This is a genomic window from Streptomyces sp. NPDC085481 (assembly GCF_044541845.1).
GTDB lineage: Bacteria > Actinomycetota > Actinomycetes > Streptomycetales > Streptomycetaceae > Streptomyces.
Map to the genome: position 1 here is coordinate 340,381 of NZ_JBITTJ010000006.1, position 48,614 is coordinate 388,994.

The following is a 48,614-nucleotide window of genomic DNA, read 5'->3' on the forward strand; positions in this document are numbered from 1 at the left end:
GGACCTTGTTGAGCGGCTTCAGGTCGTAGATGCCGTTCAGGTCGGGCTGCTTGAGGAGACCGGCCTTGACCGCGTGGTCGGCCTGCGCCTGGAGCGTGGCGGCCAGCGGGTCGTCGACGAACTGGATGGACGGCCAGGCGCCGTCGATCACCTTCGCCCCCAGCGGCTTGCCGCTCAGCTCCTTCAGCCTGGCGTTGGCGGAGGCCTTCGCCCTCTCCGGGTTGGCGTTGATCCACTCGTTCGTCTTCACCGAACCGCGCAGGACCGCCTCGACGACGTCGGGGTGCTCCTTGAGGAACTTCTGCGACACGATGATGTTGGTGATGACGAACTTCTTGTCCGGCCACAGCTCCGACTCGTCGAGCAGCACCTTGGCGCCCTCGCTGACCAGCTTCGACGCGGTCGGCTCCGGCACCCAGGCGCCGTCGATGGAACCGGACTTGTAGGCGTCCGGGGTCACCTTGTTGTCCGTGCGGAGCACCGAGACGTCGCCCTTGCCGCTCTGGGCGTCGACGTTCCAGCCCTGCTCCGAGACCCAGTTGAGGAAGGCCACGTCCTGGGTGTTGCCGAGCTGCGGGGTGGCGATCCGCTTGCCCTTGACGTCGGCGACGCTCTTGATCTTGTCCGGGTTGACCACGAGCTTCACGCCGCCGGAGGCCGCGCCGCCGACGATGCGCAGGTTGGTGCCCTTGGACTTGGTGTAGCCGTTGATGGACGGCGAGGGGCCGATGAAGCCGATGTCGATCGAGTCGGCGTTGAGCGCCTCGATCTCGGACGGGCCGGCGTTGAAGGCCGACACCTTCAGCTGGGTGCCGCCCAGCTCCTTCTGGAGGATGCCCTCCTGGTCGCCGACGAGGGCCGTGGCGTGCGTCAGATTGGGGAAGTACCCGAGCCGTACGGTGTCGGAGGAGAGTTTTTCGCCCTCCGCTGCCACCTTCTTCTCGTCGTTCTTGGCCTGGGAGCCGTAGCCGCAGGAGGCGAGCGCCCCGATCAGCAGGGGCAGAGCGGCGGCGGCCAGGCCGCGGCGCAGGGTGGTACGGGTGGTGGCAGGCACGGGAGGTGTTCCCCTCGATTCAGCGACTTCGAAGTCTGCGTTTATGTCGTTCGGGGTGGAGCGGGTGGAGCGGCATCGCGCCGCCGCAGCGGCGCACGGAGGTCAGCACGCACATCGCGCGACACCTCCCCGGCCCGCACCGAGGGCACCGGAGCCCACGCGGCCGCCCTCCTTGGCGAAGGTGGCGTAGAAGCCCTGGTTCATCTAGAAGTCCCACCCTTCTTCGTCGTCCACGGTCACGACGGCCTTGGACGTGGCGAACGACTCGCCCGCCATGCCCGCCGCGAGCGTCGTGCCGTCCGCCGGGTCGATCAGCAGGAACGAGCCGGTACGCCGGGAGTCGGCGTACGCGTCGAGCGCGAGCGGCTCGGCGGTACGGACCTTGACCCGGCCGATGTCGTTGGCGACGAGCTGCCCGGGGTTCGGGTGCTGGGAGAGGTCGTCCAGGGTGAGCCGGGACGGGATCTCCTTCACAATCGCCTTGACCGTACGGGTGGTGTGCTTCAGCAGCACCCGCTGGCCGACGCTGAGCGGCTGGTCCGCCACGTGGCAGACGGTGGCCTCGATGTCCTGGCTGGTCGCCGGGGCGTCCCCGCTCGGGGCGAGCAGGTCGCCGCGGGAGATGTCGATGTCGTCCGCGAGCCGGATGGTCACCGACTGCGGGGCCCAGGCGATGTCCACGGACTCGCCGAGCGCGTCGATCCCGGTGATCGTCGAGGTACGGCCCGAGGGCAGCACGGTGATCTGCTCGCCGACCCGGAACGCGCCGGCCGCGATCTGGCCCGCGTAGCCCCGGTAGTCGGGGTGCTCGGCGGTCTGCGGGCGGATCACGTACTGGACCGGGAAGCGCGCGTGGCAGGCCGTCAGGTCGTGGCTGACGGGGACCGTCTCCAGGTGCTCCAGGACCGTCGGACCGCCGTACCAGTCCATGTTGGCGGACGGCTCCACCACGTTGTCGCCGGCGAGCGCGGAGATCGGGATCGCGGTGATCTCCGGGACGCCCAGCTCGGAGGCGTACGTCGTGAACTCCTCGGCGATCGCGGCGAAGACGGGCTCCGCGTAGTCGACGAGGTCCATCTTGTTGACGGCCAGGACCACGTGCGGCACCCGCAGCAGGGCGGCGACGGCCGCGTGCCGGCGGGTCTGCTCGACCACGCCGTTGCGGGCGTCGACCAGGACCACGGCCAGCTCGGCGGTCGAGGCGCCGGTCACCATGTTCCGGGTGTACTGCACGTGTCCGGGGGTGTCGGCGAGGATGAACCGGCGGCGCGGCGTCGCGAAGTAGCGGTACGCCACGTCGATGGTGATGCCCTGCTCACGCTCGGCCCGCAGACCGTCGGTGAGCAGCGCCAGGTCCGGGGCCTCCTGGCCGCGTGAACGCGAGGCGTGCTCGACGGCCTCCAGCTGGTCGGCGAGGACCGACTTGGAGTCGTGCAGGAGCCGGCCCACCAGGGTGGACTTGCCGTCGTCGACCGACCCGGCGGTCGCGAAGCGCAGCAGGGTGGTGGCCGCCAGCTCGGCGGGCGGCTGCTCGGTGGACGTGCTCATTAGAAGTACCCTTCGCGCTTGCGGTCTTCCATCGCGGCCTCGGACAGCTTGTCGTCCGCCCGGGTGGCGCCCCGCTCGGTGAGCCGGGAGGCGGCGATCTCGGCGATCACGGCGTCCAGCGTGGTGGCGTCGGAGTCGACCGCGCCGGTGCAGGACATGTCGCCGACGGTGCGGTAGCGGATGAGCCGCGTCTCGACGTTCTCGGTGTCCTTCGGGCCGCCCCACTCGCCGGCCGTCAGCCACATGCCGTTGCGCTGGAACACGTCGCGCTCGTGGGCGAAGTAGATCTCCGGGAGCTCGATCTTCTCCCGCTGGATGTACTGCCACACGTCCAGCTCGGTCCAGTTGGAGAGCGGGAAGACCCGGACGTGCTCGCCGGGGGCGTGCCGGCCGTTGTACAGCTGCCACAGTTCGGGCCGCTGGCGGCGCGGGTCCCACTGGGAGAACTCGTCGCGGAGGCTGAACACCCGCTCCTTGGCGCGGGCCTTCTCCTCGTCGCGGCGGCCGCCGCCGAAGACGGCGTCGAAGCGGTGCTGCTGGATCGCCTCGGTCAGCGGCACGGTCTGCAGCGGGTTGCGGGTGCCGTCCGGGCGTTCGCGCAGCTTGCCCGCGTCGATGTAGTCCTGCACGGAGGCGACGTGCAGCCGCAGCCCGTGCTCGGCGACCACGCGGTCGCGGTACTCGATGACCTCGGGGAAGTTGTGCCCGGTGTCGACGTGCAGCAGCGTGAAGGGCACCGGCGCGGGGGCGAAGGCCTTCAGCGCCAGGTGCAGCATGACGATGGAGTCCTTGCCGCCGGAGAAGAGGATCACCGGCCGCTCGAACTCGCCCGCCACCTCACGGAAGATGTGGACGGCCTCGGACTCCAGGGAGTCGAGGTGCGACAGCGCGAACGGGCTGTCCGTACTGTCGTGAAGATGAGCGACGGTGGTCACAGCAGACCCCTCTCGGTGAGCAGCGCGTGGAGCTGCGCCGCGGACTCCTGCACGGTCTGGTTCTGGGACTCGATCCGGAGATCGGGCGTCTCGGGCGCCTCGTACGGGTCGTCGACGCCGGTCAGGCCGCTGATCTCGCCGGCGGCCTGCTTGGCGTAGAGCCCCTTCACGTCGCGGACCGAGCACACCTCCACCGGAGTGGCCACGTGGACCTCGACGTACGCCGTGCCCTCCGCCTGGTGGCGCTTGCGGACGGCCTCGCGGCTGTCGGCGTACGGCGCGATGACGGGGACCAGGACCTGCACCCCGTGCGAGGCGAGCAGCTCGGCGACGAAGCCGATCCGCTGCACGTTGGTGTGCCGGTCCTCGCGGGTGAAGCCGAGGCCCGCGGAGAGGAACTCGCGGATCTCGTCGCCGTCGAGGACCTCGGTGCGGTGGCCCTCCGCGCGCAGCCGTCCGGCCAGCTCGTACGCGATCGTGGTCTTGCCGGCGCTCGGCAGGCCCGTGAGCCAGATGGTGGCACCGGTCACGTGGTTCTCCTGGGAAGTGTCGAGGGTGGTCATCAGCCGTGCAGCCCGCATTCCGTCTTGGCCCGGCCGGCCCAGCGGCCGGCCCGCGCGTCCTCGCCCTCGAGGACCCGGCGGGTGCAGGGCTCGCAGCCGACGGAGGCGTAACCGTCCATGAGCAGCGGGTTGGTGAGCACACCGTGCTCCAGGACGTAGGCGTCGACGTCGTCCTGGGTCCAGCGGGCGATGGGGGAGATCTTCACCTTCCGGCGCTTCTCGTCCCAGCCGACGACCGGGGTGTTCGCCCGGGTCGGGGACTCGTCGCGGCGCAGCCCGGTGGCCCAGGCGCGGTACGCGGTCAGGCCCTCCTCCAGCGGCTTGACCTTGCGCAGCGCGCAGCACCGGTCGGGGTCGCGGTCGTGCAGCTTCGGCCCGTACTCGGCGTCCTGTTCCTCGACGGTCTGACGCGGGGTCAGGGTGATGACGTTGACGTCCATGACCGCGTCGACGGCGTCACGGGTGCCGATCGTCTCGGGGAAGTGGTAGCCGGTGTCGAGGAAGACGACGTCCACGCCGGGCATGGCGCGCGAGGCGAGGTGGGCGACGACCGCGTCCTCCATGGAGGAGGTGACGCAGAACGTCTTGCCGAAGGTGTCGGCGGCCCACTGGAGGATTTCCAGCGCGGAGGCGTCCTCCAGCTCGCGGCCGGCCTGCTCGGCGAGTGCCTTCAGGTCGGCCGCGGTCGCGTCCTGAGTGATCGTCATATCTGTTCCCTCCCAGAGTGGTTGCTCGGAGTCCCGGGGGCGAGCAGCCCCAGGAACTTCAACTGGAAGGCTCGGCTGCACGCGGCGCATTCCCATGCGCCATGGCCCTGCTCGCTCGGACGCAGGTCCTCGTCCCCGCAGTAGGGGCAGTAGAAGGGGGCGGCCCGCTCGCTCACGACAGGGCCTCCTCGGAGGCGCGCGACGCCCAGGTGGCGAAGCGCTCGCCGGCCTCGCGCTCCTCCTGGAAGCGCTTGAGGACCCGCTCGACGTAGTCGGGCAGCTCGGCCGAGGTGACCTTCAGGCCGCGGACCTTGCGACCGAAGCCGGCCTCCAGGCCGAGCGCGCCGCCGAGGTGGACCTGGTAGCCCTCGACCCGGTTGCCGTCGTCGTCCAGGACCAGCTGGCCCTTGAGGCCGATGTCGGCGACCTGGATGCGGGCGCAGGCGTTCGGGCAGCCGTTGATGTTGATGGTGATCGGCTCGTCGAACTCCGGGATGCGGCGCTCCAGTTCGTCGATGAGCGAGGCGCCGCGGCCCTTGGTCTCGACGATGGCCAGCTTGCAGAACTCGATGCCGGTGCAGGCCATCGTGCCGCGCCGGAACGGCGAGGGGTTGACCCGCAGGTCCAGGGCTTCGAGGGCGGAGACGATCGACTCGACCTGTCCCTCCTCGATGTCCAGGACGATCATCTTCTGCTCGGCGGTGGTACGGAGCCGGCCCGAACCGTGCGCCTCGGCGATCTCGGCGATCTTGGTCAGGGTGGTGCCGTCGACCCGGCCGACGCGCGGGGCGAAGCCCACGTAGTAGCGGCCGTCCTGCTGCTTGTGGACGCCCACGTGGTCGCGCCAGCGGCCGGCCGGCTGCTCGGGGGCGGGGCCGTCGAGCAGCTTGCGCTGCAGGTACTCGTCCTCCAGGACCTGGCGGAACTTCTCCGGGCCCCAGTCGGCGACGAGGAACTTCAGGCGGGCGCGGGTGCGCAGCCGGCGGTAGCCGTAGTCGCGGAAGATCGAGATGACGCCCTCGTAGACGTCGGGCACCTCGTCCAGGGAGACCCAGGTGCCGAGCCGGACGCCCAGCTTGGGGTTGGTGGACAGGCCGCCGCCGACCCAGACGTCGAAGCCGGGACCGTGCTCCGGGTGGTTCACGCCGACGAAGGCGATGTCGTTGATCTCGTGCGCCACGTCGAGCAGCGGCGAGCCGGAGATCGCGGACTTGAACTTGCGCGGCAGGTTGGAGAAGTCCTTGTTGCCGACGATCCGCCGGTAGATCTCGTCGATCGCGGGCGTGCCGTCGATGATCTCGTCCTCGGCGATGCCGGCGACGGGCGAGCCGAGGATGACACGCGGGGTGTCACCGCAGGCCTCGGTGGTCGACAGGCCGACCGCCTCCAGGCGGTTCCAGATCTCCGGGACGTCCTCGATGCGGATCCAGTGGTACTGGACGTTCTGCCGGTCGGTGATGTCGGCGGTGCCGCGCGCGAACTCCTGGGAGATCTCGCCGATGACCCGCAGCTGCTCGGTGGTCAGCCGGCCGCCGTCGATGCGGACGCGGAGCATGAAGTACTCGGCGTCCAGCTCCTCCGGCTCCAGGACACCGGTCTTGGTGCCGTCCAGGCCCTCGCGCCGCTGGGTGTACAGGCCCCACCAGCGCATGCGTCCGCGCAGGTCGTTGGGGTCGATGGAGTCGAATCCACGCTTGGAGTAGATCGTCTCAATACGTGTCCGTACATTGAGACCGTCATCGTCCTTCTTGAACTGCTCATTGCCGTTCAGCGGGGTGAAGTGCCCCGCGGCCCACTGACCCTCGCCACGGTGGCGCCCGGTCTTGCGGCGTGCGGCGGCGGGAGTGGGGTTTTCCGGGGTGGCGGCCATGGCGATATGTCCTTCGGGACTGCGAGAGGGCGGCTCTGACCTGCACACTCGCGCTGGGATCGGAGGTGGCGCGGCAGTGCGCAGAGACAGGACTTCAAAGAGAGATGTGCGGCGGTGCTGGTTTTCTCAGCGCGCCGAACACATGGCGCTGGACATGCGGCCTAGGTCGACGTGCCGCCGACTCACCAAGGCAATTCCAGTTCCAGACATGACGGAAGCGTGTCACGGGAGTTTGGACCCAGTCCAGCATCGTCCAGGATGTGGACAAGAGTGTCTCGCTCAGCGAGATGGTGTGGCATGGGTCACGCGAAAGGGGCCCAGTTCAGGGCCCCTTTGGCGGGTGGCGGCCGGAGGCGGTTCGCGGCCGGCCGGCGGCTCGGGCGTGGGCGGCGGCCGCGGCAGGCGCGGGAGGCCGGCGGCTCAGCCGTGGGCACCCGGCCACGGGCCGGGGTTCTCGCCCTCCGCGACCTGCTCCACCTTGGTGTCGAAGAGCCGGAAGCCACGGCGCTCGTAGTTGGCCATCGCGTGCGGGCCGTCCAGCGAGCAGGTGTGCAGCCACACCCGCTTGGTCGGCTCCCGGTCGGGCCACCGCTCGGCCAGATCCCAGGCGCGCTCCACTCCGTACGACAGGAGGTGCCCGCCGATCCGCCGGCCGCGGAAGGCGGGGATCAGGCCGAAGTAGACGATCTCCACCACACCGTCCGGCTGCGGGTCCAGCTCCACGTAGCCGGCTGGCGTCCCCTTCTCGTACGCCACCCAGATCTCGGCGCCCGGCTTCTCCACGATCTCCCGCCACTGCGGGTAGGTCAGCGACAGCCGGTCGGTCCACTGGATGTCGCCGCCGACCGCCGTATAGAGGAAGCGGCTGAATTCCGCCGAGGGCACCTCGGCGCGCACGACCTTCACGTCCTGGCCCTCCGGTGCGGGGGAGGGGCGCAGATCGGACGGCGAGGTCTGTTCCAGGGACCAGGTGGTGAGAGTGATGCTCATGGGCTTATCGCATCATGCGGAGCCCGGGATTCCTACCGATGGCGGACACGAACCGGGTGCACTCGGACACAGTGTCCGCCATACGGACAGTCGGGACCCCGTGCCCCTGGGGCGCGGCCTGCGCCGCGCCCCAGGGGCGGGTCCCGTCAGGCCCCGGCCGGGTGGCGCGGCTCGCGCCACATCGCCCACAGGACCGGCCCGCCGCCCGGCAGCTCCAGCTCCTCGCGCACGGTGAAGCCGAAGTGCTCGTAGAAGGAGAGGTTGGCCTCCTTCGAGGACTCCAGGTACGCGGGCAGGCCCGCCGCGTCCGCCTTCGCCAGCCCCGAGCGCAGCAGGGCCGCGCCCTGCCCCGTGCCCTGGGCGGCCGGGTCGGCGCCGAGGAGTGCCAGATACCAGTGCGGTTCCCGGGGCGTGTGCGAGGCGGCCGCCTCGACGGCGTCCCGGAACGCCCCGGCCCGGTCGCCGAGGATGATCATCAGTTCCTGGATGGTCTCCGCGTCCGGCACCGCCTTCGCCTGCGCCTCCGGCGGCACCCAGAAGGCCGCCGCGGACTCGGTCCGCTCGCACACCGCGTTGCGGGCGTACTGCCGGGTGAAGATCGTGCTGAAGTAGCCGCCGAGCGACGCCACACGCGTGGCGTCCTCAGGGAAGAACCAGCGCATCATCGGGTCGTCGTCGAAGGCGCGGGCCAGGGAGCGGCTGATCGCCGGGGCATCGTCGGTCACTGCCGTTCTGGGCATGTTCGATATCGCCATACGGGACATTCTGCACCCGATGATCTTGAACGGCGGGGCCGGGGTCCCCCTGGGCTACGCGCTGGTGCCGGAGCGCGCCGCGAGGACCGCCGGAGCCGTCGACTGCGGCAGCAGATCCGCCGGGTGCGCCGGGCGGACCAGCTCCACCTCGACCTCCTCGCTGAAGCGGTACGGCCGGTGGGCGAGCACCCCCGCCAGGTTCCGCCGCACCCGCGACATCTCCGCCCGCACCGTCACCGTCCGCGTCCGGTCCCCGAACACGTCCTGCGCCAGCTCCGCCGCCGTCCGCCCCCCGGGGTGCAGCGCCAGCACGTACAGCAGCTCGGCATGGCGCGGGCTCAGCTCCTGCGACCAGCTGCCCGCCGCCCCCGACACCGCCACCGTGCAGCGGCGCGGCCGGCTCAGGTCGAGCACCACCCGGCTCGCCGCACCCGAGGCGGCGCCCTCCGGCCCGGTCTCCTCCTCCACCCGCAGCAGCCAGCCGCCCGGCAGCGGCTCCACCGTGCACATCCCGAGCGACGGCAGCCACACCCGACCGGCCCGGAACGACTTGGGCAGCGCGAGCCGGTCCACCGGCGCCATCCCGGTCACCGCCGCCGTCCAGCCGTGCGTGTCCACCGCGATGGCCCGCCCGCCCACCCGGCACAGGATCGGCGCGGCCACCGAACGCAACCGCTCGATCGACCGCAGATGGCGCTGGCGCATCTCCGCCTCCGCGAGCTGCGCCACCGAACCGACGAGCGCCAGCGTCGCCGGATGGAAACTGGACGCCGGTCCGCTCACGTCCACGATCCCCAGCAGGCGCTGGTCGCGCGGGTCGTGGACGGGCGCCGCGGCACAGGTCCACTTGTGCAGCGTCTGTACGTAGTGCTCGGCCGAGTGCACCTGCACGGCCCTGCCCATCGCCAGCGCCGTGCCCACCGCGTTCGTCCCGGTGGTCTGCTCGCTCCAGGCCGCGCCCTCCTCCAGACAGATCCCGTTGGCCTGGCGCAGCACCGCCAGATTGCCCTCCCGCCACAGCACCCGGCCCTGCTCGTCCGTCACCACCATGATCTGCATGGACGCGTCGGCGATCCCCGCGAGACCCGCGCTCAGCGTCCGCATCACCTCGCCGAGCACCGTCGTCCGGCGCCGCTGCTCCAGCTCGTCGCGCTGCAGCAGCACACTGCTCGTACCCTGGTCCGGGTCGAGACCGATCCGGAACATCCGCTGCCAGGAGGCGTCGATGACCGGGCGCGGCGCCACCGGCGGCGTCCGGCCGGCCAGGGTCTCCTCCCGCACCTTGTGCAGCAGCCGGCTCGCCTTGACGGCGTCCATCGCGGCCAGCCGGTTCAGGTCGAGCTGACTGTTGTTCATCGGTCCCTCCCAGCCACCCGTGGTGCTGAATCGCCGTATCGGTTCTGCGCTGCCATGGTCCTGCCGCCCATCGTGCCGCTCCATCGAGCCGTGCGCGGGGCGCTTCGGGTAATCCTGCAACCCCTTGCAACTCTGGCAACCCCCGCCCCCGTCCACGACGCTTGAGCCGAAGCGGAGGGTGGTGCCGTGTCGGCGCAGCACCACCCTCGGCTTTTCCGCGCGTGCCGACCCCCTCGGGTCCACCCCTGGCACGCGCGGCCACTCACCCGTCCGACGGGCTCCCCGAACCCGCGTTCACCCCCTTTCCGTCACCGGCCGCGCCCGCTCCACCACCGCCGCCAGATCCAGCGTGTGCGGCAGCGTCCCGAACGCCGCCCCCCAGTCCCCGCCGAGCCGCGAGGCGCAGAACGCGTCCGCCACCTCCGGCGGCGCCCAGCGCACGAGCAGCGCCCCCTGCAGCACCCGCGCCATCCGCTCCGCGAGCCGCCGCGCCCGCGCCTCGATCCCCTCCAGGTCCGCCAGTTCGGCCAGCATGTCCCGGATCGCCCGGTCCAGGCGGTGATCCGCGCCCCGGGCCAGCCCCACCTCCCGCAGATAGGCGTTCAGCGCCCCCGGCTCCCGTTGCAGCGCCCGCAGCACGTCCAGCGCCTGTACGTTCCCCGCGCCCTCCCACACGGAGTTCAGCGGCGACTCCCGCAGCAGTCGCGGCAGCCCCGACTCCTCCACGTACCCGTTGCCGCCCAGGCACTCGAGCGCCTCCGCCACCACCGGCGTACACCGCTTCGTCACCCAGAACTTCGCCACCGGCACCGCGATCCGCAACAGCGCCCGCTCCTCGTCCGTGTCCGCGTCGTACGCCGCCGCGAGCCGCAGCCCCAGCACCGTCGCCGCCTCCGACTCCAGCGCCAGATCGGCCAGCACGTTGCGCATCAGCGGCTTGTCGACGAGCAGCCCCCCGAACGCCCTGCGGTACGAGGCGTGGTGCACGGCCTGCGCCACCGCCTGCCGCATCAGCGCCGCCGAACCGAGCACACAGTCCAGCCGGGTCGCCGCCACCATCCCGATGATCGTGCGGACCCCGCGCCCCTCCTCGCCGACCCGGCGCGCCCACGTCGTCCCGTCGAACTCCACCTCCGCCGAGGCGTTCGACCGGTTGCCCAGCTTGTCCTTGAGCCGCTGGATCGCGAAGGCGTTGCGCGCACCGTCGGGCAGCACCCGCGGCACCAGGAAGCACGTGAGCCCTCCCCCGCGGCCTCCGGCACCCGAGCCGCCCCCAGGAACCTGCGCGAGCACCAGGAAACCGTCCGACATCGGGGCCGAGCAGAACCACTTGTGCCCCGTCAGGACGTACTCCCCGTCGGCCGCCAGCGGCTCCGCCCGCGTCGTGTTCGCCCCGACGTCGCTGCCGCCCTGCTTCTCCGTCATTCCCATCCCGAGCAGCACCCCCGTCTTCTCCAGCGGCGGCCGCAGCCCCTCCTCGTACACGCGCGAGGCGAGCAACGGCTCCCACACCGCGGCGAGCTCCGGATCCGCTCGCAGCGCCGGCACCGCCGCGTGCGTCATCGACAGCGGACAGCCGTGCCCCGCCTCCACCTGCGAGGCCAGCAGGAATCCCGCGGCCCGCCGCACATGACCACCCGGACGGCCCCACGCGTCCGTGAGACCCGCCCCCACCCCACGCCCGAGCAGCCGGTGCCAGGCGGGATGGAACTCCACCTCGTCGATCCGGTTGCCGTACCGGTCGTGCGTCCGCAGCCGGGGTGGGCACTCGTTCGCGAGCCGCCCCCACTCCTGCGCCTGCGCCGAGCCCGCCGAGACCCCGAAGGCCGTCAGCTCCTCCCGCGCCTCCGCGGACACCTCCGGCGGCAGGTGCCGCTGCACGGCCTCCGCGAGGGCCGGGTCGGACGAGAACATGTCGTACCCCACCAGGGGCGGAGCCTGGTTGGTCACGGTGTGGGTGGTGGCTGCCATGCCGATACGGTAAGGAGGTGCAGGCAGCAAACGAAACACCCGAACGGCCCGAGCGGCGGCCCTGGAGCAGGCTCCACCGGGCCCGCGTCCTCTACCGCAACGTCTCGAAGCGGAAGATGGTCTGGCTGCTCCTCAAAGACACCGTCAACTCGTGCATCGAGTACCGCATCCTCGGCCTCGCCGCCGAGGCCGCCTTCTTCACCCTGCTGTCCCTGCCGCCGCTGCTGCTCGGTCTGATCGCCCTCCTCGGCTACGCCGACGAGTGGACCAACACCAACACCGTCGCCAGCATCGAGGAGAACATCCTGCACGCCGCCGGAACGGTCCTCTCCGACCGCGGCGTCAACGAGATCGCCCGCCCCCTCCTGGAGGACGTCACCGAGGGCAAACGGCCCGAGCTCATCTCCCTCGGCTTCGCCATCGCCCTGTGGTCCGGCTCCCGCGCCGTCAACGTGTTCATCGACACCATCACCGTCATGTACGGCCTCGACGGGCACCGCGGCATCGTCAAGACCCGGCTGCTCGCCTTCCTGCTGTACATCGTGGCCCTGCTCATCGGCGCCGTCGTCCTGCCCCTCGCGGTGGTCGGCCCCGACCGGGTCGTCGAGCTCGTGCCCTGGGGCACGGAGGTCGTCTCCGTCCTGTACTGGCCGGCCGTCATCCTGCTCTCCGTCGCCTTCCTGACGACGCTCTACCACGTGTCGGTGCCGGTCCGCTCCCCGTGGATCGAGGACATCCCCGGCGCCCTCGTCGCCCTCGGCATGTGGGTCCTCGGCAGCTTCCTCCTCCGCATCTACCTGACCAGCCAGGTCGAGGGCCCCACCATCTACGGCTCCCTCGCCGCCCCCATCGCCGTCCTGCTGTGGATCGGCATCTCCGCCTTCGCCGTCCTGGTCGGCGCGGCCGTCAACGCGGCCATCGACCGCGTCTGGCCCTCGGTCGCCACCGCCGCCGCCCGCGAGGCCACCGAACGCGCCCGCGCCGCCCAGGCCGCCGACCTCGTCGCCCGCCTGCGGGCTGAGGCCGACGACGTGGACGAGGACGACCCGGACATGCCGTCGGAGTTCCCGGAGCGGTGGTCGCGGTTCCTGCCGCCGGACGACGTGAAGTCGCGCTTGCACTCGGGGTGGGAGAAGGAGTGAGGGGGCCCGTCCCGGACGCCCGCCCAGGTCTTCGCCCCGATCGCGTCGCGGTACCCGGTGGTGGCCGACTTCAGGTCCACCGTGGCGGCCTTGACGGGTACGACTTGCCGGCCAGGTAACCGGTCGACGACCTGGCCGCCCAGGTCCCGGACTTCGCCGCCGAGGTCTCCTGGAGGATCACCGGCGTGGCGGTGACGGCGGCCGTGGCCTTGTTGCCCGCCCGGTCGTACGCCGAGAGGGTCCGGATCCGTCGGCGCTGCCGGTCACCCCCTGCACGATCAGGACTCCGGATGGGCGCCCGCCACCCAACGGCCACCGGGAAGTGGCCGTTCGGAAAATGCTTGGCGATCCCGCGGGGGCACCCGCTACGGTGTGCGCATCGCGAAGATCGCGGTGCAGGGACCTTTCGACCAGGAGGTGTGACCGATGGCTGTCGTCACGACGGGCGTTGCCCGCATCCAGATGCTCGTCCACACCACCTCCGTGGCCACCGGCTGACGTCTCTCATCGGCTGCGTACGCGCGCAGCGCCGGGGCCACCCCTGTGAAGGGTCCCCCTTGTCTTTCTCCAGCTCCTCCTTCTCCACCACCACTTCCGCGTCCACCTCCTCCCTGCACGCCTACGGCTGGGACGAGGAGTGGGCGACCGCGTTCGCCCCGTACGCCGCACAGGGCCTGCTGCCCGGCCGCGTCGTCCGTGTCGACCGCGGCCAGTGCGACCTCGTGACCGAGGCCGGGATCGTCCGCGCCGACACCTCGTTCGTCACGCCGCACGACCCGCTGCGGGTGATCTGCACCGGCGACTGGGCCGCCGTCGACCCCGAAGGCGTCAGCGACCCCCGCTACGTACGGGCCTGCCTGCCCCGCCGTACCGCGTTCGCCCGCTCCACCTCGTCCAAGCGGTCCGAGGGGCAGATCCTCGCCGCCAACGTCGACCACGCCATCATCACGGTCTCGCTCGCCGCCGAGCTCGACCTCGGCCGCATCGAGCGCTTCCTCGCCCTCGCCTGGGAGTCCGGCGCCCAGCCGCTGGTCGTCCTCAGCAAGGCCGACCTGGTACCCGACCCCGTCGGGCTCTCGTACCTGGTCGAGGACGTCGAGACGGTCGCCCCCGGCGTCCAGGTGCTGCCCGTCAGCTCCCTCACCGGTGAGGGTCTCGACGTGCTCCAGGCCGTCGCCGGCTCCGGCACGAGCGTGCTGCTCGGTGTCTCCGGCGCCGGCAAGTCCACCCTCGCCAACACCCTGCTCGGCGAGGACGTGATGGACGTCCAGGCCGCCCGCGAGGTCGACGGCAAGGGCCGGCACACCACCACCACCCGCAACCTCCTCGTCCTGCCCGGCGGAGGCGTGCTCATCGACACCCCCGGACTGCGGGGCGTCGGCCTCTGGGACGCCGAGACCGGCGTCGGCCAGGTCTTCGCCGAGATCGAGGAGCTCGCGGCGGAGTGCCGCTTCCACGACTGCGCGCACGAGTCGGAGCCCGGCTGCGCCGTCGCCGCCGCCATCGCGGACGGCACGCTGCCCGAGCGGCGCCTCGACAGCTACCGCAAGCTGATCCGCGAGAACCAGCGGCTCGTCGCCAAGACCGATGCCCGCCTGCGGACGGAGATGCTCAAGGACTGGAAGCGCAAGGGCGCGGAGGGTCGCGCGGCGATGGACCTGAAGCGCGGGCGCGTCCGGTAGTACGGGTGGGGGACCGAGGGACCACAGCACACCGGGCTCGGCGTCCGAAAACCGCCAGCCGGGCCCGGTGCGGTCCCGCACACTGGAACCCATGACGGACACGCTCGCGGGCCCGGTCGGCGCCCCGCCCACCGACGAGGACACCCGGTACGAGGCGGTCACCAGCCGGGACGCCCGCTTCGACGGCGCGTTCTTCTTCGCCGTCTCCACCACGGGGATCTACTGCCGTCCCAGCTGCCCGGCCGTCACCCCCAAGCGGCGGAACGTCACCTTCTTCCCCACCGCCGCGGCCGCCCAGGGCCACGGCTTCCGGGCCTGCCGCCGCTGCCGCCCCGACGCCGTGCCCGGCTCCGCCGAATGGAACGTACGGGCCGACGTCGTCGGCCGCGCCATGCGCATGATCGGCGACGGCGTCGTCGACCGCGAGGGCGTACCCGGACTCGCCGTACGCCTCGGCTACAGCGCCCGGCAGGTGCAGCGCCAGCTCACCGCCGAACTCGGCGCCGGGCCCGTCGCCCTCGCCCGCGCCCAGCGGGCCCACACCGCCCGGCTGCTGCTGCAGACCACCGGCCTGCCGGTCACCGAGATCGCCTTCGCGTCCGGCTTCGCCAGCGTCCGCCAGTTCAACGACACGATCCGCGCCATCTACGCCCGCACCCCCACCGAACTGCGCACCGAGTCCGGCACGGGGACGGGCAAGGGCATGGGCATGGGCATGGGCATGGGCAAGGGCGCCGCCAGCGCCACCGCCACCTCCCCGTCCTCCCGCACCGCGCTCCTCGCCGGGGTGCCGCTGCGGCTCGCCCACCGTGGCCCGTACGCGGCCGACGAGGTCTTCGACCTGCTCGCCGCCGAGGCCGTCCCCGGCATCGAGGAGGTCGTCGGCGAGCCCGGCGCCCGCACCTACCGGCGCACCCTCCGGCTCCCGTACGGCACCGGGATCGTCTCCGTCGACGAACGCTCCCCGGGCCGCTGGCTCGAGGCCCGCATCCACCTCACCGAGCTGCGCGACCTCACCACCGCCGTCCAGCGACTGCGCCGCCTCCTCGACCTCGACGCCGACCCGTACGCCGTCGCCGAACGCCTCGGCGCCGACCCCGTACTCGCCGCGGAGGTCGCCGCGCGGCCGGGCGTCCGCTCGCCGGGCGCGGCCGAGCCGGAGGAGTTCGCCGTACGGACGGTCGTCGGCCCCGAGGAGGCCGCGCGGCTCGTCGAGCGCCACGGCACGCCCCTGGAGACCCCCTGCGGCGGCCTCACCCATGTGTTCCCAGAGCCCACCGCGCTCACCGGCCACCCGCTGGCCGGCCCGCTCGCCCGCGCGCTCGTCGACGGCACCGTACGACTGGACCCCGGCGCCGACCGGGCCACGACGGCCGCCGCCCTGGCCGCAGTCCCCGGCCTGACCCCGCGGACCACCGCCGTCATCCGCATGCGCGCCCTCGGCGACCCGGACGTGGCCCCGGAGGACCGCGCCGACCACCCGGAATGGCGCCCCTGGCGCTCGTACGCGACGCGCTACCTGCGGGCCTGACCACGACCTAGCCTTCAAGGCCCCAGCTGTGGATGCGGCGCGGCCGGATCCGTACGACCTCCTCGCTGAAGTGGGGCCCGAGCGCGTGCGAGCCGACCAGGAGCTCGGCCTCGCCCCGGATCTCCACGCCCCGCACCCGCCACGGCCGCACGCTCGCCAGGTCGTCGACGACCAGGGCCACCTTCGGGTTGCCTTGCAGGTTGCGCCACTTCTTCGTGCGGCCCATCGCCGCGCCGCCGACCAGGACCGTGCCGTCCTCCTGCGGGAAGAACCCCACCGGGTTGGCCTGCGGCTGGCCCGACGGGTCGACCGTGGCCATCCGGGCGAGGCGCTGGGTCCGCAGATAGGCGGCCTCGGCCGCGCTGAAACCGTCGAAATCCCTCATGCCCCCAGCATCACGCGCAGCACGCGCCCGGGTATCGGCACCGAGCCCGATCCGTGGCCGATTCGAGTCCTAGGTCCTCAGCCCCAGATCACCGCCCCCGCCCACGCCCCCACGATCAGCAGGCAGGCGAACAGCTCGACGAGCACGCTCGTGCCCGCAGCACGCATCACCGTGCGGGTGGCCGCCCTGGCCTGGCCGTGGCCGCCGAGGCGCAGGCGCTCGGAGAGGTAGATCCCGCCGACGAAGCCGGGGATCGCGCCGAGCACCGGGACCAGGAAGAAGCCCAGGAACGCGCCCACCCCCGCGTACACCACCATCCGCCGGGTGATCCCCACGCCCCGGAAGCGCCGGGGCGGCAGCTGCCATACGACCGCCTGGGTGAGGAGGAGCAGGCCCGTCGAGGACACCAGCAGGATCCACGCGAGCCCGGTCTGCTCGTGCAGCGACCACCACAGCATCGCCGCCCACACCAGCCACGTCCCCGGCACGCCGGGCGTCAGGACCCCGAACAGGCCGAGCAGCATCACACACGCGATCAGCAGGAGCTGCCACACACCCATCTGCCAAGGGTGCAGGACCGCCGGTGTTCCCGCAGGTCAAGGCGGACGGACGGAGGAATGCCGGGACGGGGGCGGGGCGCGGAGGGACTGGGGGGCGGAGTTACGGGTCCGGTCAGCCGGCCAGGGGCAGGGCGGCGGCGATCAGGTCGCGCTCCTTGCGCCCGATCAGCGGGAAGATGATCTTCAGTGAGCGCTCGCTGTACGGCGACGACAGCACGAAGGACGAGTTGAGGATCCGTTCCTTGATCTCCGAGCGGAACAGGCCGGCCCGCTGGATCGTCATCGTGTGCTCCACCGGCTTCGCGAACGTCGGGTCCGCCCGGAAGACGAGCATCCGGCGGTCGGTCATCGCCAGGTACATCGGCGTCGGCACCGGGATCACCGACATCGCCCCGCCGCTCACGATCGCCGACGCCACGCCGAACGCGGCGGTGCGGCCCACCGAGACCGAGCTCAGGTTCACCAGGGTCGTCACCTCCACCCGCTCCCCGGGCTCCAGCATCGGGGTGACGGTGGCCAGCAGGGCGCGGCGGCGCCTTCCGTTCATGGGTCGTGCTCCTGGGCAGGGTGGACGGGAAACCGGGCGCTCACCCTGCCATACGCGGCCCGGCGCCTCAGAGGCGGGCCACCCATCCCTTCTCGTACGCGTGCCAGCCCAGCTGCAGCCGGGTCGTCACTCCCGTCAGCTCCATCAGCCCCTTCACCCGCCGCTGCACCGTCCGGAGCCCCAGGTCCAGCTGCTTGGCCACGCTGGCGTCCGTCATGCCGGCGAGCAGCAGCGAGAGGATCTCCAGGTCGGTCGGGTCGGGGCCCGGGGTCTCGTCCTCCGTCACCTGCGCGCCCGCGCCGAGCCGCAGCGGCAGCGCCTCGCGCCACACCGACTCGAACAGGCCCATCAGCGATTCGAGCAGGCCGCTCGCGTGCACCACGAGTGCCGCCGGCTCCGCGCCGCGGCCGGTGAGCGGGACCATCGCCAGGGAGCGGTCCGCGACCACCAGCTTGGTCGGCACCCGGTCCGCCACCCGGATCTGCTCCTCGCGGCCCAGCGCCGCCGACAGCTCCATCAGGCCCGACGGCAGGGTGAGCACCTCGCGCTCGATCACCACCCGGTAGCGCACCCCCCGCTCGGCGGCCTGCGCCTCCGCGTCGTTCTCCATGCCGGACACCGCGATCGGCTTGCCGGTCACCAGCGCGCACACCTCGTCCGTCGCCCCGAGCTGGAGCTGGAGGAAGCGGTGGGTGACGGCGCTGGCCCCGGTGACCACCTCCACCAGGTCGTGCACGACCGGCTCGGTGGCCTCGGCGCGGTACTCCTGGGCGAGCAGCGCCGCCGCCAGCTCCGCCTGCTCCAGCTCGTGCCGCTGCTGGGTCAGCAGTGCGCCGAGTGCCACCCCGGGCGGGGCCGCCACCCAGCGGCCGGTGCGGGCCGAGGACTGCGCGGCCAGGCCCTGCGACTCCAGGCGGCGCAGCGCCCGCTCGGTGTCGGGCTCCGGCAGCGCGAGCCGATGCGCCAGGTCGGAGACCTCCGCCGCGCCCAGTGAGACCAGGGCCCGGTACGCGGACTCCTGCCGTTCGTCGAGACCTATCGCACCCAGCATCACTGACCCCACCCCTCGCCGGACGTCCCCGGACGAGCCGGGGCAAACCCCGGACGGCCGGCGGACGCGTTCGTTCCGTTGGTGCACTGGCGGGAATCGGCCACGGCGCATTCCCGCCTTGCCCATCCTGCCTGCACCACCCTCACCTCTGCCAATGTGGCGCCACCGCAGCACCAACAGCCTCCGGACATGGGCGTCTTGTGCCCGCATGCCCGGAATCAGATGGGGAGAGCGATGCGCCCGATTTCGCGTACGGCCCTGGGGGCGGCGACCGCCGCCGTCCTGGCCGTCACCGCGGTCGCGGCGTCCGCGGCCGCAGCGCCGCAGGACGACCCGGCGACCGGCAAGCGACCGCTGACCGGCAGCGAGGCCGCCGCCCGCGCCGGACAGCGGCCCGCCACGGTCACCCTCGTGACCGGCGACCGGGTCCTGGTGACCCGCGACGCCGCCGGCAACCCGGCCGCAGCCGCGCTGCCCCGCGAGGACGGCACCGTGCCGTTCGTCCAGACCCGCCGTTCCGGCCAGGACCTCTACGTCTACCCCGAGGGCGCCACCGCCGCGCTGGCCGCGGGCCGGGTCGACGAGGAGCTGTTCAACGTCACCGGACTGATCCGCCAGGGTTACGACGACACCGGCTCCACCACCCTGCCGCTGATCGCCGTCTACGGTACGGATCTGGCCACCGCCCGCTCCCTCCCCGCCGCCCCGCGCGGCGCCACCCGCGGCCAGGTCCTCAAGACCGTCGACGCCGTGGCCCTCAAGGCCGACAAGAAGCAGGCCGCCACCTTCTGGGCCGACGTCACAGGACCCGCCGCCCGCTCCGCCACGGGCGGCCTGAAGAAGCTGTGGCTCGACCGCAAGGTGCAGGCCACCCTGGAGCGTTCGACCGCCCAGGTGCACGCCCCCGAGGCCTGGGCCGCCGGCTACGACGGCACCGGCACCAGGGTCGCCGTCCTCGACACCGGCGCCGACGCCGACCACCCCGACCTCAAGGGCCGGATCGTCGCCGCGCAGAACTTCACCGACTCCGACAGCGCCGACGACCACCAGGGCCACGGCACCCACACCATCTCCACCGTCGGCGGCACCGGCGCCGCCAGCGGCGGCAAGAAGAAGGGCGTCGCCCCCGGCGCGGCCCTCCTCAACGGCAAGGTCCTCAACGACGGCGGATCCGGCGCCACTTCGTGGATCATCGCCGGCATGGAATGGGCCGTCGCCCAGGGCGCCGACGTCGTGTCCATGAGCCTCGGCAACCCCGCGGAGACCGACTGCACCGACCCGATGAGCGCCGCCGCCGAACAACTCGCCCAGAACAAGGGCACGTTGTTCGTCATAGCCGCCGGCAACTCCGGACCGGGCAACAACACCGTCTCCGCGCCCGGCTGCGCGCCCAGCGTCCTCACCGTCGGCGCCACCGACCGCGACGACTCCACCGCGTCCTTCTCCAGCCGCGGCCCGGCGGCCGACGCCGCCCACACCCTCAAGCCGGAGATCGCCGCCCCCGGCGTCGGCATCTCCGCCGCGGCGGCCGGCGGCCGGGGCGTCTACGCCTACCAGTCGATGTCCGGCACCTCGATGGCCACCCCGCACGTCGCGGGCGCCGCCGCCATCGTCAAGCAGCGCCACCCCGACTGGACCGCCCAGCAGATCAAGGCCGCCCTCGTCGGCTCCGCCGACAGCGGCGTCCCCGGTGACGCCCGCGAGGTCGGCGGCGGCCGCCTCGACGTCAAGGCCGCCGTCGACCAGACGGTCCTCGGCGCCCCCGCCGTCCAGGGCGGCACCTTCGACTGGCCGCAGGACACCAGCGACCGCACCACCGTCTCCGTGCCCTACACCAACACCGGCGACGAGCCCGTCACCCTCTCCCTCGCCGTCGAGAAGGTCACCGGCAACGACGGCTCCGCCGTCCGCACCCCGGTCGCCCGCCTCGGCGCCCGCACCGTCACCGTCCCCGCCGGCGCCACCGTCCGGGTCCCGCTCCGGCTCGACCCGACCGCCCGCCTGGAGCGCGCCCAGTACGGCGACGTCACCGGTCGCGTGGTCGCCACCGGCCCCGGCGGCGTGCACGTCTCGACCCCCTTCGCGCTCTACGTCGAGGCCGAGACCCTCACCCTCCGGGTGAAGATGACCGACCGTCAGGGAAAGCCCGCGGCCGGCTCCTCCTCGCTCGACGTCATCGGCACCGACGACGCAAGCGGTGAGCGCCGCTTCAACGAGGGCGCCGCCGACCAGGTCTTCCGCCTGCGCGCCGGCAGCTACTTCCTCTCCTCCTTCGTCACCACCCCCGACGCCGGCGAGGGCGCCACGCTGAACGACTCGGTCAGCTACCTGGCCCGCCCGCAGCTGGAGCTGAAGAAGGACACCACCGTCGTCCTCGACGCCCGCAAGGCCCACCGGCTGTCGGTCAGGACCGACAAGGCCTCCGAGGTCCGCGGCGCGACCCTCGCGTTCGCCCGCAGCTGGGACGACACCTGGCTGCACAGCGGCACCGCCGCCGGTCCCCGCACCATCCGCGGCTACTACGCCTCCGTCGAAGGCCGCGCCGACGACGGCGACTTCGAGTTCGGCAGCTACTGGCGCACCGCCGCCCCGCAGATCCGCGAACTGAAGACCCGCGACGGCCTGCTCCTGCACCCCCTCACCGCCTCCACCGGCTCCGACAACCTCGACGGCACCGGCTCCGCCCGGCTCGTCGACGCGGGTACCGGCACCCCCGACGAACTCGCCGCCGCCCAGGTCAAGGACCGGATCGCGCTCGTCCGCCTGCCCGACGACAGCACCAGCGCGGGCGCCCTCGCCCGCAACGCCAAGGCGGCCGGCGCCGTCGCGGTCGTCACGTACCACCAGGCCCCCGGCCGCTGGTACCCCGGCGGCAGCTTCACCGGCCTCGGCCTGCCGGTGCTCTCCGTCCCCGCCGCCGAGGCGACCGCCCTGCTCGGCAAGCTGGCGGCCGGCGAGGTCACCCTCGCCTGGCAGGCCAGGGCGAAGAGCCCGTACCTCTACAACCTCGCCTTCCCCGAGACGGGCCCCCTCCGTGACGAGCGGGACTACCGGGTACGCGACGACCGGCTCGGCCGCACGGACTCCCGCTACGGCTCGGCCGGCATCGCCACCGACTTCATGGACTTCCCGGCCGCCTACCGCCCCAACGGCACCGCCGTCTCCTACGGCTCCCTGGAGACCGTCCCGGCGCCCGGCACCCGCACCGAGTACCACACGCCCGGCGACACGACCTGGCAGCAGCTGGTCGGCAGCAGCTTCCCCTTCGGCGAGCTCATGGTCGGCCCCCGGCACGCCTACACCCAGGGCGAGCGCCGCACCGAACGCTGGTACGACGGAGTCGTCGCCCCGACCGCCCCGCGCGACGCGACGGGCAAGGAGGTCCTCGTCGCCGAGCGCCAGGGCAACCTCATCGGCTTCGCCGACGCCATGTGGGGCGACAACACCCACCACGCCGAGCCCGGCTCCTTCGGAGACATCGGCGGCCTGCGGCTCAGCCGCGACGGCGAGGTGCTCGGCGAGTCCGGCTGGCCGTTCGGCGTGTTCGAGGTACCGGCCGAACCCGGCACGTACACCCTCGAACAGCACACCATGAAGATCGGCAGCAAGGTGTGGGCCCGCTCCACCTCCGTCAACTCCCTCTGGAAATTCACCTCCAAGCTCGACGAGAACGTCTATTCTCAGGGCATCCCGATTCTCTTCCCCCGGTACGACCTTCCGGAGGACGGACTCAAGACCCTCGCCGCGACCGACGGCCAGCAGATCGGCCTCAGCGCCACGGGTCACGCCGGCTACCACGCCGGCGCTCTCACCTCGGCCAAGCTCTCGTACTCCTATGACGGTGGCGAGACCTGGACCGCAGCGCACATCTCCCGGAAGGGCGACGCCTGGACCGCGACCGTGAACCACGCGGGCGCGACCGGGAAGCAGGTCACCCTGAAGGCCGAACTGACGGACGCCAACGGCAACTCCGTCACCCAGACCGTGGTCCGCGCTTACGACGTGCGCTGATCACGCCGGTCCGCCGGGCGTCCTTCCCGTGGGGGGTGGGGTCGCCCGGCGGACCACACCCGTTTCCCCACGCCTTTTTCCGCGACACATTTCCGGATGTCCCGGTTTCTGACGGCCTGTGCGGTGGACAATAAGGGCATGACTCAGCAGGGGGACAACTGGTGGGACAAGCTCTACGACGCCTCGGCCCCGGACACCGCGCCGGTCCCGACGCCTGACAGCCTCGACGAGCGCTACGACTCCGCGTCCCGCACCGCCACCGTGGAGCTGCCCGCCGACGCGGTCGCCGCCGCGCAGGAGGCACCGCCGCCGACCGAATCGCCCACGGTCCAGGTCCCCGCCCCCCGCCCGCGCGCCGGTCACATCGGCACCCGGCCCCCCACCTACGAGGCCGAGCCCACCGCCCTGCCCGCCGCCCAGCCCGGCGAGCTCGGCGAACTCGTCGCCGACACCGTGCTCGACGGCGCCCGCTACGGCGCGTACACCCTGCGCGCCGCCTCCGTCCGCGGCGACTCCGCGCGCTTCCGCGGCGAACCCCGGCGCGACGCCCTGCTCACCGCCCGCTTCGGCCAGGACGAGGCCGCCCTCGTGCTCGTCGCCGTCGCCGCCGGACGGCGCGCCGCCGGACAGGCCCACCTCGCCGCAGCCGACGCCTGCCAGTGGATCGCCGAGTCCGTCGGCCGCAGCCACGTCCGGCTCTCCGAGGACATCCGCTCCGGCCGCCGCGGCGATCTCAAGTCCGGCCTCCACCGGCTCACCGACCGCACCTACGGCAAGCTGCGCGCCCGCGCCGCCGAACGCGGCCTCGACCCCGACGAGTACACCGCCGGCCTGCGCTGCCTGCTGCTCTCCGCCGACCCCGACTGCCGCACCCGGATCTTCTTCGGCATCGGCCCCGGCGGTCTCTTCCGGCTCCGCGACGGCGCCTGGCAGGACATCGAGCCGCTGCTCCCCGAACCCTCGGCGACGGTCGGCGCGCCCGTCGTCGGCTTCGGCTCCCCGCCCGTGCGGAAAGCCGGGACGACGGCCGAGGCGGCCGAGGCGACCGAGGCGGCCGAGGTGGCCGGGACGCCGGAGGCCACCGAGGACGGTGACCGGTTCACCATGGACCTCGGCATCACCACCGCCCCCGGACCCTTCGTCGAGGACCCCCTGCCCCCGCCCGCCGAACCGTTCCGCTTCCGCGCCTCCGTCGCCCGCCCCGGCGACACCCTGCTGCTCGCCTCCCACGGGCTGGCCGAGCCGATGCGCGGCGAACCCGCCCTCGCCCGCGAGCTCGCCACCCGCTGGGACGGCGCCGAACCGCCCGGGCTCGCCGCCTTCCTGGCCGACACCCAACTGCGCGTCACCGGTTACGCCGATGACCGTACGGCGGTGGCCGTCTGGGAGGCGTGACCTCTCCGCCCATGGGTTGATGGATCCATGGCCAAACAGAACGTCGCAGAACAGCTCGTCGACATCCTCGTCCGGGCGGGCGTCCAGCGCCTCTACGGCGTGGTCGGCGACAGCCTGAACCCCGTCGTCGACGCGATCCGCCGCAACGCCGCCATCGACTGGATCCAGGTGCGGCACGAAGAGGTCGCCGCCTTCGCCGCCGGGGCCGAGGCCCAGATCACCGGCAGGCTCGCCGCCTGCGCCGGCTCCTGCGGCCCCGGCAACCTCCACCTCATCAACGGCCTGTACGACGCCCACCGCTCCATGGCCCCGGTCCTGGCCCTCGCCTCCCACATCCCCTCCAGCGAGATCGGCCTCGGCTACTTCCAGGAGACCCACCCCGACCAGCTGTTCCGCGAGTGCAGCCACTACAGCGAGCTGATCTCCAACCCCGAGCAGATGCCCCGGCTGCTCCAGACCGCGATCCAGCACGCCGTCGGCCAGGGCGGCGTCAGCGTCGTCTCGCTCCCCGGCGACATCGCCTCCGAGCCCGCGCCCGAGCAGGCCGCCGAGACCGCGCTCGTCACCTCCCGGCCGACCGTCCGCCCCGGCGACGGCGAGATCGACGCTCTGGTCCGGATGATCGACTCCGCCGACCGGGTGACGCTCTTCTGCGGCAGCGGCACCGCCGGAGCGCACGCCGAGGTCATGCAGTTCGCCGAACGGGTGAAGTCACCCGTCGGGCACGCACTGCGCGGCAAGGAGTGGATCCAGTACGACAACCCGTACGACGTCGGCATGAGCGGACTGCTCGGTTACGGCGCCGCCTACGAGGCCACCCACGAGTGCGACCTGCTGATCCTGCTCGGCACCGACTTCCCGTACAACGCCTTCCTGCCCGACGACGTCCCGATCGTCCAGGTCGACGTACGGCCCGAGCGGCTCGGCCGGCGCTCCCGGCTCGACCTCGCCGTCTGGGGCGACGTGCGCGAGACCCTGCGCTGCGTCATCCCGCGCGTGCGGGCCAAGACGGACCGCCGCTTCCTCGACAAGATGCTGAGGAAGCACGCCGACGCCCTGGAGGGCGTGGTGAAGGCGTACACCCGCAAGGTCGAGAAGCACGTGCCGATCCACCCCGAGTACGTCGCCTCCGTGCTCGACGAACTCGCCGACGACGACGCCGTGTTCACCGTCGACACCGGGATGTGCAACGTCTGGGCCGCCCGCTACATCACCCCCAACGGGCGCCGCCGGATCATCGGCTCCTTCAGCCACGGCTCCATGGCCAACGCCCTGCCCCAGGCCATCGGCGCCCAGTTCACCGACCGGGGCCGCCAGGTCGTCTCCATGTCCGGCGACGGCGGCTTCTCCATGCTCATGGGCGACTTCCTCACCCTGGTGCAGTACGACCTGCCGGTGAAGGTGATCGTGTTCGACAACTCCTCGCTCGGCATGGTCGAGCTGGAGATGCTCGTGGCCGGACTTCCCTCGTACGGAACCACGAACAAGAACCCCGACTTCGCCGCCATCGCCCGCGCGGCCGGCGCCTACGGCGTCCGCGTCGAGAAGCCCAAACAGCTCGCCGGCGCACTGAAGGACGCCTTCAGGCACAAGGGCCCGGCCCTGGTGGACGTCGTCACCGACCCCAACGCGCTCTCCATCCCGCCGAAGATCAGCGCCGAGATGGTGACCGGTTTCGCGCTCTCCGCCAGCAAGATCGTCCTGGACGGGGGAGTGGGCCGGATGCTCCAGATGGCCCGATCCAACCTGCGCAACGTGCCACGGCCCTGACGCGCCGGCGCGCTCATGAATGCGGGCCTCCCGGTGGGGCATGCATCCCCGTGAGCCTGTTCGATCCGACGCAGGGGTGGGGGACACGGGATATGGCCCGGGAGGCGCGACAGCCGACTCGACTGCTCAGAAAGGTGGGATGCGCGGAGCTGACCGCGGTGCCGGAGGTGAGACACGCCTTGCGCACGATGCTGGGGACCTGGGGGGCGCCGGGCGCAACCGACGTCGCGGAACTGCTCACCACCGAGCTGGTGACCAACGCCCTGATCCATACGGACCACGGGGCGGTCGTGACCGCGACCGTCGCCCCCGCGCAACTCCGGGTCGAGGTACGCGACTTCGTCTCAGGACTCGCCGCCACACACGTACCGCACGCCGACGACGGCACGCACGGCAGGGGACTCGTCCTGGTCCAGGCGCTCGCCGACTCCTGGGGGGTCGAGAACCACGGCGTGGGCAAGGTGGTGTGGTTCGAACTGAACGGCGGGGCCGCCGAGGGCGGCCCCGCCGCAGCGTGAAGCGGGTGTCCGGTCGTCGTGGCCGACCGGCCTGACGCGGTCGATCAGCCGAACTGCTGCTCCAGGTCGGCGAGCTTGCGCTCGAGCGAGTCGAGCCGGGGCAGTGTCTGGGTGTCGTCCTCGGCGGTGAGGTCCACCATCCGGGACTCGCCCGGACGCGGCTCAGCGCCCTTCACGGCTTGCAGGGAGGGCCGGGGTCGAAGCGGCAGTTGTCCGGGGTCCGCTATGGCGGGCTCCGCGACAGCGGCCTGCACCGCCGTCGCGGAGCCCGCACCCGCACCGGAACCCAGTGCCGAGACGTCCACCTGCCGGCCGCCACCGCGGCCGAACGCGCGGTGCTGCCGGTTCAGCGCCCGCAGCCGCGCCCGGTCCAGCTTCGCCTGCTCGCGCCTGCGCAGCCGGTTCTGCTCCTTCTCCCGCCGGTCCTCGCGCACCTCGTCGACCGCCTCGTCCAGGGTCCGTACGCCCTCCAGGAGCATCAGCGACCACGCGCCGAAGGTCTCCCTCGGCGCCCGCAGCCAGCGGACCATCCGGATCTGCGGCAACGGCCTCGGGATCAGGCCCTGCTCGCGCAGCGCCGCCCGCCTGGTCTGCTTCAGCGCCCGGTCGAACAGGACCGCCGCCGACAGGGACATGCCCGCGAAGAACTGCGGGGCGCCCGCGTGACCCATGCCCCGCGGCGCGTGCACCCAGTTGAACCAGGCCGCCGCGCCCGCGAACGTCCACACCAGCAGGCGCGAGCCGAGGGCCGCGTCGCCGTGGCTGGCCTCCCGGACTGCGAGCACCGAGCAGAACATCGCGGCGCCGTCGAGACCGAAGGGGACCAGGTACTCCCAGCCCCCGGAGAGGTTGAGGTTCTGCCGGCCGAAGCCGACGAGCCCGTGGAAGGAGAGCGCCGCCGCGACCGCGGCGCAGCAGAAGAGCAGGACGTACGACGCGGTGCCGTAGACGGCCTCCTTGCGTCTGCGGCGTTCCTCGCTGCGCTCCCAGGAGTCGTCGGCCGCGGCCTGGTCACCGGCGCGCTTCCCGCGCGCGAGCACCGCCACCGCCGTCAGGACTCCCGCCACCATCACGCCGCCAGGTAGCAGCCAGTCCAGCGATATGTCGGTCAGTCTCATAGCGGTGTCCCTTGCCTCGCGTCGTGCCTCGGTAGTGCTTCGCAGTAGGGCGATACGGCCGCCCATACTGGCCGACCTTGCGGGGCGGGTACGGGGTTTCGGGGCAAGAGCACGCCATCGGGGGGCGTCGGGCATACGAATAGGTGTGATCTGGTCGAACTGGTGGGTGCGGATCGCGGGTTGCGTTCGATTACTGCCACCCGTGGGGGTGGCGTAGCCGGCTCGTCAGGCTGTCGCCGTGAGTCTGCGGACCCGCTCCGCGTCGGCGGTGCGCGGGCACGTCAGGCACGTGTCCTCGGGGCGGAGCGTGTAGAAGAAGCAGCACGTAGCCCGGTCACGGGTCGCGCGTACCGCCCCGCACGCCTCCGCCGAGCCCTCCAGGTCGCGGAAGCCCGCGCCGCCCACGTAGGGCTTGGGTGGGTGGGGGGCTGCGGCGGTCGTCGTCGGGGCCGTGGTCGTGGTCGGGGTCTGGGTCGTGGATCTGGCCGGGGTCCTGGCCGGGGTCCTGGCCGGGGTCCTGGCCGGGCCCGGGGGTGTGGTCCTGCCCGGCAGTAGTCGGGTCAGCTCCGCCAGTGCCCGGTCCTCTTCGCCGAGGCGGGTCGCGATGTACCAGAGGCCCTCGACGATCTCGTCCGTGACCATGCCCCACCGGGCCCGGCGGCCGCGGCGCATCCGCGGTCCCACGCCGGACAGGACCTCCTCGAAGTGCTCGGCGAGCGAAGCCCGCACCTCGGCGCGCAACGCCTCCTCGTCGGGTACGACCCTCGCGCCCGGCAGCGTGGCCGCCGGGTCCCCGGGCAGGCAGGCGAACTCCTCGACCCGGACCGCGAGCCGTCCCAGGGCGCGGTGGAAGGCCACGTTCCGTGCCGGCAGGCGGGGCACCCTGCGGTTCAGGAACCAGGGCACGGTCACCAGGAGACACGTGGGCCACGCGTACCGGTGGAGGCCGAAGCTCGCGATCACGTCGGGGCGGGCCGTGGTCCCGTAGTCGCGCCCCACCTGCGCCTCGTCCCAGGCGAGGAAGGCGTCCAGGCCGTCCCCGCCGGCGCCCAGCTCGTCCGCGCCGATCCAGCCCGCACCGCGCGGCGTCCGCTCGTCCCGGCCGCGCTCGTCGATGCGCAGGGCGGTGAAGACCTCGCCGAGTCTCGCGTAGGCGGCGGCGACGGGCGAGGCGGGGGAAGCGGGGGGAGACGGCAGCAGAGCGGGCACGGCCATGGAGGACCACCGAATCGCGATCGTTAAGAGGTTAGCCTTACCTTACCCGATGCGTACGGTGTTTGAACTGTGACGCCGTCCGCCTATCGTGCACAAGGGACCCAGGCACCGCGAGCCGGGCCCGGTACGAAGGCGCAGGAGGACCCGGGTGGAGCAGGGCAGGAGTCGCGAGCGGAGTTCGGACCGCTCCGCCGCTGCGGCGTACGCAGGGGCGGCCCGTGTTCCCGAGCAAGTCCGTGGTGAGCACGTTCACAGCGAGCCCAGCGGGCTCGCCCCCCGGCCCGTACAGCGGCATTCCGTGCGCGGGCAGATCCTGCAGGCCCTGCGGACCGCCCTCGTCGGTGGCGAGCTCGTGCCCGGCGAGGTCTACTCCGCGCCCGCCCTCGCCGAACGCTTCGGCGTCTCCGCCACCCCCGTCCGCGAGGCCATGCAGCAGCTCGCCACCGAGGGCGCCGTCGAGGTCGTCCCCAACCGCGGGTTCCGCGTCACCGAACGCACCCCCCGCGAGCTCGCCGAGCTCGCCGAGGTCCGCGCGCTCATCGAGGTCCCCGTCATGCTGCGGCTCGCCCGCACCGTACCCGCCGCCCGCTGGGCCGAACTCCGGCCGCTCGCCGAGGCCACCTCGGCCGCCGCCGCCCGGGGGGACCGGGCCCACTACGCCGAGGCCGACCGGGCCTTCCACCGTGCCGTGCTCTCCCTCGCCGGGAACGAGCAGCTCCTTCTGGTCGCCGACGACCTCCACCGACGGTCCCAGTGGCCCCTCATGAGTGCTCCCGCCACCCGGCACGGCGAACTCGTCGCCGACGCGGCCGAGCACAGCGCACTGCTCGACGCGCTGATCACCCAGGACCTCGCGGTCGTGTCGTCACTCGTACGGGAGCACTTCACCGGAGCGCAGGACTGACGACTAAGGTCGACCACGTCAGCCCGTTCGTCCGAAACCGCGCCGACCGAGAGGTGCCCATGCCGTCCGTCCGCGCGGAGCGCCCCGGGGCCTCGGCCCTGCTCGGCTGGCTCACCGACCCCGAGGCCCCCCGCCTCTGCCTCGTCACCGGCGCCCCGGGGCTGCTCTCCTGGCTCGCGGGGCAGGCCCCTCGTGCTGCCGGGCGGCGCCGCACCCATCGGGTGCTCGTGCCGCTGCGCGGGCAGTCCGCGCTCGGTGTCGCCTGGGCCGTCGCCGGTCATCTCGGGGTCGTCGCCTCGTCCCCCGCCGATCTCGTGCGGGTGCTCGCCACCACCGAGAGCGGGCGGGCCTCCCGTACCTTGCTGCTCCTGCCTGCCCTGCATGCTGCCGCGGAGCCCGAGGCCATCGCCTCGCTGCTGGGCGACCTCGCCCGGCTGGGGCGGGTGCGGCTGGTCGTCGAAGGCCGGGAGGGTACGCCCGAGTACGCCCTGCTCGCCTCGGGGAGGGTTGCCGTCGTCGACGGGGACGAGGAGGGTGAGGAGCCCGGGTTCGTTGCCGGCTCCGTCGGCCTGGACCTTGCCGATCCCCTCGCCGTGTGTGGCGCTGATCCCATCGCCGTCACCACCGGGTACGTCCGCGATGCCGGCGACCCGCACGGTGGGCTCCGGGCCGCCTGGCTGCGGGGTGGGCAGGCGCTCTGTCTGGCCCGGGATGCCGCCGAGCGTGCGCTGGTGCTGCTTGCCGTTCTCGGGGACGGTGCCGATCCGCGGTTGCGGCCCGCGCTCGAAGGGCTTGCCGCCGGGGGGCCCTGGCGGGTGCGGTGGGCGCGGGTCACCGGGGACGTCGCGCCGCCGTGGCCCGGGCCGGTCGCCGCGCTCGCCGTGCAGGGCGGCACCTTGCTCGCGGCGGATCTGGGCGGGGTCGTACGGCTGCTGGGCGTGGGTGACGCCCGTCCGCTCGGGCGACTTGATCACCCGGTGACCGGGCGCGTCAGGGCGCTGGCGCCCGCGCCGGACGGGACCGTGCTGCTCCTTGACGAGCGGGGGCGCCTGCACACCGTGCCGGGGAAGCAGCCGCGGGCGCCGTACCTGCGGCGGCTGACCGAGGCGGTCTCCGCAACCTTGACGCGGCATCCCGGTACCGCGCTCGCCGCCATCGCGGGGTCCGTGGTCGTCGGCGACCGGCTCGGGTCCGTGCACGCGTTCGGGCTCACCGGGCTGCACCAGGCCGCGCTGCACAGCGGGCGGGTCACGGCCGTGGCCGCGGTCGAGTCGGCTACGCCGTTCGTCTGCAGCGGGGGGATGGACGGAGCGGTGCGGCGCTGGACGCCGGGGCAGGAGGCGGATCCCTCGCCCGTGGCGGAACGGTCTTCTCCGGTGGTGTCGCTGGATGCCGCTGAGACGCCGTACGGGGCGGTTCTCGGGGTTGCCTGGGCTGATGGCGTTGTCGAGCTGCATCGGTTCGAGCAGGGGGATCGGCTGGCGTTTCGGCCTGGGCCGGCGGTTCGGGCCGTGGCCGTCGGGGAGGACGGGGCGCTGTTGGTCGGTCTTGACGAGGCCCTGGTCCGGCTGGAGCGGTAGGCCCCTCCCCGGCCCCCGCTCCCGTTCGTGGCGGGTGCTGCTAGATCGCCGGGCGTGGGGTCAGCTGGGCGGCCAGCCAGGTCGGTACGCCGCCCAGGAGGCGGAACAGGCGGGCCGCTTCGGCTCGTAGGCGGCCTGCTTCCGGTTCCGTCTCCGCTTCCGCCAGGGAGGCCAGGGCCGGGGCGGTGCCGACCAGGTAGCCCAACTCCTCGCGGATGCGCAGGGATTCGGCGAAGCCGTGCCGGGCCTCCGTCAACTCGCCCTCGCGCAGGGCCAGTCCGGCCAGGTGGCGCCACGTGGAGGAGAGGAGCAGGGTGTCGCCCTGCTCTGATGCTCCCGCGTGGGCCCTGCGGTACGCGGCGCGGGCCGCCTGGGGGGAGTCGCCCAGGTTCTGGGCGATCAGGCCCCGGCGGAAGTCGAGGAGGGGGCGGCCGGGGGTCTCCGGGGCGATCAGGGCTGCTGCCCGGCCCAGTGCCGCCCTTGCCTCGTCGGCCCGGTCGCGTACGCCCAGGAGGGTGGAGGCGTAGGCCAGGTACCCGCGTTCGCAGGCTGCCGCCCCACGCTCCTCGTCGGTCTGCGCCACCGCTTCGGCGGCGCGCAGGGCCTCTTCCGCCTCGGCCCAGCCCTGCTCGGTGTACAGGCAGCGTTCGATCAGGAGGGCCGCTCGCTCCAGGGCCGCGGCCGGCTCGGCCGCGCGTGGGGTGAGGAGTTCGGCCGCGTCCGTCCAGCATCCGCGGGAGCGAAGCCTCCAGATCGCGGTTTCCAACGGGGTCCCCCGGCCGTACTCCACATTGCCCTCCCCAGAGCGCGCCATCGAGCTGTTGAGTAGGACGGCATCTCAGCACGAACGCGACGGCCCGGCCAAGGGGTCGGGTGAAACTTTTCACAAGGGGAGACGGCGGAACGGCCGGAAAGGGCGGCAGTCGGCTGCCGCCCTTTCAGTTGGCGTGATCACCCGAAGAGATGAATGCCGTTCAGCTCATGCGCAGGGCCAGGAAGAAGTCCAGCTTGTCTTCGAGGCGGGACAGGTCGCGGCCCGTGAGCTGCTCGATCCGGCCCACCCGGTAGCGCAGCGTGTTCACGTGGAGGTGCAGGCGGGTCGCGCAGCGGGTCCACGAGCCGTCGCAGTCCAGGAACGCCTCCAGGGTCGGGATGAGCTCGGCGCGGTGGCGGCGGTCGTAGTCGCGCAGCGGGTCCAGGAGGCGGGCCGTGAAGGCGCGGCGGACGTCGTCCGGGACGAAGGGCAGCAGCAGGACGTGCGAGGCGAGCTCGTGGTGGCCCGCCGCGCAGACGCGGCCCGGGCGGGCGGCCGCCACCCGGCGGGCATGCCGCGCCTCCTCCAGGGCGCCGCGCAGGCCCTCCGCGGAGTGCACGGCGGCGCTGACGCCCAGGGTCAGGCGGCCGTCGTCGGCCAGGCCGGCCGAGAGGGGGGTGCGTACCGCGGTGAGCAGTGCGTCCGCGTGCAGGCCGAGGGAAACGGCGGGGAGGTCGTCCTCGCTGTCCGGGAGGGGGGCCGCCGCCAGGGGGACGAGGGCGATGGCCTCGTCGCCGCTGTGCGCCACGGCGATCCGGTCCGCCGAGTCGGCGCCCGAGGTCGCGGGGTCGACCAGGATCTCCTCCAGGAGCGCCTGGGCGATCGGGCCGCTGTCGACGGCGTTCTGGCCCGGCTCCTGCTCCCACTCGACCCGGGCCACCACGACCTGCCAGTGCGGGGCGCTGCCGAGGCCCGGCAGCAGGACCGGGGCGGCCACCCGGAGGCGGGCGGCGATCTCGGCGGGGGCGGCGCCCGTCTGGACCAGTTCCAGGACCTCCTGGGCGAGCCTGCGCCGCACCGTACGGGCCGCGTCGCGGCGGTCCCGCTCCACGGCGATCAGCTGGGTCACGCCCTGCAGGAGGTCGAGGCGGGCGGCCGGCCAGTCGCTCGCGTCGGCCTCCACGGCGAGCAGCCAGTCGGCCAGGACGGTCTCCCGGACGTCGCGGGAGGCGGGCGTTGCGCCACGGCCGGTGTTGCGGATCGGGAAGAGTGAGTACGCCGTTCCCTCGATGCTCAGGCGGTGCGGGCCGCGCCGTCCGGTGCGGGTGGCAGCCAGGTGCTCGCCGGCCAGACTGGCGGCGAGAGCGGGCTCAAGGGGCTCTCCGGCACCCGCGATCTGGCGGCCGGTGGGGGAGAGCACCCAGGCCCGGAGGTCCAGGTCGGAGCCGAGGAGGTCCAGGACGACCTCGGGTCCGCCGCCTGCCGGTCCCGAGGTCATCAGACGTCTGTGGCGGTCGACGACCGCGGCCAGGTCGCCGGCCCGTTCGCCGGAGACCTGTCGAACAACATGCTCGGTGATCGTCGCGAACGCAACGGACTCGTTTACTGCGAACAGGGGAAGTCGGTGGCGTGAACACGCCTGTACGAGATCATCCGGGATGTCCCCGAGTTCGGCCTCGCCGGCCGCCAGCGCGGCCACCCCTGCCGAGGCCAGAATCCGGACGAACGGCTCGGCGTCCTCCGGGTCCCGGAGCCAGGCGAGGCCGGTGAGCACCAGCTCGCCCCCGGACAGGTAACGGCTGGGGTCCTTGAGGTCCGTCGTCATCACGCCGCGGACGGTGCGGTCGAGCTCGTCGTCGCCGCCGAGCAGGCGCAGCCCGAGCGCGTCGTTCTCCAGCAGTGCGCGCAGCCGCATGATGTCGCCGCCGTTCCTTTGATGGGTGTCGCGTTGTCGTCGGTGGCGTGGTGCCGCCGTTTCCAGGGGGAAACGGTGAGGTAACTGTTCCACGCCTTTCGTTCGAATCTACAAGACAAGGATGGCCGCCAGCCAACTCCTTCATGTTTTCGGTGACTGCACCCGGGCCATCGTGGCTTGTGTACTAGGCCACACACACCGCGTTAACAGCACATGAAGAGATCGTCGAGGGCCGGCCGTCCCCCCGGGCCCGTACGGACGACCCCCCCGTTCACTCGAAGCACTAGAAGAGAGCCACCATGGACTTCCTTCGCCCCGCCAGCTGGGAGGAGGCGCTCGCCGCCAAGGCAGAGCACCCCACGGCCGTGCCCATTGCGGGTGGTACCGACATCATGGTCGAGATCAACTTCGACCACCGGCGTCCCGAGTACCTCCTGGACCTCAACCGGATCGAGCTGCTGCGCGAGTGGGAGGTCGGAGAGGAGAACGTCCGCCTCGGCGCCTCCGTTCCGTACACCCAGATCATGGAGAACCTGCGCGCCGAGCTCCCCGGCCTGGCCCTCGCCTCGCACACCGTGGCCTCCCCGCAGATCCGCAACCGCGGCGGCGTCGGCGGCAACCTGGGCACTGCCTCCCCCGCCGGTGACGCGCACCCCGCGCTCCTCGCGGCCGGCGCCGAGGTCGAGGTCGAATCGGTCCGTGGCAGCCGCTTCATCCCCATCGACGCGTTCTACACGGGCGTGAAGCGCAACGCGCTGGAGCCCGACGAGCTCATCAAGACCGTCCACGTCAAGAAGGCGGACGGGCCCCAGCAGTACTCCAAGGTGGGCACCCGCAACGCCATGGTGATCGCCGTGTGCGCCTTCGGGTTCGCGCTGCACCCCGAGACGCGGACCGTGCGGACCGGCATCGGTTCGGCGGCTCCCACCCCGATCCGCGCCAAGGAGGCCGAGGCCTTCCTGAACGCGGCTCTGGAGGAGGGCGGCTTCTGGGACAGCGGCAAGATCATCACCCCCTCGATCGCGAAGCAGTTCGCCGAGCTGTGCTCGGGTGCCGCGAACCCGATCGACGACGTCCGAGGCACCGCGAAGTACCGCCGCCACGCCGTCGGAATCATGGCTCGCCGCCAGCTCGGCTGGACCTGGGAGCAGTACCGCGGCAACGGCCGCACGCTTGAGGGAGCTGCATAACCATGCGCGTGAATTTCACGGTCAACGGTCGTCCGCAGGAAGCCGACGACGTCTGGGAGGGCGAGTCCCTTCTCTACGTTCTGCGTGAGCGCCTGGGTCTGCCCGGCTCCAAGAACGCCTGCGAGCAGGGCGAGTGCGGTTCCTGCACGGTCCGTCTCGACGGCGTGCCGGTCTGTTCCTGCCTGGTCGCCGCCGGTCAGGTCGAGGGCCGCGAGGTCGTCACCGTCGAGGGCCTGGCGGACTTCGCCAAGGAGCGTGCGGAGCACACCGGCTGCGCCGGCGGCGCCTGCGGCACCTCGCTCGACGCGGCCAAGAAGTGGGAGGCCAAGCCCGGCCAGGACTCGCAGACCGGTGAGGGCGTCGAGCTCTCCCCGATCCAGCAGGCGTTCATCGACGCCGGCGCCGTCCAGTGCGGCTTCTGCACCCCGGGTCTGCTGATCGCCGCCGACGAGCTCCTCGAGCGTCAGAGCGACCCGTCCGACCAGGACATCCGGGAGGCCCTCTCCGGCAACCTCTGCCGCTGCACGGGCTACGAGAAGATCCTCGACGCGGTCCGCCTGGCGGCCGCCCGTCAGGGAGAGGCGGTCTGACCATGGCGCAGAACACGCGCACCGTTCCGGCGGGCACGCCGACGAACGTCACCCAGAACCACACCAAGGGCGGCATCGGCGAGTCCACGCTGCGCCCCGACGGCACCCTCAAGGTGACCGGTGAGTTCGCCTACTCCTCGGACATGTGGCACGAGGACATGCTGTGGGGCCAGACCCTGCGCTCGACCGTCGCGCACGCCGAGATCGTCTCCATCGACATCTCCGAGGCCCTCGCGATGTCCGGCGTGTACGCCGTGCTCACGTACGACGACCTGCCGGCCGAGATGAAGAACTACGGCCTGGAGATCCAGGACACCCCCGTCCTGGCCCACGGCAAGGTGCGGCACCATGGTGAGCCGGTGGCCCTGGTCGCCGCCGACCACCCGGAGACCGCCCGCCGCGCGGCCGCCAAGATCAAGATCGAGTACAAGGAGCTGCCCGTCGTCACCGACGAGGCCTCCGCGCTCGCCGAGGACGCGCCGCTCATCCACGAGGGCCGCGACGACCACCACTCCGGTCACGTCCCGCACCAGAACATCGTGCACCGCCAGCCGATCATCCGCGGCGACGTGGCGGAGGCCCGCAAGCGGGCCGACGTGATCGTCGAGGGCGAGTACGTCTTCGGCATGCAGGACCAGGCCTTCCTCGGCCCGGAGTCCGGCCTCGCCGTACCCGCCGAGGACGGCGGTGTCGACCTCTACGTCGCCACCCAGTGGCTGCACTCGGACCTCAAGCAGATCGCCCCCGTCCTCGGCCTGCCCGAGGAGAAGGTGCGCATGACGCTCTCCGGCGTCGGCGGTGCCTTCGGCGGCCGCGAGGACATCTCGATGCAGATCCACGCCTGCCTCCTGGCGCTGCGCACCGGCAAGCCGGTCAAGATCGTCTACAACCGCTTCGAGTCCTTCTTCGGCCACGTGCACCGCCACCCGGCGAAGCTCCACTACGAGCACGGCGCCACCAAGGACGGCAAGCTCACGCACATGAAGGCGCGGATCGTGCTCGACGGCGGCGCCTACGCCTCGGCCTCCCCGGCCGTCGTCGGCAACGCCTCCTCGCTGGGTGCCGGTCCGTACGTGATCGACGACGTCGAGATCGAGGCCGTCGCGCTCTACACGAACAACCCGCCCTGTGGCGCGATGCGCGGCTTCGGCGCGGTCCAGGCCTGCTTCGCGTACGAGGCACAGATGGACAAGCTCGCCGCCAAGCTGGGCATGGACCCCGTCGAGTTCCGGCGGATGAACGCCATGGAGCAGGGCACGATCATGCCGACCGGCCAGGTCGTGGACTCGCCGGCCCCGGTCGCCGAGCTCCTTCGCCGGGTCAAGGCCCGCCCGCTGCCGCCGGAGCGCCAGTGGGAGACGGCCGGCGAGGGCGCGGACGTCCGCGCGCTGCCCGGTGGTCTGTCGAACACCACGCACGGCGAGGGTGTCGTCCGCGGTGTCGGCTACGCCGTCGGCATCAAGAACGTCGGCTTCTCCGAGGGCTTCGACGACTACTCGACCGCCCGCGTGGTCCTGCAGCTCATCAACGGCGAGCCCGTCGCCATGGTCCACACGGCCATGGCCGAGGTCGGCCAGGGCGGTGTCACCGTGCACGCCCAGATCGCCCGCACGGAGCTGGGTGTCACGCAGGTGACCATCCACCCCGCCGACACCCAGGTCGGCTCCGCCGGTTCGACGTCCGCCTCCCGGCAGACGTACATGACCGGTGGCGCGGTGAAGAACACCTGCGAGGCCGTCCGCGAGAAGGTCCTGGAGATCGGTCGCCGCAAGAACGGCTCCTACCACCCGGCGTGGGCCACCGCCGAGCTGCTCCTGGAGAGCGGCAAGGTCGTGACCGACGGCGGCGAGGTCCTGGCGACCATCGCCGACATCCTGGAGGGCGAGGCGCCGATCGACCTCGAGCTCGAGTTCCGGCACCGCCCGACCGTGCCGTTCGACCTGGTCACCGGCCAGGGTGACGGCCACGTCCAGTACACCTTCGCCGCGCACCGCGCGGTGGTGGAGGTCGACACCGAGCTGGGCCTGGTCAAGGTCATCGAGCTCGCCACGGCCCAGGACGTCGGCAAGGCGCTCAACATGCTCTCCGTCGTCGGCCAGATCCAGGGTGGCACCACCCAGGGCCTCGGCGTCGCGGTGATGGAAGAGATCATCGTGGACCCGAAGACCGCGAAGGTGCGCAACCCCTCCTTCACGGACTACCTGATCCCGACGATCCTCGACACGCCGACCATCCCGGTCGACGTACTCGAACTGGCCGACCCCAACGCGCCGTACGGCCTGCGGGGACTCGGCGAGGCCCCGACCCTGTCGTCCACCCCGGCCGTCCTCGCGGCGATCCGGAACGCGACGGGCCTGGAGCTCAGCAAGACGCCGGTACGTCCCGAGGCGCTCACCGGCACCCTGTAAGACCTCTCCGGACGGTGCGCGCCTCCCAGGAACGTCACACTTCCCCGCCCGCACCGTCCGGGGATGCTCCACCGCAGTGACCGCAGTACCGATTCACCCGTTCGTCTCGGGCCGTCCCCCGGGTCGTGCAGCCAACTTGATATCCCAAATCCCGCAGTTTCGATCAGAGCTTCCGAAGTCTGATGCGGGTGCCCCTTTGAACCTTGGGAGTAGGCCCCATGACCCAGTCGTCAGTGGAGCCCAAGACCACGGCCGAGGACGCGGGCAACGGCTCGCGCAACCCCGCCGGCAGGTCTTGGCTCGACCGGTACTTTCACATCTCGGAGAGAGGATCCTCCGTCGCGACGGAGATCCGCGGCGGCGTCACCACCTTCATGGCGATGGCGTACATCCTCCTGCTCAACCCCCTGATCCTCAGCGGCAAGGATGTCGCAGGAAACGTCCTCAGCCAGCCCGCGCTGATCACCGCCACAGCGCTCTGCGCGGCCGCGACCACTCTCCTGATGGGCTTCTGGGGCAAGGTCCCGCTCGCCCTCGCCGCCGGCCTCAGCGTCTCCGGCGTGATGGCCTCGCAGGTCGTGCCGGTCATGACCTGGCCGCAGGCGATGGGCATGTCCGTGGCGTACGGCGCCGTGATCTGTCTCCTGGTGGTCACCGGCCTCCGCGAGATGATCATGAACGCGATCCCCCTCGCGCTCAAGCACGCCATCACCATCGGCATCGGTCTGTTCATCGCCATCATCGGCTTCGTGAAGGCCGGCTTCGTGCACGAGAACCCCGCCCCCGGCGGCGGTCCCGTCACGCTCGGCCCGGCCGGTGAGCTCGAGGGCTGGCCGGTCCTCATCTTCGCCTTCACCCTGCTGCTGATCTTCGCGCTGCAGGCCCGCAACATCCCCGGCGCCATCCTCATCGGCATCGTCGCCGGCACCCTCGTCGCGGTCCTCCTGAACGCCGTCGCCGACATCCCGGCGAAGGCCTGGTTCTCCGGCCCGCCGGAGCTCGACGGCAGCGCGGTGTCCGCCCCGGACTTCTCACTCATCGGGGACGTGTCCTTCACGGGCTGGGGTGATGTCGGCTACATCACGATCACCATGATCGTCTTCACCCTGGTGCTCGCCGGCTTCTTCGACGCCATGGCGACCATCCTGGGCGTCGGCACCGAGGCCAAGCTCGCCGACGACAAGGGCCGCATGCCGGGCCTGTCCAAGGCGCTGTTCATCGACGGTGCCGGCGGCATCCTCGGCGGTGCGGGCGGTGCCTCCGGTCAGACGGTCTTCGTCGAGTCCGCCACCGGCGTCGGCGAGGGCGCCCGTACCGGTCTGGCCTCCGTGGTCACCGGCGGATTCTTCGCCCTGTGCCTCTTCTTCACGCCGCTCACCGCGATCGTGCCGCAGGAGGTCGCCGCCGCGGCCCTGGTCGTCATCGGCTCGATGATGATGCAGAACGCCAAGCACGTCGACTGGAGCGACCGCTCCGTGGCGATCCCGGTGTTCCTCACCGTGGTCCTGATGCCCTTCACCTACACCATCACCACCGGTGTCGCGGCGGGCGTCATCTCCTACGCGGTCATCAAGAGCGCGCAGGGCAAGGCGAGGGAGGTCGGCGGCTTCATGTGGGCGCTGACGGCCGTCTTCGTCATCTACTTCGCGATCCATCCGATCGAGAGCTGGCTGGGCGTCGGCTGACGCCCCTGACGCCACCTCCACACATTCCCTGAGGAGTTCGAGATGCTGGACATCGCCGAGGAGCTGCACCGGTGGGTCGAGCAGGGACGCGAGTTCGCCGTGGCCACCGTGGTGGCCGTCGGCGGCAGCGCGCCCCGGCAGCCGGGCGCCGCGCTCGCCGTCGACCGAGACGGCACGGCGATCGGATCCGTCTCCGGCGGATGTGTGGAGGGGGCGGTCTACGAGCTGTGCCAACAGGCACTCGAAGACGGCCGGACGGTCGTCGAGCGCTTCGGCTACAGCGACGAGGACGCCTTCGCGGTCGGTCTGACCTGCGGCGGCATCATCGACATCCTCGTCACCCCGGTCCGCGGCGGGGTCTACCCCGCCGCGCTGGCCGCCGCCGTCTCCGGCGAGGCGGCGGCCCTGGCCCGGATCGTCTCGGGCCCCGACGACCTCATGGGCCGGGCCCTCCTGGTCCGCCCCGACGGTTCGTACGAGGGCGGTCTCGGCGGCCACCCCGAGCTGGACCGCACCGCGGCCGGCGAGGCCCGCGCGATGCTCGACGGCGGCCGCACCGGCACCGTGGAGATCGGCGCGGACGGCAGCCGCTGCGGACAGCCGCTCACCCTCCTCGTGGAGTCCTCCGTCCCGGCCCCCCGCATGATCGTCTTCGGCGCGATCGACTTCGCGTCCGCGCTCGTCCGGGTCGGCAAGTTCCTCGGCTACCACGTCACCGTCTGCGACGCCCGACCGGTCTTCGCCACGAAGCTCCGCTTCCCCGAGGCCGACGACATCGTCGTCGAGTGGCCGCACCGCTACCTGGCGTCGACGGAGGTCGACGGCCGCACCGTGCTGTGCGTCCTCACCCACGACGCCAAGTTCGACGTGCCCCTCCTCCAGGTCGCCCTCAAGCTGCCCGTCGCCTACGTCGGCGCGATGGGCTCCCGCCGCACCCACGAGGACCGCAACAAGCGGCTGCGCGAGGTCGGCGTCACCGAGCTCGAACTCGCCCGCCTGCGCTCCCCGATCGGCCTCGACCTCGGTGCCCGTACGCCGGAGGAGACGGCCCTGTCCATCGGCGCCGAGATCGTCGCCAACCGGCGCGGCGGCAGCGGCCTCACCCTCACCGGCGCGCACACCCCGATCCACCACGACGCCCCCCGGGAGCCCGCCGGGCGCATCGGCTCGGTCGCCTGATCGCCCGGTCGCCCGGTCGCTCGTGGTCTCGGCGCGCTCAGAGCGCGAGCGTGCGGAGGTGGGCGCAGGCCTCCGCCTCCGTGGCGTGCACCGCGACCGGGTGGTGCGCGCCGCGCTCGTACACACCGGTCTCCCAACCCGCCCTGCCCGGGACCGACCGGAGGTAGACGAAGTCCGGCGGGGTGGGCACCGGTTCGTGGACGCCCTCGATCCAGTACAGCTCGCCGGGCACTCCGGCCTCCCAGAGTGCCCGTGCGAGCCGTTCGCGTTCCGTCACGCGGGCAGGCGGACCAGATAGCCGTTGTCGAGCAGCCACTTGACGTTGAGGCGCTGCCCCTCGCCCGGGTTCAGGAGGGCTGCGTCCAGCTTGATCTGGCGGCCGCCACCGGGCTGTTCGAACCAGGGGGCGATCGAGCCCTCCCAGACCACGAACTCCTTCGTCACCTCGTACAGGTGGTAGTCGCAGGGGAATGCCGCCTCACGGGTGCCGAGGCTCTGCGGGGGCAGCGCCCGCTTGCCGAAGGCGTCGCCGGCGGGGGCGAGGTAGGAGCCGAACTCGGAGCCGAAGCGGTCCAGCCGCTCGCCCTCCAGGAGGAGTTCGGGTGCCTTGTCCACCCTGCCGTTGACCTCGGCGAAGCCGTCGTTCGGTGGGTACTTCCAGCTGCCGGTGCCGGCCGGACCCTCCCAGTACTTCTTCAGGAAGTCGGCGGAGGAGAGCTTTCCGGTGCGGTGGTAGCGGTTGACCAGCGGGCCGACCGGCTCCTGCCACTTCTTCGGCAGGTGCTTCGGGCCGAGCCGCTTGTCACCCCCGAACTCCCCGGTGCAGGGCGCCGGCGGGGCGGCCTGCGTCCGCGGCTTCCCGGCGGGAGCGGTGTCGGCCGCCGCCGGGACGGCGGTGAGGGCGGCGGTGACGCCGAGGGTGGCGAGGACGGCTCGGATTCTCAGGGCGGTACGGCTGCGCTCCACGCGGGGGTCTCCTCGTAAGGGGTGGCCAGTCGGTGCGCGGCACACGGTAGTGGATCATCTGCGCAGAGTGACCGGTCACGGGTGCGAACCGGCCATGTCGGGGGCGTGCGGGGCTCAGCCCTTGCGCAGGCCGTTGAGGAGCAGCTCCGCCAGCTGCCCGTACGCCTCGGCGTCGGCCAGGCCCGTCGTGGCGGCGACCTGGCGCTGCTGGATGCGGACCATGACGGAGGAGATCACGTCGGCCGCGAAGGTCACGTGGACCTCGCGGAAGACGCCTGCCGACACGCCCTCCTCGATCAGCTGCTGCACCCGGCCGGCCGCGGCGCGGGTGTTGCGCTCGTAGACCTCGGCGGCCGGTTCGAACGCGGCCACGTCGTCGAAGAACTGCGGGGAGACCGGGGCCAGTTCGGCCGCCACGGCGCGCAGGTACGCGGCGAGCCGCTCGGCCGGTCCTGCGGCGGCGGCGAGGACCGACTCGACGCGGACAGTCGCGCGCCGGAAGAAGTGGACCACGGCAGCCCGGACGAGCTGCTCCTTGCTGCCGGCGAGGCCGTAGAGGGTGCGCTTGGAGCAGTGCAGCCGGGCGGCGAGATCGTCCAGGGTCAGCTGGGCGAAGCCCTCGCCCACCAGGAGTGCCACCAGCTCCTCGAAGAGCTCGGAGCGGCGCGCGGCGCCGCGCCCGGTGAGCTTGGGGGTGTCGACGGCTGAGGTCTCGATCACCCGAACAGTATGCCGGTCGACCCGTTCGGGGGGTTACGTGGGCCGCCTTCTGCGCTACTCTCACCGGTACTGACGTACCCTTCGCAGTACCGTTTGTGTCGTGACTGGAGTCGCCATGGATGTCGACCGCCTGCTTCCCACCCCCGAGGCAGCGGACCTCATCGCCCTCACGCGGGAGATCGCCGACAAGGAGCTGACCCCCCGCGTCGACGAGCACGAGGCCGCCGAGACGTACCCGGAAGGCCTGTTCGCGACCCTCGGCGAGGCCGGTCTGCTCGGCCTCGCGTACCCCGAGGAGTTCGGTGGCGGAGGCCAGCCCTACGAGGTGTACCTCCAGGTCCTGGAGGAGCTCGCCGCCCGCTGGGCCGCCGTCGCCGTCGCCACCAGCGTCCACACCCTCGCCTGCCACCCCGTCTACTCCTTCGGCACGCCGGAGCAGAAGGAGCGCTGGCTGCCGGCGATGCTGGAGGGCCGCCTCATCGGCGGCTACAGCCTCTCCGAGCCGCAGGCCGGATCCGACGCCGCCGCCCTCGCCTGCAAGGCCGAGCTCCTCGACGACGGCACCGCGTACCGCGTCACCGGCAACAAGGCGTGGATCACGCACGGCGGGAAGGCCGGCTTCTACGCGCTGTTCGCCCGTACCGCCCCCGGCAGCCACGGCATCTCCTGCTTCCTCGCTCCCGGCGCCACCGAGGGCCTGAGCTTCGGCAAGCCCGAGCGGAAGATGGGCCTCCAGGCCGTCCCCACCACCTCCGCCCACTGGGACGGTGCCCTTGTCGACGCCGACCGGCGCATCGGCGACGAGGGCCAGGGCCTCCAGATCGCCTTCAGCGCCCTGGACTCCGGCCGCCTCGGCATCGCCGCCTGCGCCACCGGCCTCGCCCAGGCCGCGCTCGACGCCGCCGTCGGGTACGCCAACGAGCGCACCACCTTCGGCCGGAAGATCGTCGACCACCAGGGCCTCGGCTTCCTCCTCGCGGACATGGCCGCCGCCGTCGACTCGGCCCGCGCCACCTACCTGGACGCGGCCCGCCGCCGCGACCTCGGCCGCCCCTTCAGCCGCCAGGCGAGCGCGGCCAAGCTGATCGCGACGGACGCGGCCATGAAGGTCACGACCGACGCGGTCCAGGTCCTCGGCGGCTACGGCTACACCCGCGACTTCCCGGTCGAGCGCTACATGCGCGAGGCCAAGATCATGCAGATCTTCGAGGGCACCAACCAGATCCAGCGCCTGGTCATCAGCCGCCAGTTGTCCCGCTGAAGGCGCGGCTCCGGCTCCGTTTGACGGCCTCTTGCATCCGGCGTAGTCCGGAAGGGGGGATCAGGCCGTTCCCTTCCGGAGAGGAGCCCCATCATGCTCGGCGAACTGATCGCTGATCTGCAGGGAGACACCACGGGAATCCGGGTGCTGTCCACGGACGGAGGCCACCCCGTCCTCGAGGCGTCCTTCACGGCGACGGGCACGCTGCTCGGTGCCGACGTCAAGGACATGGGCACGTACGAATCGGTCCTGCGCGCCGACGGCACGCTCTTCGGGGAAGGCCAGGGGGTCGTCATGACCAAGGACGGCCAGACCGTCACCTGGCACGGCTCCGGCGTCGGACGCATCGACGAGGCCGGCACGGTGCACTGGCGCGGCGCGATCTTCTACGAGACCGCCGCCGCCGAACTGAGCCGACTCAACGGGATCGCCGGAGTATTCGAGTTCGAGACGGAGGACAGCGGGAAGGCCACCGCGAAGATCTACGAATGGAAATAGACCTCCGGCGGCCTCATACGGGCCGTCGGCTCGTATGAGGAGTTTCATGGACATCGCAGGTTCCGCCGCGCTCGTCACCGGTGCCGCATCGGGGCTCGGGGCGGCCACCGCCGCCGCGCTCGCCGCGAAGGGGGCGACCGTGTACGGGCTCGACCTCGACAAGGCCGTCGCCGGGGCCGGGACGCCGGTGGACGGGGTCGTGCTCGTCGCGGCCGACGTCACCGACGAGGAGCAGGTCCGGGCGGCGCTCGGGCGGATCGAGGAGGACGGGGCCGAGCTGCGGCTCGCCGTGAACTGCGCCGGGATCGCGCCGTCCGCGCGCGTGCTGGGCCGCAAGGGGCCGCATGATCTGGAGCTGTTCAGGACGGTGCTCGACGTCAACCTGGTGGGCACGTTCAACGTGATGCGGCTGGCCGCCGAGGCCATCGCGCGGCGGGAGCCGGACGAGAACGGGCAGCGTGGGCTCGTGGTCAACACCGCCTCCATCGCCGCCTTCGAGGGGCAGGTCGGCCAGATCGCGTACGCGGCCTCCAAGGCCGGTGTCGCCGGGATGACCGTCACCGCCGCCCGTGACCTCGCCCAGTACGGCATCCGGGTCGTGACCGTCGCCCCGGGCATCGTCGACACCCCGATGATGGCCGGCTTCAGCGACGAGGTGCGGGCCGGGCTCGCCGCCAGCGTCACCTTCCCGCAGCGACTGGCCCGCCCCGAGGAGTACGCCCGTCTGGTCACCATGATCGCCGAGCACGACTACCTCAACGGCGAGACCATCCGGATGGACGGCGCCCTGCGGATGGCCGCCCGCTGACCCGGCACCCCGCCTGACGTCCGGCGTGGCACCAAGTGCCGCTGCGCGAGGGATCCGAGTGCTAGGTTCGGGGCATGAGCAGCAACCCCGCCAAGCCCTCGATGCGTGACTCCCTCGTCGCGGCGGCCTTCCAGCTCTTCCTGGAGCGCGGCTACGAGCAGACGACGGTCGACGACATCGTCAGGACCGCCGGGGTCGGCCGCAGGTCCTTCTTCCGGTACTTCCCGTCCAAGGAGGACGTGGTCTTCCCCGACCACGAGCAGAGCCTCGCCGACATGACCGAGTTCCTCGCCGCGAGCGAGGACTCCGACGACCCGCTGGCCCGCGTCTGCGAGGCCACCCGCCTGGTCATGCGGATGTACGCCGAGAACCCCACCTTCTCCGTCCAGCGCTACCGCCTCACCCGCGAGGTGACCGGCCTGCGCACGTACGAGCTCTCCGTCGTCTGGCGGTACGAGAAGACCCTCGGCGACTACCTGCGCACCCGCTTCGCCGACCGCCGCGACGGCACCCTGCGGGCCAACGTGGTCGCCGCGGCCGTCGTCGCCGCGCACAACCACGCGCTGCGCCACTGGCTTCGCTCGGGCGGCGAGGGCGACCCGCTGGCCGAGGTGGACCGGGCCCTCGGCTTCGTCAGGGACACCCTGAGCCCGGACGCCGCGCCCGCCGGGGCCGCGGGGGAGCCGGAGACCGACGACGTGGTCGTGGTCATCGCCAAGCGGTCCACCCCGATGTGGCGCGTGGTGCGCGAGGTGGAGTCGAGTCTCGGTGAGGGCTGAGAGACGCTGAGTGACGCCGGGAGGCTTCGGGAGACGGCTGGGCCACATGGGGGTCTCAGTATCGTCAAATGAGGGAACTCAGGTCTTTATTTGCTGGCACTCAGTGCCATATCTTTGCTCCATGCACGGTTGAGCCGCCGAGTGCAAGGAGAACGCATCGTGTTCCACACCGGATCCACGGGCCTGCGGAACGGGACCGCCGTTCTGGCCGACGAGTCGGCCGCCGAGCCCGAGCTCTACTTCCAGCGCTGCCGCTGGTGCCAGACCACGACCTTCCAGCGCCTGCTCTGCCCCACCTGCGGGTCGACCGACCTGGCCCCCGAACTCAGCGCGGGCGAAGGCGTGATCTCCGTACGGCGGGCCTTCACCGCCGCCGAGGCCGATCTCTGGCCGGTGCACATGACCGAGGGCTTCGTCGTCCGCTGCCGGGTCGACGGGCCCCCGCACGCCATACGGCCCGGAGCCCGGGTCAGGCTCGCCTCCGACGGTGTCGCGACGGGGCGCAGGCCGGTCGTCCGGCTCTGCGAAGAGGTCGCGCTCGACGGCTGGTACTGAGGGCGAGCGCGGGTGACCGGGCCCGGCCGAGGGCATACGGGAGGGGGCGGGTGGCACAGAGTGCCACCCGCCCCCTCCCGTAGGTGAGGTCAGCGCGCGCCGATCTCGTCCGTCAGCTGCGGCAGCACCTCGAACAGGTCGCCCACCACGCCGTAGTCGACCAGGTCGAAGATCGGGGCCTCGGCGTCCTTGTTGACCGCCACGATCGTCTTCGAGGTCTGCATGCCGGCCCGGTGCTGGATGGCACCGGAGATGCCCGCCGCGATGTACAGCTGCGGCGAGACCTGCTTGCCGGTCTGGCCCACCTGGTTGGCGTGCGGGTACCAGCCCGCGTCCACCGCGGCGCGCGAGGCGCCGACGGCCGCGCCGAGCGAGTCGGCCAGCTTCTCCACGACGGCGAAGCCCTCGGCCGCGCCGACACCGCGGCCGCCGGAGACCACGATCGCCGACTCGGTCAGCTCCGGACGGCCGGTGGAGACCCGCGGGGTGCGCGAGACGACCCTGGCCGCGTTGCCGGTGAAGGCCACGGTCACGCTCTCGACCGCACCCGCGGCCGGAGCGGCCTCGGGGGCGGCGGAGTTCGGCTTGACGGTGATGACCGGCACGCCGTGCGAGACGGCCGACTTCACCTGGTACGAGGCGGCGAACACCGACTGGGTGGCGACCGGGCCGTTCTCGCCGGCCTCCAGCTCCACCGCGTCCGTGATCAGGCCGGAGCCGAGGCGCAGCGCCACGCGCGCCGCGACCTCCTTGCCCTCGCCCGAGGAGGTCACCAGGACCGCGGCGACACCCTTGTCCTTGGCGATCTGCGCGAGCGCGTCCACCTTCGGTACGACCAGCTGCTCGCCGAACTCGGCGCCGTCGGCCACGTAGACGGTCGCCGCGCCGTACTCGCCGGCCTTCGCGGCGATCGAGGCCGCGGCCTCGCCCGCGCCGAGGACGACCGCGGACGGCTCGCCGATACGGCGGGCCAGCGTCAGCAGTTCGAGGGCCGGCTTGCGGACCGCACCGTCGGCGTGGTCCACGAGAACCAGGATCTCAGCCATGATTCCTTGCTCCTGAGGGATGATGACGGTGGGTCAGATGAACTTCTGGGCGGACAGGAACGCGGCGAGCTGCTTGCCGCCGTCGCCCTCGTCCGTGACGATCGTGCCCTGCGTACGGGCCGGGCGCGCCGTGGCCGACTCGACCAGGGTCCACGAGCCGCCGAGGCCGACCTCGTCGGCGTCGATGCCGAGGTCGTCCAGGTCCAGCTCCTCGACCGGCTTCTTCTTGGCGGCCATGATCCCCTTGAAGGAGGGGTAACGGGCCTCGCCCGACTGGTCGGTGACCGACACGACGGCCGGCAGCGGGGCCTGGAGCTGCTCGCTGGCGGCGTCGCCGTCACGGCGGCCCGTCACGACGCCGTCCTCGACGGAGACCTCGGAGAGCAGGGTGGCCTGCGGGAGGCCCAGGCGCTCGGCGAGCAGCGCCGGCAGCACGCCCATGGTGCCGTCCGTCGAGGCCATGCCGCAGACGATCAGGTCGAAGCCGGTCTTCTCCAGGGCCTTGGCGAGGATGGCGGAGGTGCCGATCACGTCGGTGCCGTGGATGTCCTCGTCGTTGACGTGGACGGCCTTGTCGGCGCCCATCGACAGCGCCTTGCGCAGCGCGTCCTTGGCGTCGTCCGGGCCGACGGTGATCACGGTGACCTCGGCGTCGTCCGCCTCCTCGGCGATCCGCAGCGCCTGCTCGACGCCGTACTCGTCGAGCTCCGAGAGCAGACCGTCCACGGCCTCGCGGTCGGTGGTCAGGTCGTCGGCGAATCCGCGGTCGCCGGTGGCGTCGGGAACGTACTTCACACAGACAGCGATCTTCAGGGTCACGGCCTGTCTCCTTTCAACGGGCGGGTGGTTACGGGAGGTTGCGGGCCATGACGATGCGCTGGACCTGGTTGGTGCCCTCGTAGATCTGGGTGATCTTGGCGTCGCGCATCATGCGCTCGACGGGGTAGTCGCGGGTGTAGCCGTAGCCGCCGAGGAGCTGGACGGCGTCGGTGGTGACCTCCATGGCGACGTCGGAGGCGAAGCACTTGGCGGCGGCGCCGAAGAAGGTCAGGTCGCCGTCGACGCGCTCGCTCTTGGCCGCGGCGGCGTAGGTGAGCTGGCG

45 protein-coding genes and 1 pseudogene (1 of these 46 running past the window's edge) are annotated in these 48,614 nt (G+C 72.2%); 19 read left to right on the forward strand and 27 right to left on the reverse strand.

The window, feature by feature from the left end:
* The 12 genes from ACIGEZ_RS16300 to ACIGEZ_RS16355 form a co-directional block, all read right to left on the reverse strand.
* Positions 1 to 1,054: the 5' portion of an aliphatic sulfonate ABC transporter substrate-binding protein gene (locus ACIGEZ_RS16300; RefSeq protein ID WP_399831371.1), read on the reverse strand. Its footprint begins 53 nt before the window's first position; the window shows 1,054 of its 1,107 coding nt (coding positions 1–1,054); its start codon is at positions 1,052 to 1,054; its stop codon lies off the left edge, out of view.
* 204 nt (positions 1,055 to 1,258) lie between these two features.
* Positions 1,259 to 2,602 carry a sulfate adenylyltransferase subunit 1 gene (locus ACIGEZ_RS16305; RefSeq protein ID WP_399831374.1) on the reverse strand — a complete coding sequence of 448 codons (1,344 nt, stop codon included), beginning with the start codon at positions 2,600 to 2,602 and terminating at the stop codon, positions 1,259 to 1,261.
* Positions 2,602 to 3,537, reverse strand: a complete 936-nt coding sequence (gene cysD, locus ACIGEZ_RS16310; protein WP_399831377.1) for a sulfate adenylyltransferase subunit CysD — start codon at positions 3,535 to 3,537, stop codon at positions 2,602 to 2,604. The genes ACIGEZ_RS16305 and cysD overlap by 1 nt, the downstream gene beginning before the upstream one ends.
* Entirely contained in the window at positions 3,534 to 4,100 is a 567-nt protein-coding gene (cysC, locus tag ACIGEZ_RS16315) for an adenylyl-sulfate kinase (RefSeq protein WP_399831380.1), read from the reverse strand. Before cysC ends, cysD begins: the two co-directional genes overlap by 4 nt.
* On the reverse strand, positions 4,100 to 4,807 hold the full coding sequence (locus ACIGEZ_RS16320; protein WP_399831383.1) for a phosphoadenylyl-sulfate reductase: 708 nt from the start codon (positions 4,805 to 4,807) through the stop codon (positions 4,100 to 4,102). Before ACIGEZ_RS16320 ends, cysC begins: the two co-directional genes overlap by 1 nt.
* Entirely contained in the window at positions 4,804 to 4,983 is a 180-nt protein-coding gene (locus tag ACIGEZ_RS16325; RefSeq protein WP_399831385.1) for a hypothetical protein, read from the reverse strand. Before ACIGEZ_RS16325 ends, ACIGEZ_RS16320 begins: the two co-directional genes overlap by 4 nt.
* On the reverse strand, positions 4,980 to 6,677 hold the full coding sequence (locus ACIGEZ_RS16330; protein ID WP_399831388.1) for a nitrite/sulfite reductase: 1,698 nt from the start codon (positions 6,675 to 6,677) through the stop codon (positions 4,980 to 4,982). Before ACIGEZ_RS16330 ends, ACIGEZ_RS16325 begins: the two co-directional genes overlap by 4 nt.
* Before the next feature lie 126 nt (positions 6,678 to 6,803).
* A complete protein-coding gene (locus tag ACIGEZ_RS16335) occupies positions 6,804 to 6,887 on the reverse strand; it encodes a putative leader peptide (RefSeq protein WP_352077884.1) in 84 nt (27 codons plus the stop codon).
* A 210-nt stretch (positions 6,888 to 7,097) separates the two neighbouring features.
* Positions 7,098 to 7,667: a GNAT family N-acetyltransferase gene (locus tag ACIGEZ_RS16340; protein WP_399831390.1), complete on the reverse strand. Its 570-nt coding sequence runs from the start codon at positions 7,665 to 7,667 to the stop codon at positions 7,098 to 7,100.
* 146 nt (positions 7,668 to 7,813) lie between these two features.
* Positions 7,814 to 8,422, reverse strand: a complete 609-nt coding sequence (locus ACIGEZ_RS16345; protein WP_399831392.1) for a GNAT family N-acetyltransferase — start codon at positions 8,420 to 8,422, stop codon at positions 7,814 to 7,816.
* 54 nt (positions 8,423 to 8,476) lie between these two features.
* Complete coding sequence (locus ACIGEZ_RS16350; protein WP_399831394.1) at positions 8,477 to 9,778, reverse strand: GAF domain-containing protein; 1,302 nt, start codon at positions 9,776 to 9,778, stop codon at positions 8,477 to 8,479.
* Positions 9,779 to 10,072: 294 nt separating this feature from the next.
* Complete coding sequence (locus ACIGEZ_RS16355; RefSeq protein WP_399831397.1) at positions 10,073 to 11,749, reverse strand: acyl-CoA dehydrogenase family protein; 1,677 nt, start codon at positions 11,747 to 11,749, stop codon at positions 10,073 to 10,075.
* Positions 11,750 to 11,766: 17 nt separating this feature from the next.
* Between ACIGEZ_RS16355 and ACIGEZ_RS16360 the strand changes: the two genes are divergently transcribed.
* Positions 11,767 to 12,891 (forward strand): YihY/virulence factor BrkB family protein, encoded by a 1,125-nt coding sequence (locus ACIGEZ_RS16360; RefSeq protein WP_399831399.1) that lies wholly within the window; start codon positions 11,767 to 11,769, stop codon positions 12,889 to 12,891.
* Between the two features lie 20 nt (positions 12,892 to 12,911).
* Here ACIGEZ_RS16360 and ACIGEZ_RS16365 read toward each other — a convergent pair.
* Positions 12,912 to 13,132, reverse strand: a pseudogene (locus tag ACIGEZ_RS16365) (N-acetylmuramoyl-L-alanine amidase); the annotation flags it as partial.
* A 316-nt stretch (positions 13,133 to 13,448) separates the two neighbouring features.
* Here ACIGEZ_RS16365 and rsgA point away from each other — a divergent pair.
* Together rsgA and ACIGEZ_RS16375 are read left to right on the forward strand one after the other, a co-directional pair.
* The gene (gene rsgA, locus ACIGEZ_RS16370; RefSeq protein ID WP_399831401.1) at positions 13,449 to 14,573 is read left to right on the forward strand and encodes a ribosome small subunit-dependent GTPase A; all 1,125 of its coding nucleotides are present in this window, start codon (positions 13,449 to 13,451) and stop codon (positions 14,571 to 14,573) included.
* A 91-nt stretch (positions 14,574 to 14,664) separates the two neighbouring features.
* Positions 14,665 to 16,104 (forward strand): DNA-3-methyladenine glycosylase 2 family protein, encoded by a 1,440-nt coding sequence (locus ACIGEZ_RS16375; RefSeq protein WP_399831403.1) that lies wholly within the window; start codon positions 14,665 to 14,667, stop codon positions 16,102 to 16,104.
* A 7-nt stretch (positions 16,105 to 16,111) separates the two neighbouring features.
* Here ACIGEZ_RS16375 and ACIGEZ_RS16380 read toward each other — a convergent pair whose 3' ends face one another.
* The 4 genes from ACIGEZ_RS16380 to ACIGEZ_RS16395 all read right to left on the reverse strand — a co-directional run bounded on the left by ACIGEZ_RS16380 (position 16,112) and on the right by ACIGEZ_RS16395 (position 18,647).
* Positions 16,112 to 16,489, reverse strand: a complete 378-nt coding sequence (locus ACIGEZ_RS16380) for a PPOX class F420-dependent oxidoreductase (protein WP_399831405.1) — start codon at positions 16,487 to 16,489, stop codon at positions 16,112 to 16,114.
* Between the two features lie 77 nt (positions 16,490 to 16,566).
* A complete protein-coding gene (locus ACIGEZ_RS16385; protein WP_399831407.1) occupies positions 16,567 to 17,049 on the reverse strand; it encodes a DUF456 domain-containing protein in 483 nt (160 codons plus the stop codon).
* Between the two features lie 112 nt (positions 17,050 to 17,161).
* The gene (locus ACIGEZ_RS16390) at positions 17,162 to 17,596 is read right to left on the reverse strand and encodes a hypothetical protein (RefSeq protein ID WP_399831409.1); all 435 of its coding nucleotides are present in this window, start codon (positions 17,594 to 17,596) and stop codon (positions 17,162 to 17,164) included.
* 67 nt (positions 17,597 to 17,663) lie between these two features.
* Positions 17,664 to 18,647 (reverse strand): helix-turn-helix domain-containing protein, encoded by a 984-nt coding sequence (locus tag ACIGEZ_RS16395; protein WP_399831411.1) that lies wholly within the window; start codon positions 18,645 to 18,647, stop codon positions 17,664 to 17,666.
* A 234-nt stretch (positions 18,648 to 18,881) separates the two neighbouring features.
* On the opposite strand from ACIGEZ_RS16395, the gene ACIGEZ_RS16400 reads away from it, so the two are divergent.
* From ACIGEZ_RS16400 to ACIGEZ_RS16415, 4 genes are all read left to right on the forward strand, one after another.
* A complete protein-coding gene (locus ACIGEZ_RS16400; protein ID WP_399831413.1) occupies positions 18,882 to 22,658 on the forward strand; it encodes a S8 family peptidase in 3,777 nt (1,258 codons plus the stop codon).
* Positions 22,659 to 22,796: 138 nt separating this feature from the next.
* Positions 22,797 to 24,053 carry a protein phosphatase 2C domain-containing protein gene (locus ACIGEZ_RS16405; RefSeq protein ID WP_399831415.1) on the forward strand — a complete coding sequence of 419 codons (1,257 nt, stop codon included), beginning with the start codon at positions 22,797 to 22,799 and terminating at the stop codon, positions 24,051 to 24,053.
* Positions 24,054 to 24,080: 27 nt separating this feature from the next.
* Entirely contained in the window at positions 24,081 to 25,823 is a 1,743-nt protein-coding gene (locus tag ACIGEZ_RS16410) for a pyruvate dehydrogenase (protein WP_399831417.1), read from the forward strand.
* A gap of 92 nt (positions 25,824 to 25,915) precedes the next feature.
* Positions 25,916 to 26,341 carry an ATP-binding protein gene (locus ACIGEZ_RS16415; RefSeq protein WP_399831419.1) on the forward strand — a complete coding sequence of 142 codons (426 nt, stop codon included), beginning with the start codon at positions 25,916 to 25,918 and terminating at the stop codon, positions 26,339 to 26,341.
* 44 nt (positions 26,342 to 26,385) lie between these two features.
* Here the strand turns inward: ACIGEZ_RS16415 and ACIGEZ_RS16420 are convergent, their stop codons facing one another.
* Positions 26,386 to 27,459 carry a DUF2637 domain-containing protein gene (locus ACIGEZ_RS16420; RefSeq protein WP_399831421.1) on the reverse strand — a complete coding sequence of 358 codons (1,074 nt, stop codon included), beginning with the start codon at positions 27,457 to 27,459 and terminating at the stop codon, positions 26,386 to 26,388.
* 225 nt (positions 27,460 to 27,684) lie between these two features.
* On the reverse strand, positions 27,685 to 28,674 hold the full coding sequence (locus ACIGEZ_RS16425) for a (2Fe-2S)-binding protein (RefSeq protein ID WP_399831423.1): 990 nt from the start codon (positions 28,672 to 28,674) through the stop codon (positions 27,685 to 27,687).
* Between the two features lie 148 nt (positions 28,675 to 28,822).
* Between ACIGEZ_RS16425 and ACIGEZ_RS16430 the strand changes: the two genes are divergently transcribed.
* Both ACIGEZ_RS16430 and ACIGEZ_RS16435 read left to right on the forward strand, forming a co-directional pair.
* Complete coding sequence (locus ACIGEZ_RS16430; RefSeq protein ID WP_399831425.1) at positions 28,823 to 29,578, forward strand: GntR family transcriptional regulator; 756 nt, start codon at positions 28,823 to 28,825, stop codon at positions 29,576 to 29,578.
* Between the two features lie 59 nt (positions 29,579 to 29,637).
* Entirely contained in the window at positions 29,638 to 31,158 is a 1,521-nt protein-coding gene (locus tag ACIGEZ_RS16435) for a hypothetical protein (RefSeq protein ID WP_399831427.1), read from the forward strand.
* A 40-nt stretch (positions 31,159 to 31,198) separates the two neighbouring features.
* Here ACIGEZ_RS16435 and ACIGEZ_RS16440 read toward each other — a convergent pair whose 3' ends face one another.
* Positions 31,199 to 31,972: a hypothetical protein gene (locus ACIGEZ_RS16440; protein ID WP_399831429.1), complete on the reverse strand. Its 774-nt coding sequence runs from the start codon at positions 31,970 to 31,972 to the stop codon at positions 31,199 to 31,201.
* Positions 31,973 to 32,132: 160 nt separating this feature from the next.
* On the reverse strand, positions 32,133 to 33,827 hold the full coding sequence (locus ACIGEZ_RS16445) for a PucR family transcriptional regulator (protein WP_399831431.1): 1,695 nt from the start codon (positions 33,825 to 33,827) through the stop codon (positions 32,133 to 32,135).
* Positions 33,828 to 34,126: 299 nt separating this feature from the next.
* On the opposite strand from ACIGEZ_RS16445, the gene ACIGEZ_RS16450 reads away from it, so the two are divergent.
* The 5 genes from ACIGEZ_RS16450 to ACIGEZ_RS16470 all read left to right on the forward strand — a co-directional run bounded on the left by ACIGEZ_RS16450 (position 34,127) and on the right by ACIGEZ_RS16470 (position 40,879).
* Positions 34,127 to 35,017, forward strand: coding sequence for an FAD binding domain-containing protein (locus ACIGEZ_RS16450; protein WP_399831433.1), 891 nt, complete (start codon positions 34,127 to 34,129; stop codon positions 35,015 to 35,017).
* 2 nt (positions 35,018 to 35,019) lie between these two features.
* Positions 35,020 to 35,607 carry a (2Fe-2S)-binding protein gene (locus tag ACIGEZ_RS16455; RefSeq protein WP_399831435.1) on the forward strand — a complete coding sequence of 196 codons (588 nt, stop codon included), beginning with the start codon at positions 35,020 to 35,022 and terminating at the stop codon, positions 35,605 to 35,607.
* 2 nt (positions 35,608 to 35,609) lie between these two features.
* Positions 35,610 to 38,015: a xanthine dehydrogenase subunit D gene (gene pucD, locus ACIGEZ_RS16460; RefSeq protein ID WP_399831437.1), complete on the forward strand. Its 2,406-nt coding sequence runs from the start codon at positions 35,610 to 35,612 to the stop codon at positions 38,013 to 38,015.
* Positions 38,016 to 38,233: 218 nt separating this feature from the next.
* Entirely contained in the window at positions 38,234 to 39,700 is a 1,467-nt protein-coding gene (locus ACIGEZ_RS16465; RefSeq protein WP_399831440.1) for an NCS2 family permease, read from the forward strand.
* A 42-nt stretch (positions 39,701 to 39,742) separates the two neighbouring features.
* The gene (locus ACIGEZ_RS16470) at positions 39,743 to 40,879 is read left to right on the forward strand and encodes an XdhC family protein (protein WP_399831442.1); all 1,137 of its coding nucleotides are present in this window, start codon (positions 39,743 to 39,745) and stop codon (positions 40,877 to 40,879) included.
* A 37-nt stretch (positions 40,880 to 40,916) separates the two neighbouring features.
* Here ACIGEZ_RS16470 and ACIGEZ_RS16475 read toward each other — a convergent pair whose 3' ends face one another.
* The 3 genes from ACIGEZ_RS16475 to ACIGEZ_RS16485 all read right to left on the reverse strand — a co-directional run bounded on the left by ACIGEZ_RS16475 (position 40,917) and on the right by ACIGEZ_RS16485 (position 42,565).
* Positions 40,917 to 41,156, reverse strand: coding sequence for a hypothetical protein (locus ACIGEZ_RS16475; RefSeq protein ID WP_399831444.1), 240 nt, complete (start codon positions 41,154 to 41,156; stop codon positions 40,917 to 40,919).
* Positions 41,153 to 41,845: a TNT domain-containing protein gene (locus ACIGEZ_RS16480; protein WP_399831446.1), complete on the reverse strand. Its 693-nt coding sequence runs from the start codon at positions 41,843 to 41,845 to the stop codon at positions 41,153 to 41,155. Before ACIGEZ_RS16480 ends, ACIGEZ_RS16475 begins: the two co-directional genes overlap by 4 nt.
* 114 nt (positions 41,846 to 41,959) lie before the next feature.
* Complete coding sequence (locus ACIGEZ_RS16485; RefSeq protein ID WP_399831448.1) at positions 41,960 to 42,565, reverse strand: TetR/AcrR family transcriptional regulator; 606 nt, start codon at positions 42,563 to 42,565, stop codon at positions 41,960 to 41,962.
* Between the two features lie 115 nt (positions 42,566 to 42,680).
* Between ACIGEZ_RS16485 and ACIGEZ_RS16490 the strand changes: the two genes are divergently transcribed.
* From ACIGEZ_RS16490 to ACIGEZ_RS16510, 5 genes are all read left to right on the forward strand, one after another.
* Positions 42,681 to 43,826 (forward strand): acyl-CoA dehydrogenase family protein, encoded by a 1,146-nt coding sequence (locus tag ACIGEZ_RS16490; protein WP_399831450.1) that lies wholly within the window; start codon positions 42,681 to 42,683, stop codon positions 43,824 to 43,826.
* A 93-nt stretch (positions 43,827 to 43,919) separates the two neighbouring features.
* Positions 43,920 to 44,324 (forward strand): hypothetical protein, encoded by a 405-nt coding sequence (locus tag ACIGEZ_RS16495; RefSeq protein WP_399831452.1) that lies wholly within the window; start codon positions 43,920 to 43,922, stop codon positions 44,322 to 44,324.
* 46 nt (positions 44,325 to 44,370) lie between these two features.
* Positions 44,371 to 45,132: an SDR family NAD(P)-dependent oxidoreductase gene (locus ACIGEZ_RS16500; protein WP_399831454.1), complete on the forward strand. Its 762-nt coding sequence runs from the start codon at positions 44,371 to 44,373 to the stop codon at positions 45,130 to 45,132.
* 74 nt (positions 45,133 to 45,206) lie between these two features.
* The gene (locus ACIGEZ_RS16505; protein WP_399831456.1) at positions 45,207 to 45,911 is read left to right on the forward strand and encodes a TetR family transcriptional regulator; all 705 of its coding nucleotides are present in this window, start codon (positions 45,207 to 45,209) and stop codon (positions 45,909 to 45,911) included.
* Positions 45,912 to 46,070: 159 nt separating this feature from the next.
* On the forward strand, positions 46,071 to 46,466 hold the full coding sequence (locus ACIGEZ_RS16510) for a Zn-ribbon domain-containing OB-fold protein (protein WP_399831458.1): 396 nt from the start codon (positions 46,071 to 46,073) through the stop codon (positions 46,464 to 46,466).
* An 89-nt stretch (positions 46,467 to 46,555) separates the two neighbouring features.
* Here the strand turns inward: ACIGEZ_RS16510 and ACIGEZ_RS16515 are convergent, their stop codons facing one another.
* The 3 genes from ACIGEZ_RS16515 to ACIGEZ_RS16525 form a co-directional block, all read right to left on the reverse strand.
* A complete protein-coding gene (locus ACIGEZ_RS16515; protein WP_399831460.1) occupies positions 46,556 to 47,512 on the reverse strand; it encodes an electron transfer flavoprotein subunit alpha/FixB family protein in 957 nt (318 codons plus the stop codon).
* 33 nt (positions 47,513 to 47,545) lie between these two features.
* Positions 47,546 to 48,331 (reverse strand): electron transfer flavoprotein subunit beta/FixA family protein, encoded by a 786-nt coding sequence (locus tag ACIGEZ_RS16520; RefSeq protein ID WP_399831462.1) that lies wholly within the window; start codon positions 48,329 to 48,331, stop codon positions 47,546 to 47,548.
* Positions 48,332 to 48,359: 28 nt separating this feature from the next.
* Positions 48,360 to 48,614 (reverse strand): acyl-CoA dehydrogenase family protein (locus ACIGEZ_RS16525; protein WP_399831464.1); only part of this gene is annotated, 255 nt, incomplete at its 5' end.

Bases quoted from the DNA above. Each gene is read 5' to 3' on its own strand.
- ACIGEZ_RS16305 (WP_399831374.1), bottom strand. From the start codon at position 2,602: ATGAGCACGTCCACCGAGCAGCCGCCCGCCGAGCTGGCGGCCACCACC.
- cysC (WP_399831380.1), bottom strand. From the start codon at position 4,100: ATGACCACCCTCGACACTTCCCAGGAGAACCACGTGACCGGTGCCACC.
- ACIGEZ_RS16320 (WP_399831383.1), bottom strand. From the start codon at position 4,807: ATGACGATCACTCAGGACGCGACCGCGGCCGACCTGAAGGCACTCGCC.
- ACIGEZ_RS16330 (WP_399831388.1), bottom strand. From the start codon at position 6,677: ATGGCCGCCACCCCGGAAAACCCCACTCCCGCCGCCGCACGCCGCAAG.
- ACIGEZ_RS16335 (WP_352077884.1), bottom strand. From the start codon at position 6,887: ATGTCTGGAACTGGAATTGCCTTGGTGAGTCGGCGGCACGTCGACCTA.
- ACIGEZ_RS16340 (WP_399831390.1), bottom strand. From the start codon at position 7,667: ATGAGCATCACTCTCACCACCTGGTCCCTGGAACAGACCTCGCCGTCC.
- ACIGEZ_RS16345 (WP_399831392.1), bottom strand. From the start codon at position 8,422: ATGGCGATATCGAACATGCCCAGAACGGCAGTGACCGACGATGCCCCG.
- ACIGEZ_RS16350 (WP_399831394.1), bottom strand. From the start codon at position 9,778: ATGAACAACAGTCAGCTCGACCTGAACCGGCTGGCCGCGATGGACGCC.
- ACIGEZ_RS16355 (WP_399831397.1), bottom strand. From the start codon at position 11,749: ATGGCAGCCACCACCCACACCGTGACCAACCAGGCTCCGCCCCTGGTG.
- ACIGEZ_RS16375 (WP_399831403.1), top strand. From the start codon at position 14,665: ATGACGGACACGCTCGCGGGCCCGGTCGGCGCCCCGCCCACCGACGAG.
- ACIGEZ_RS16380 (WP_399831405.1), bottom strand. From the start codon at position 16,489: ATGAGGGATTTCGACGGTTTCAGCGCGGCCGAGGCCGCCTATCTGCGG.
- ACIGEZ_RS16385 (WP_399831407.1), bottom strand. From the start codon at position 17,049: ATGGGTGTGTGGCAGCTCCTGCTGATCGCGTGTGTGATGCTGCTCGGC.
- ACIGEZ_RS16390 (WP_399831409.1), bottom strand. From the start codon at position 17,596: ATGAACGGAAGGCGCCGCCGCGCCCTGCTGGCCACCGTCACCCCGATG.
- ACIGEZ_RS16395 (WP_399831411.1), bottom strand. From the start codon at position 18,647: ATGCTGGGTGCGATAGGTCTCGACGAACGGCAGGAGTCCGCGTACCGG.
- ACIGEZ_RS16400 (WP_399831413.1), top strand. From the start codon at position 18,882: ATGCGCCCGATTTCGCGTACGGCCCTGGGGGCGGCGACCGCCGCCGTC.
- ACIGEZ_RS16405 (WP_399831415.1), top strand. From the start codon at position 22,797: ATGACTCAGCAGGGGGACAACTGGTGGGACAAGCTCTACGACGCCTCG.
- ACIGEZ_RS16410 (WP_399831417.1), top strand. From the start codon at position 24,081: ATGGCCAAACAGAACGTCGCAGAACAGCTCGTCGACATCCTCGTCCGG.
- ACIGEZ_RS16415 (WP_399831419.1), top strand. From the start codon at position 25,916: ATGGCCCGGGAGGCGCGACAGCCGACTCGACTGCTCAGAAAGGTGGGA.
- ACIGEZ_RS16420 (WP_399831421.1), bottom strand. From the start codon at position 27,459: ATGAGACTGACCGACATATCGCTGGACTGGCTGCTACCTGGCGGCGTG.
- ACIGEZ_RS16425 (WP_399831423.1), bottom strand. From the start codon at position 28,674: ATGGCCGTGCCCGCTCTGCTGCCGTCTCCCCCCGCTTCCCCCGCCTCG.
- ACIGEZ_RS16435 (WP_399831427.1), top strand. From the start codon at position 29,638: ATGCCGTCCGTCCGCGCGGAGCGCCCCGGGGCCTCGGCCCTGCTCGGC.
- ACIGEZ_RS16440 (WP_399831429.1), bottom strand. From the start codon at position 31,972: ATGGCGCGCTCTGGGGAGGGCAATGTGGAGTACGGCCGGGGGACCCCG.
- ACIGEZ_RS16445 (WP_399831431.1), bottom strand. From the start codon at position 33,827: ATGCGGCTGCGCGCACTGCTGGAGAACGACGCGCTCGGGCTGCGCCTG.
- ACIGEZ_RS16450 (WP_399831433.1), top strand. From the start codon at position 34,127: ATGGACTTCCTTCGCCCCGCCAGCTGGGAGGAGGCGCTCGCCGCCAAG.
- ACIGEZ_RS16455 (WP_399831435.1), top strand. From the start codon at position 35,020: ATGCGCGTGAATTTCACGGTCAACGGTCGTCCGCAGGAAGCCGACGAC.
- pucD (WP_399831437.1), top strand. From the start codon at position 35,610: ATGGCGCAGAACACGCGCACCGTTCCGGCGGGCACGCCGACGAACGTC.
- ACIGEZ_RS16465 (WP_399831440.1), top strand. From the start codon at position 38,234: ATGACCCAGTCGTCAGTGGAGCCCAAGACCACGGCCGAGGACGCGGGC.
- ACIGEZ_RS16470 (WP_399831442.1), top strand. From the start codon at position 39,743: ATGCTGGACATCGCCGAGGAGCTGCACCGGTGGGTCGAGCAGGGACGC.
- ACIGEZ_RS16490 (WP_399831450.1), top strand. From the start codon at position 42,681: ATGGATGTCGACCGCCTGCTTCCCACCCCCGAGGCAGCGGACCTCATC.
- ACIGEZ_RS16495 (WP_399831452.1), top strand. From the start codon at position 43,920: ATGCTCGGCGAACTGATCGCTGATCTGCAGGGAGACACCACGGGAATC.
- ACIGEZ_RS16500 (WP_399831454.1), top strand. From the start codon at position 44,371: ATGGACATCGCAGGTTCCGCCGCGCTCGTCACCGGTGCCGCATCGGGG.
- ACIGEZ_RS16505 (WP_399831456.1), top strand. From the start codon at position 45,207: ATGAGCAGCAACCCCGCCAAGCCCTCGATGCGTGACTCCCTCGTCGCG.
- ACIGEZ_RS16515 (WP_399831460.1), bottom strand. From the start codon at position 47,512: ATGGCTGAGATCCTGGTTCTCGTGGACCACGCCGACGGTGCGGTCCGC.